The sequence below is a fragment of the Archangium lipolyticum genome (assembly GCF_024623785.1).
Lineage (GTDB): Bacteria > Myxococcota > Myxococcia > Myxococcales > Myxococcaceae > Archangium > Archangium lipolyticum.
In genome coordinates, this window is record NZ_JANKBZ010000009.1 from 113,139 (window position 1) to 169,830 (window position 56,692).

General features: G+C 69.9%; 48 protein-coding genes (2 of these 48 only partly in view). 26 read left to right on the top strand and 22 right to left on the bottom strand.

Annotated features, from left to right (window positions below; all coding sequences use genetic code 11):
- The 8 genes in view from NR810_RS20820 to NR810_RS20855 are tightly spaced (at most 31 nt apart) and all read left to right on the top strand, a layout consistent with a single transcriptional unit that may run on beyond the window.
- Positions 1-852 carry the 3' portion of a phytoene desaturase family protein gene (locus NR810_RS20820; RefSeq protein WP_257454843.1) on the top strand. 606 nt of this gene lie to the left of the window's left edge, so only the last 852 of its 1,458 coding nucleotides appear in the window; its start codon lies beyond the left edge, outside the window; the stop codon is at positions 850-852.
- The gene (locus NR810_RS20825) at positions 849-1,826 is read left to right on the top strand and encodes a carotenoid 1,2-hydratase (RefSeq protein ID WP_257454845.1); all 978 of its coding nucleotides are present in this window, start codon (positions 849-851) and stop codon (positions 1,824-1,826) included. Before NR810_RS20820 ends, NR810_RS20825 begins: the two co-directional genes overlap by 4 nt.
- Positions 1,823-2,962 carry a glycosyltransferase gene (locus NR810_RS20830; protein ID WP_257454847.1) on the top strand — a complete coding sequence of 380 codons (1,140 nt, stop codon included), beginning with the start codon at positions 1,823-1,825 and terminating at the stop codon, positions 2,960-2,962. Before NR810_RS20825 ends, NR810_RS20830 begins: the two co-directional genes overlap by 4 nt.
- Positions 2,959-3,348: a lycopene cyclase domain-containing protein gene (locus tag NR810_RS20835; protein ID WP_257454849.1), complete on the top strand. Its 390-nt coding sequence runs from the start codon at positions 2,959-2,961 to the stop codon at positions 3,346-3,348. Before NR810_RS20830 ends, NR810_RS20835 begins: the two co-directional genes overlap by 4 nt.
- Positions 3,345-3,692, top strand: coding sequence for a lycopene cyclase domain-containing protein (locus NR810_RS20840; protein WP_257454851.1), 348 nt, complete (start codon positions 3,345-3,347; stop codon positions 3,690-3,692). Before NR810_RS20835 ends, NR810_RS20840 begins: the two co-directional genes overlap by 4 nt.
- On the top strand, positions 3,689-4,372 hold the full coding sequence (locus tag NR810_RS20845) for a lysophospholipid acyltransferase family protein (RefSeq protein WP_257454852.1): 684 nt from the start codon (positions 3,689-3,691) through the stop codon (positions 4,370-4,372). Before NR810_RS20840 ends, NR810_RS20845 begins: the two co-directional genes overlap by 4 nt.
- The gene (locus NR810_RS20850; protein ID WP_257454854.1) at positions 4,369-5,229 is read left to right on the top strand and encodes a MerR family transcriptional regulator; all 861 of its coding nucleotides are present in this window, start codon (positions 4,369-4,371) and stop codon (positions 5,227-5,229) included. The genes NR810_RS20845 and NR810_RS20850 overlap by 4 nt, the downstream gene beginning before the upstream one ends.
- Before the next feature lie 31 nt (positions 5,230-5,260).
- Complete coding sequence (locus NR810_RS20855) at positions 5,261-6,151, top strand: MerR family transcriptional regulator (RefSeq protein WP_257454856.1); 891 nt, start codon at positions 5,261-5,263, stop codon at positions 6,149-6,151.
- A gap of 19 nt (positions 6,152-6,170) precedes the next feature.
- Here the strand turns inward: NR810_RS20855 and NR810_RS20860 are convergent, their stop codons facing one another.
- The gene (locus NR810_RS20860) at positions 6,171-7,730 is read right to left on the bottom strand and encodes a peptide MFS transporter (RefSeq protein ID WP_257454858.1); all 1,560 of its coding nucleotides are present in this window, start codon (positions 7,728-7,730) and stop codon (positions 6,171-6,173) included.
- A gap of 97 nt (positions 7,731-7,827) precedes the next feature.
- Positions 7,828-9,648 carry a thiamine pyrophosphate-binding protein gene (locus NR810_RS20865; RefSeq protein WP_257454860.1) on the bottom strand — a complete coding sequence of 607 codons (1,821 nt, stop codon included), beginning with the start codon at positions 9,646-9,648 and terminating at the stop codon, positions 7,828-7,830.
- 269 nt (positions 9,649-9,917) lie between these two features.
- Between NR810_RS20865 and NR810_RS20870 the strand changes: the two genes are divergently transcribed.
- The gene (locus NR810_RS20870; protein WP_257454862.1) at positions 9,918-10,415 is read left to right on the top strand and encodes a hypothetical protein; all 498 of its coding nucleotides are present in this window, start codon (positions 9,918-9,920) and stop codon (positions 10,413-10,415) included.
- On the opposite strand, the gene NR810_RS52610 is transcribed toward NR810_RS20870, so the two are convergent.
- Entirely contained in the window at positions 10,331-10,561 is a 231-nt protein-coding gene (locus NR810_RS52610; protein ID WP_257454863.1) for a Rossmann-fold NAD(P)-binding domain-containing protein, read from the bottom strand. The two genes, NR810_RS20870 and NR810_RS52610, sit on opposite strands and share 85 nt — an antisense overlap.
- 137 nt (positions 10,562-10,698) lie before the next feature.
- On the opposite strand from NR810_RS52610, the gene NR810_RS20880 reads away from it, so the two are divergent.
- The 3 genes from NR810_RS20880 to NR810_RS20890 all read left to right on the top strand — a co-directional run bounded on the left by NR810_RS20880 (position 10,699) and on the right by NR810_RS20890 (position 13,372).
- Positions 10,699-12,036, top strand: coding sequence for a M24 family metallopeptidase (locus tag NR810_RS20880; protein WP_257454864.1), 1,338 nt, complete (start codon positions 10,699-10,701; stop codon positions 12,034-12,036).
- A 146-nt stretch (positions 12,037-12,182) separates the two neighbouring features.
- The gene (locus NR810_RS20885) at positions 12,183-12,965 is read left to right on the top strand and encodes a hypothetical protein (RefSeq protein WP_257454865.1); all 783 of its coding nucleotides are present in this window, start codon (positions 12,183-12,185) and stop codon (positions 12,963-12,965) included.
- Positions 12,965-13,372, top strand: coding sequence for a hypothetical protein (locus tag NR810_RS20890; RefSeq protein WP_257454866.1), 408 nt, complete (start codon positions 12,965-12,967; stop codon positions 13,370-13,372). The genes NR810_RS20885 and NR810_RS20890 overlap by 1 nt, the downstream gene beginning before the upstream one ends.
- A 37-nt stretch (positions 13,373-13,409) precedes the next feature.
- On the opposite strand, the gene NR810_RS20895 is transcribed toward NR810_RS20890, so the two are convergent.
- Both NR810_RS20895 and NR810_RS20900 read right to left on the bottom strand, forming a co-directional pair.
- Positions 13,410-14,447, bottom strand: coding sequence for a hypothetical protein (locus NR810_RS20895; RefSeq protein WP_257454867.1), 1,038 nt, complete (start codon positions 14,445-14,447; stop codon positions 13,410-13,412).
- Positions 14,444-15,106 carry a hypothetical protein gene (locus tag NR810_RS20900; protein WP_257454868.1) on the bottom strand — a complete coding sequence of 221 codons (663 nt, stop codon included), beginning with the start codon at positions 15,104-15,106 and terminating at the stop codon, positions 14,444-14,446. Before NR810_RS20900 ends, NR810_RS20895 begins: the two co-directional genes overlap by 4 nt.
- 190 nt (positions 15,107-15,296) lie before the next feature.
- Between NR810_RS20900 and NR810_RS20905 the strand changes: the two genes are divergently transcribed.
- Entirely contained in the window at positions 15,297-15,986 is a 690-nt protein-coding gene (locus NR810_RS20905; RefSeq protein WP_257454869.1) for a hypothetical protein, read from the top strand.
- A gap of 2 nt (positions 15,987-15,988) precedes the next feature.
- A complete protein-coding gene (locus NR810_RS20910) occupies positions 15,989-16,360 on the top strand; it encodes a hypothetical protein (RefSeq protein WP_257454871.1) in 372 nt (123 codons plus the stop codon).
- A 52-nt stretch (positions 16,361-16,412) separates the two neighbouring features.
- On the opposite strand, the gene NR810_RS20915 is transcribed toward NR810_RS20910, so the two are convergent.
- On the bottom strand, positions 16,413-17,603 hold the full coding sequence (locus NR810_RS20915) for a hydroxymethylglutaryl-CoA synthase (RefSeq protein ID WP_257454873.1): 1,191 nt from the start codon (positions 17,601-17,603) through the stop codon (positions 16,413-16,415).
- Positions 17,604-17,795: 192 nt separating this feature from the next.
- Here NR810_RS20915 and NR810_RS20920 point away from each other — a divergent pair, with 192 nt between their 5' ends.
- Positions 17,796-18,578 (top strand): YqjF family protein, encoded by a 783-nt coding sequence (locus NR810_RS20920; RefSeq protein WP_257454875.1) that lies wholly within the window; start codon positions 17,796-17,798, stop codon positions 18,576-18,578.
- On the opposite strand, the gene NR810_RS20925 is transcribed toward NR810_RS20920, so the two are convergent.
- Both NR810_RS20925 and NR810_RS20930 read right to left on the bottom strand, forming a co-directional pair.
- Positions 18,575-19,450 carry a hypothetical protein gene (locus NR810_RS20925; protein WP_257454877.1) on the bottom strand — a complete coding sequence of 292 codons (876 nt, stop codon included), beginning with the start codon at positions 19,448-19,450 and terminating at the stop codon, positions 18,575-18,577. The two genes, NR810_RS20920 and NR810_RS20925, sit on opposite strands and share 4 nt — an antisense overlap.
- A gap of 363 nt (positions 19,451-19,813) precedes the next feature.
- Positions 19,814-21,208: a serine/threonine-protein kinase gene (locus tag NR810_RS20930; RefSeq protein ID WP_257454879.1), complete on the bottom strand. Its 1,395-nt coding sequence runs from the start codon at positions 21,206-21,208 to the stop codon at positions 19,814-19,816.
- Between the two features lie 201 nt (positions 21,209-21,409).
- On the opposite strand from NR810_RS20930, the gene NR810_RS20935 reads away from it, so the two are divergent.
- Together NR810_RS20935 and NR810_RS20940 are read left to right on the top strand one after the other, a co-directional pair.
- A complete protein-coding gene (locus NR810_RS20935; RefSeq protein ID WP_257454881.1) occupies positions 21,410-23,716 on the top strand; it encodes a PAS domain S-box protein in 2,307 nt (768 codons plus the stop codon).
- Positions 23,713-25,539, top strand: a complete 1,827-nt coding sequence (locus NR810_RS20940) for an OPT/YSL family transporter (protein WP_257454883.1) — start codon at positions 23,713-23,715, stop codon at positions 25,537-25,539. The genes NR810_RS20935 and NR810_RS20940 overlap by 4 nt, the downstream gene beginning before the upstream one ends.
- Here NR810_RS20940 and NR810_RS20945 read toward each other — a convergent pair.
- The gene (locus tag NR810_RS20945; protein WP_257454885.1) at positions 25,523-29,437 is read right to left on the bottom strand and encodes a serine/threonine-protein kinase; all 3,915 of its coding nucleotides are present in this window, start codon (positions 29,435-29,437) and stop codon (positions 25,523-25,525) included. The two genes, NR810_RS20940 and NR810_RS20945, sit on opposite strands and share 17 nt — an antisense overlap.
- Before the next feature lie 375 nt (positions 29,438-29,812).
- On the opposite strand from NR810_RS20945, the gene NR810_RS20950 reads away from it, so the two are divergent.
- The 3 genes from NR810_RS20950 (at position 29,813) to NR810_RS20960 (ending at position 33,394) form a co-directional block, all read left to right on the top strand.
- Positions 29,813-30,040 carry a hypothetical protein gene (locus NR810_RS20950; RefSeq protein ID WP_257454887.1) on the top strand — a complete coding sequence of 76 codons (228 nt, stop codon included), beginning with the start codon at positions 29,813-29,815 and terminating at the stop codon, positions 30,038-30,040.
- A gap of 85 nt (positions 30,041-30,125) precedes the next feature.
- A complete protein-coding gene (locus NR810_RS20955) occupies positions 30,126-32,036 on the top strand; it encodes a glycoside hydrolase family 30 protein (protein WP_257454889.1) in 1,911 nt (636 codons plus the stop codon).
- A 29-nt stretch (positions 32,037-32,065) separates the two neighbouring features.
- Positions 32,066-33,394 (top strand): family 16 glycosylhydrolase, encoded by a 1,329-nt coding sequence (locus tag NR810_RS20960; protein ID WP_257454891.1) that lies wholly within the window; start codon positions 32,066-32,068, stop codon positions 33,392-33,394.
- A gap of 63 nt (positions 33,395-33,457) precedes the next feature.
- On the opposite strand, the gene NR810_RS20965 is transcribed toward NR810_RS20960, so the two are convergent.
- The 6 genes from NR810_RS20965 to NR810_RS20995 form a co-directional block, all read right to left on the bottom strand.
- The gene (locus tag NR810_RS20965) at positions 33,458-34,384 is read right to left on the bottom strand and encodes a peptidoglycan-binding protein (protein WP_306818359.1); all 927 of its coding nucleotides are present in this window, start codon (positions 34,382-34,384) and stop codon (positions 33,458-33,460) included.
- Between the two features lie 92 nt (positions 34,385-34,476).
- Positions 34,477-34,908, bottom strand: coding sequence for a toxin-antitoxin system YwqK family antitoxin (locus tag NR810_RS20975; protein WP_257454893.1), 432 nt, complete (start codon positions 34,906-34,908; stop codon positions 34,477-34,479).
- The gene (locus NR810_RS20980; RefSeq protein ID WP_257454895.1) at positions 34,905-36,077 is read right to left on the bottom strand and encodes a YwqJ-related putative deaminase; all 1,173 of its coding nucleotides are present in this window, start codon (positions 36,075-36,077) and stop codon (positions 34,905-34,907) included. The genes NR810_RS20975 and NR810_RS20980 overlap by 4 nt, the downstream gene beginning before the upstream one ends.
- A 132-nt stretch (positions 36,078-36,209) precedes the next feature.
- A complete protein-coding gene (locus NR810_RS20985) occupies positions 36,210-37,268 on the bottom strand; it encodes a polysaccharide lyase (protein WP_257454897.1) in 1,059 nt (352 codons plus the stop codon).
- Positions 37,269-37,450: 182 nt separating this feature from the next.
- Positions 37,451-38,302, bottom strand: coding sequence for an S-formylglutathione hydrolase (gene fghA / locus NR810_RS20990; RefSeq protein ID WP_257454899.1), 852 nt, complete (start codon positions 38,300-38,302; stop codon positions 37,451-37,453).
- Complete coding sequence (locus NR810_RS20995) at positions 38,302-39,411, bottom strand: S-(hydroxymethyl)glutathione dehydrogenase/class III alcohol dehydrogenase (protein ID WP_257454901.1); 1,110 nt, start codon at positions 39,409-39,411, stop codon at positions 38,302-38,304. Before NR810_RS20995 ends, fghA begins: the two co-directional genes overlap by 1 nt.
- 776 nt (positions 39,412-40,187) lie before the next feature.
- Here NR810_RS20995 and NR810_RS21000 point away from each other — a divergent pair.
- The 3 genes from NR810_RS21000 (at position 40,188) to NR810_RS21010 (ending at position 43,364) form a co-directional block, all read left to right on the top strand.
- Positions 40,188-41,192 (top strand): hypothetical protein, encoded by a 1,005-nt coding sequence (locus NR810_RS21000; RefSeq protein WP_257454903.1) that lies wholly within the window; start codon positions 40,188-40,190, stop codon positions 41,190-41,192.
- 150 nt (positions 41,193-41,342) lie between these two features.
- Complete coding sequence (gene nrfH, locus NR810_RS21005) at positions 41,343-41,870, top strand: cytochrome c nitrite reductase small subunit (protein WP_407653810.1); 528 nt, start codon at positions 41,343-41,345, stop codon at positions 41,868-41,870.
- Positions 41,871-41,891: 21 nt separating this feature from the next.
- The gene (locus tag NR810_RS21010) at positions 41,892-43,364 is read left to right on the top strand and encodes an ammonia-forming cytochrome c nitrite reductase subunit c552 (protein WP_257454905.1); all 1,473 of its coding nucleotides are present in this window, start codon (positions 41,892-41,894) and stop codon (positions 43,362-43,364) included.
- Between the two features lies 1 nt (position 43,365).
- Here NR810_RS21010 and NR810_RS21015 read toward each other — a convergent pair whose 3' ends face one another.
- The 3 genes from NR810_RS21015 to NR810_RS21030 form a co-directional block, all read right to left on the bottom strand.
- On the bottom strand, positions 43,366-44,088 hold the full coding sequence (locus tag NR810_RS21015; RefSeq protein ID WP_257454908.1) for a YebC/PmpR family DNA-binding transcriptional regulator: 723 nt from the start codon (positions 44,086-44,088) through the stop codon (positions 43,366-43,368).
- A 111-nt stretch (positions 44,089-44,199) separates the two neighbouring features.
- Positions 44,200-45,528: a sensor histidine kinase gene (locus NR810_RS52165; protein WP_306818360.1), complete on the bottom strand. Its 1,329-nt coding sequence runs from the start codon at positions 45,526-45,528 to the stop codon at positions 44,200-44,202.
- Positions 45,529-45,569: 41 nt separating this feature from the next.
- Positions 45,570-47,438, bottom strand: coding sequence for a sensor histidine kinase (locus NR810_RS21030; protein WP_257454910.1), 1,869 nt, complete (start codon positions 47,436-47,438; stop codon positions 45,570-45,572).
- A gap of 170 nt (positions 47,439-47,608) precedes the next feature.
- Between NR810_RS21030 and NR810_RS21035 the strand changes: the two genes are divergently transcribed.
- Complete coding sequence (locus NR810_RS21035; protein WP_257454913.1) at positions 47,609-48,286, top strand: cobalamin B12-binding domain-containing protein; 678 nt, start codon at positions 47,609-47,611, stop codon at positions 48,284-48,286.
- Positions 48,287-48,302: 16 nt separating this feature from the next.
- Here NR810_RS21035 and NR810_RS21040 read toward each other — a convergent pair whose 3' ends face one another.
- Positions 48,303-48,848, bottom strand: a complete 546-nt coding sequence (locus tag NR810_RS21040) for a metal-dependent hydrolase (protein WP_257454915.1) — start codon at positions 48,846-48,848, stop codon at positions 48,303-48,305.
- Positions 48,849-48,864: 16 nt separating this feature from the next.
- Positions 48,865-49,374, bottom strand: a complete 510-nt coding sequence (locus NR810_RS21045; RefSeq protein ID WP_257454918.1) for a hypothetical protein — start codon at positions 49,372-49,374, stop codon at positions 48,865-48,867.
- A gap of 195 nt (positions 49,375-49,569) precedes the next feature.
- On the opposite strand from NR810_RS21045, the gene NR810_RS21050 reads away from it, so the two are divergent.
- Together NR810_RS21050 and NR810_RS21055 are read left to right on the top strand one after the other, a co-directional pair.
- Positions 49,570-51,216, top strand: a complete 1,647-nt coding sequence (locus tag NR810_RS21050; RefSeq protein ID WP_257454920.1) for an acyl-CoA synthetase — start codon at positions 49,570-49,572, stop codon at positions 51,214-51,216.
- Positions 51,217-51,337: 121 nt separating this feature from the next.
- Complete coding sequence (locus NR810_RS21055) at positions 51,338-53,350, top strand: membrane dipeptidase (RefSeq protein ID WP_257454923.1); 2,013 nt, start codon at positions 51,338-51,340, stop codon at positions 53,348-53,350.
- 67 nt (positions 53,351-53,417) lie between these two features.
- Here NR810_RS21055 and NR810_RS21060 read toward each other — a convergent pair whose 3' ends face one another.
- Together NR810_RS21060 and NR810_RS21065 are read right to left on the bottom strand one after the other, a co-directional pair.
- Positions 53,418-55,610, bottom strand: a complete 2,193-nt coding sequence (locus NR810_RS21060; RefSeq protein WP_257454925.1) for a glucan 1,4-alpha-glucosidase — start codon at positions 55,608-55,610, stop codon at positions 53,418-53,420.
- A 102-nt stretch (positions 55,611-55,712) separates the two neighbouring features.
- Positions 55,713-56,692: the 3' portion of a uracil-xanthine permease family protein gene (locus NR810_RS21065; RefSeq protein WP_257454927.1), read on the bottom strand. It continues 295 nt past the right edge of the window; the window shows 980 of its 1,275 coding nt (coding positions 296-1,275); its start codon lies off the right edge, out of view — the gene reads right to left on this strand; it ends in the stop codon at positions 55,713-55,715.

Consider the following 56,692-nt stretch of genomic DNA (forward strand, 5'->3'; position numbering starts at 1 on the left):
GTGAGCGCGGCGTATGCCCTCATCCCGCATATCGAGCGCGCGTACGGCGTGCACCACATGCGGGGAGGGATCGGCGCGCTGGTGGATGCGCTCGGGGCGGCGGTGAAGCGCCAGGGGGTGAAGGTGCATCTCCAGACGCGAGCCCGCTACACGCGCGATGCGCGGGGCTACCGGGTGGGGCCCGAGGGAGGCGAGGAGTACTTCGACTCGGTGGTGGTGAACGCGGACCCGCTGGACAAGTTGGGGCGGGGGAGCGAGCCGCTGTCGCTGTCGGGCTACGTGCTGCTGCTGGAGGTGGACGGCCGTCCGGCGCTTCCGCACCACACCGTGCTCTTCAGCCGCGACTACCGCCGCGAGTTCGACGAGCTCTTCGGTGGCCAGCTGGCCAATGACCCGACGGTGTACTTCTGCAACCCCTCGGCGACGGACCCGACGATGGCGCCCCCCGACAAGACGGGCCTCTTCGTCATGGTGAACGCTCCGGCGCTGCCGCGCGAGCCGGGCGCCAGTGAGCGGGCGGCGGCCGCGTGGGAGCTGCAGGCCGAGCGGGTGAAGGCGCAGATGTTCGACAAGCTGTTGCAGCACTACCCGGAGCTGCGGGGACGCATGCGGGTGGTGGGGCAGCGCACGCCGGTGGACCTGGCGGCGCTGGGTGCCCCGGGTGGCTCCATCTACGGCTTCCTGCCGCACGGGAAGTTCGGTCCCTTCCGCCGGCCGCGCATCCGGGGCTGCTCGCCGGGGCTCTTCTTCGCGGGCGGAGGCACGCATCCGGGAGGCGGGGTGCCGCTGGTGATGCTCTCGGGCCGCTTCGCCGCGGAGATGGCGTCCGCGCACCTGCGGAGGAGCGCATGAGGCTGTTGGACTCTTCATCGGCTCCGCCGAGGCGCTCGCATGGGTATGGCTGGCTGGATGCATTGCCGGCACTGCCGGACACGTCGGGGGCCTACCGCTGGTTCTACGCGGACGTGACGGCGGGCGAGTACAGCGCGGTGTTCATCTTCATGGTGGGCTCGCTCTTCTCCGCGCGCTACTCGGCGGGAGTGAAGCGTGGGGCCCTGCCGCTCGAGCACAGCGCGGTGAACTTCGCGCTCTATCACCAGGGCCGGCGCCAGTGCTGGGTGTTGAGCGAGTACCCGGAGGCCTCGGTGCGGCACGAGGGCCGGGCGCTGCGCATCGGCCGCTCGCTGCTGGAGTACGCGCTGGACGGCACGGTGCGCCTGGAGGTGGACGAGCGGTGCGCGCCTTTCGGCAGGGCGGTGCGGGCCAGCCTTGTGTTGGAGCCCCAGGTGCCGGCGGCGGAGGAGTTGCAACTGGTGCCGGGATTGCCGCACTACTGGAGGGCCCTGGCGCTCCGGGCGAAGGCACGGCTGGAGGTGGCCTCGGACGGCGTGGTGTCGGAGGGCCTGGGCTACCACGACAGCAACCACGGCGCGGAGCTGCTGGGCGCGAGGCTGCCGGGGTGGCACTGGGCGCGCGTGCACGGGCCGGAGGAGACGGTGGTGGACTACCACCTGCCGGGCGGAGTGGCGCCGCTGCGGGTGTCGGCGGGCGCGATGGGGACGAAGTCCGAGCGCAGGCCCCTGCTGGCCGAGGCGCGGCCGACGAGCCTGACGGGCTGGGGCCTGCGGGTGCCGGCGCAACTGCATGCGGGCAACACGGTGGTGGGCGTGCCGAAGCTGCTGGAGTCCTCGCCCTTCTACGCCCGGGTGGAGGCGCGGAGGAACGGGCTGGACGTGATGGGGGAGGTGGCGGACTTCCGCCGCTTCCACTCGCCCTACATCCGCTGGATGGCGCACTTCCGCACGCGCGTGGAGCGTGGGACATGAACCCGCTGGTGGTGCTGGGCCTGGGCTGGACGGTGCTGGCCGGGGGCTTCAGCGCGGTGGCGCTGGGGCGGTTGTTGCGGCGGCGGCGCCCGGTGGAGCCCACGCGGGTACCGGTGCTGTTGCTGCGCCCGGTGGACGAGCCCACGGCGCGGGAGCTGGAGAACCTGTCGCGGCCCATCGACTACGCGGGGCCGCTGGAGCACGTGGTGCTGTCGCCGAGGGAGCCGCGTCTGCCCGAGGGCGTGAGGTGGCTGCGGAGCGACCCGTCGACGCCGAACCGGAAGGTGGGCCACGTGCTGTTCGCGCTGGAGACGCTGCCGAGGGAGGGACGGGTGGTGTTGGTGGTGGACGCGGACGTGGCGGTGACGGGGGCGCTGGTGGAGGGCCTGGCATCACCGGTGGCGGCGGGGGCGGCGCTGAGCACGGCGGTGCCGACGCCGGTGGGCGAGGCTGGCCTGGCGGACCGGGCGGTGGCGGGGCTGCTGAGACGTACACACCACAGCTTCCGGGCGTTGCACGTGATGAGCGCGGGAGCGAAGTCGGTGTGCGGCAAGGCGCTGGGGCTGAGCGAGCGGGCGATGGAGGAGCTGGCGGGGCTGGCGGACCACATCGGGGAGGACCTGGAGCTGTCGAAGCGGTTGCACGCGCGGGGGCTGGACGTGGAGCTGTGCGAGGTGCCGGCGGTGGTGCCATTGGCATCGGGCACATGGAGCGCGGCGCTGGCGCGCTTCACGAGGTGGATGCAGGTGCTGGAGAGTCACCGGCCGGGCCTCTATCCGACGGTGCCGCTGCTCTTCACGCCGACGTGGCCGTTGCTGGTGCTGGGAGCACTGATGGGTTCTCTGTGGCTGGCGATGGCGGTAGGGGGTCTGCTGTGCGTGAGAACCCTGTTGTCCTGGCGTCTGACGGTGCTCAGCACCCCTCTCCCCCTGGGAGAGGGACGGGGTGAGGGTATAGGCCCCCCCGTGCACCACGTGGCACTGGACTGGCTGTTGGGCGAAGCGCTGTTGCTGAGCGCCTTTCTGCATTCCCTCGTGCACCCGCCGCGGGTGACGTGGAGGGGGCGCACCTACGCGTTGCACACGGGGGGACGCATGTCACCGGTGTGGACGGAGCTGAGTGGAGGCCGGGGATGACCTACGGACGCTTCCTGGGATTGTTCGTCGTGCTGCCCATCCTCTTCCTGCTGGTGCGCTACCGGCGGACGCTGACGTGGAGAGGGCTGGCGCCGATGGGGATACTGCTGGTGGTGGTGTACGCGGCGACGTCGCCGTGGGACAACCTGGCGGTGAAGTGGGGGCTGTGGGGCTTCGACCCGGAGCGCATCTGGGGAATCAAGCTGGGCTACCTGCCGCTGGAGGAGTACCTCTTCTTCGGGCTGCAGACGTTGCTGGTGGGGCTCTGGGCGCGCGAGCGGCTGCGCCGGGTGCTGGAAGAGGCCCCCGCGGAGGAGAAGAAGGAGCCGGCCGGATCCACGAAGGCCCGCGAGCCGAGGCTGGACGCGGAGGAGGTGGCGTCATGATGGAGTCGCGCTGGGCGTACCTCATCCACCTGATGGCGTGGGCGGTGCCCTTCATCGTGTTGCAGCTGGGGCTGCTGGTGCACCACTTCCGGGGCCGCTCGTGGGCGGTGCTGAAGGCGGTGTTGCCTCCGGCGCTGGTGGTGGGCACGTACCTGGTGGTGGCGGATCACCTGGCCATCCGCGTGGGCATCTGGAACTTCGGCGAGGGAAAGCACCTGGGCGTGTACGTGGCGGGGGTGCCGCTGGAGGAGATCCTCTTCTTCCTGCTGACGAGCGTGATGGTGTCCCTGGGGTTGACGCTCTTCACTGCGCTCCTCTCGCGGCGGGAGGCGCGTGTGCCGTGATTCGCGCGGCGAAGGGCGGACTCCTCGGGTGGGTGCTCGATGGCTACGTCGGGTGGAAGTTCCGCTCGGCGTTCCGTGGCCTGTGGGTGCGCGGAGGGCTGCCGGGAGGGGAGGGCTCGCGCCTGGTGTACGCCAACCATTGCAACTGGTGGGACGGCTTCGTGCTGCACCAGGTGGGGAAGGCGGCGGGGTGGGACGCGTACTGCGTCATGGAGGAGCACAACCTGGAGCGCTACCGTTTCCTGTCCCGGCTGGGGGCGTTCAGCATCCGCCGGGGCGAGTGGGCCTCGTCGCTGGAGACGCTGCGGTACGCGGGCCAGTTGTTGCGTGGACCCCGGGCGGCGGTGTGCCTGTTTCCGGAGGGGGAGCTGAGGCCCTTCGGGGTGCTGCCGCTGCGGCTGGAGCGCGGGGTGGAGCTGCTGGCGCGGGTGGGGAAGGTGGAGTGCGTACCGCTCGCCATCCGCTATGCCTTCTTCGAGCACGAGCGGCCGGACGTGCTGGTGGAGGTGGGGACGCCGCACGCGGCGGGGTCGCTGTCGCGCTTCCAGGCGGAGCTGGAGGGGGCGGTGCGGCGGCTGGCGGAGGCGACGAGCCTGGAGGGCTTCACGCGGGTGGTGTCCGGGGGCATGGGGGTGGCGGAGCGTTGGGACGTGGTGCGGGGGAGGGCGCCTTCGGCATGACGCTGCGCATCCGGACCATCGCCCGGCTGACGGGCATCCGCGAGGCCACGCTGCGGGCCTGGGAGCGGCGCTATGGCTTCCCGCGCCCCCACCGCAACGAGAGCAACTACCGGGTGTACTCGCGCGACGAGGTGGAGAACATCCGCCGGGTGGCGAAGCTCATCTCCGAGGGCCTGGCGGTGAGCGAGGCGATCGCCCAGGTGCGGACGACGCCGGTGGGCGAGCTGCCGGTGGGTGAGCGGCTGGAGGAGCGCTTCTGGTCGGCGGTGATGATGCTGGACGGGGACGAGGCGGACCGGGTGCTGGGCGAGGCGCGGGCCACGATGGACGCGCAGGCCTACTGTGACTCCTTCCTCATGCCGCTGCTGCGGGAGATGGGGATGCGGCTGGACATCGCGCGGGAGCACATGGCCTCGGCGCTCATCCGCCAGCGGCTGCGCGCCCTGCTGCTGGCCGAGGACTCGCGCCCGGAGGGCCCCCGGGTGCTGCTGGCCTGTCCGGAGCGGGACATGCACGAGGGCGGACTGCTGGCGCTGGGACTGCACTTGAAGCGGAAGGGCTGGAGGGTGACGCTGCTGGGGGCGGATACGCCGGCGGAGGCGTTGCGCTCGGCCTGCCAGCAGGTGCACCCGGATCTGGTGGCGCTCTCCTGCGTGCGGAGGAGGGAGCCAGGGGAGCTGCAACAGGTGCTGAGCGCCTCGGTCGAGGCGTGTGCTCCGACGCTGGTGGTGGTAGGAGGGCCGGGCGCGCGTGAGCACCTGAAGGCCATCTTCAGCGCGGGGGCGCAGTACGCCGAGACCGCGGAGGAGCTGGTGCTCCTCTGGCAGCAGGCGCGCGGCGAGTCGAACCGTACCTGAGACAAGAGGGTGCGGAGGGGTAGGGGAAGCCATGGCCGAGCGCACCTACAGAATCCATGTCGCCGCCGAGCTGTCCGGGGTGAGGGTAGAGCTCATCCGGGCCTGGGAGCGGCGCTACGGTGTGCTGGCGCCGAGGCGCACGCCCTCGGGCTACCGGGTGTACACGGACCGGGACGTGGCGCTGCTGCGGCGGCTCAAGCAACTCACCGAGGAGGGGGTGTCCATCAGCGAGGCGGCGACGATGTTGCCGCAGTTGCTGAGGGAGATGGACGCGGCGCGGCCCGCCGTGGAGCCAGACTCCTCGAGCGTGCGGGCGTGGATGGACGATGCGCTCGCGGCGGCGGAGGCGCTGGACCAGGCGCGGATCTCGGCGGTGCTGGACGAGGTGCTGGCGGCGCTGTCGCCGCTGAGGGCGTATGACGAGGTGCTGGTGCCCCTGCAGCGGGAGGTGGGGGAGCGCTGGCATGAGGGCACGTTCTCGGTGGGGCAGGAGCACCTGGTGACGCAGGAGGTGCGCGCACGGCTCATCGGCCTGCTGCACGCGGCACCGGGCCAGGGGAACCGGCGCGTGGTGCTGGCGTGCTTTCCGACGGAGGAGCACGAGATTGGACTGTTGGGCGCGGCGCTGAGGCTCCGGCACGCGGGGATGTCGGTGACGCTGTTGGGGCAGCGGACGCCAGCGGCGGAGGTGGGGCGGGTGGCGCACGCGCTGAAGGCGGAGCTCGTGGGGCTGTCGGCGGTGACGGACGAGGGGGCCCGGGTGTTCGAGGACACGCTGTCCCGAATCCTGGAGGGCATTCCCCAGGGGACGCCGGTCTGGGTGGGGGGTCCTGGGGCGCTGTTGCACCGCGAGGTGGGCGAGCGGCTGGGGGTGCACGTCTTCGAGAGCGGGGACGACTGGGCGCGGCTGCTGGGCGCGTGAGCCCCGCGGGCCGGGCGCCTCAGTGCACCCCGCCCATCATCCGCCGGAGCGGGCGGACGAAGACGGCCAGCACCAGGCCCGCGCCAACGGCCACGGCCGCCACCGCGCCGAAGAGCTGGGGCAGGGGCATGGCCTCGAACTGTCCCGCCACGCGCCCGGCGATGAGGTTGCCCAGCGACATGGACATGAACCACACGCCCATCATCTGCCCCACCGTCCGCTGCGGGGACAGCTTCGTCACCGTGCTCAGGCCCACCGGGCTGAGGCTCAGCTCGCCGAAGGTGTGCAGCAGGTAGGTGAGCACCAGCCACATGGGGCTCACCTTGTTCCCTCCCGCTGTCGCCAGCGAGGCCGCCACCATCACCACGAAGCCCGTGCCCAGAAGCACCAGCCCCAGGGAGAACTTGGCCGGGCTGCTCGGCTCGTTCTCGCGCTTGTTGAGCCACACCCACAGCCAGGCGAACACCGGCGCGAAGCCGATGATGAGCAGCGAGTTGATGGACTGGAGGAAGCTCGATGGCATCTCCCAGCCCAACACCTTCCGGTCCGTCAGCTCCCGGGCGAAGAGGTTGAGCGAGGAGCCCGCCTGCTCGAAGCCGGCCCAGAAGATGGCCGAGCAGATGAAGAAGACGCCGATGACGCCCAGCCGCCGCTTCTCCGCGGCGTCCAGCCCGCCAGCCGTGAACATGTAGGAGAAGAACGCGAGCGCCAGCGTCACGATGATGAAGCCGCCCGCGTTGGCCAGGCCCACCGGCGTCGTCAGGTCCACCACGCCCAGCAGCTGCAACACCACCAGCAGTCCCACCAGCACGCCCGCCAACGCGAGCCCCACCGTGCGCGAGGAGCCCCGCTTCGGCTGCCCTGGCCCCTGGGTGTCCTCGCTCCTGGGCTTCTGTCCCACCTCGCCCAGGTGCTTGCCGCCCACCAGGTACTGGATGATGCCGAGCACCATGCCGATGCCCGCGGCGCCGAAGCCGAGGTGCCAGTCCACCTGCTCGCCCAGGTAGCCCACCACCAGCGGCGCGATGAAGCCGCCGATGTTGATGCCCATGTAGAAGATGGAGAAGCCCGCGTCGCGCCGTGCTCCGCCCTCGGGGTAGAGGCCACCCACCATGGCGCTGATGTTGGGCTTGAGCAGTCCCGTGCCCAGCACGATGAGCAGCAGGCCCAGGTAGAAGAAGAACACCCCCTGCAGCGCCATGCTGAAGTGGCCCAGGGCGATGATGATGCCGCCGAAGAGCACCGCGCGCCGCTGGCCGATGAGCCGGTCCGCCAGCCACCCTCCCGGCATGGCGGTGAGGTACACGCCCGCGCCATAGAGCCCGTAGATGGCGCTCGCCTTCTGTGCATCGAAGCCCAGGCCCCCCTTCTCCACGGCCGCCGTCATGAAGAGGATGAGCAGCGCCCGCATGCCGTAGAAGCTGAAGCGCTCCCACATCTCGGTGAAGAAGAGCGTGGCGAGCCCTCGCGGGTGGCCGAAGAAGCCTCGCTGCTCCAGCCCCGGTGAGGGCGGGCCTCCAGGTGGGCCAGGGGGAAGGGCCGAGTCGCTGGCGGACCGCGTGGCGGGTGTCTGGGTCATTCGGGGCTCCAGGGGGGCCGGGGGCTTCCGTGTCCACCCCGTCCCGAACTGTACCCGCGAATGGGCGAGTCTGGCGCCAGGTGCTTCCCGGAGGTGCTCAGCCCTCCTTGGGGGCCGAGGCGACGGCGGCGAACCGGTCCCCGTACGGCGGCACCTCGCGGTAGTCGATGCGGGCCACGATGACCTGCGGCCGGCGCTCCTCGTCCGCGCGCCGGAGCACCTCGGGCAGCAGCCGCGCGAGCTGGCCCGGCCGTGTCACCTCGTAGGCTCGCGCCCCGAGCGACTCGGAGAACTTCACCAGGTCCGGGTCCCCCAGGCTGAAGAAGGCGTCGTCCAGCGCGTACTCGCCCTTCGCCTGCGAGTGCTCTCCGTGATTCACCATCCCCAGGTAGTTGTCATTGAGGACGAGGTACACGGCGCCCACCTGGTAGCGCACCGCGGTGACGAGCTCCGTCCCATTCATCAGGAACGAGCCATCTCCCGTGAGCGCGATGGCCGTGTTCTCCGGGCGGCCCACCTTCCCGCCGATGACCGCGCCCATCGACCAGCCCATGGAAGACAGGCCGCAGGGATAGAAGACGCGCGCGGGCGGGGCGATGCGCAGGCAGTGCGTGGCCCAGCCGGTGCAGTTGCCCATGTCCACGTACAGGTCCGTGTTCCCGCGCAGGTGCGGGTTGAGCTCCGCCATGACGTGCTGGGGCTTGAGCGGGCCGTCCTCGGGCAGCACCGCCGCCGCCGCCCGGTGGGCGAGGTTCAGCTCGTTGAGGTGCTGCCGGCGCTCGCGCACCAGCGCCTCGCTGCCCGGCGCGGAGCCGTGGCCGAACTCCACCAGGCCTCCCACCACCGAGCTCACGTCCGCGACGATGGGCAGGTTCACCTGGAGGAACTGGCCGATGACGGACGGGGTGGCGTCCACCTGGATGACGGTGCTCGCCATCTGGAAGAGCGAGGAGAAGCTCTTGCTGGCCCACTCCCCCAGGCGGCTGCCCAGCACCATCAGCACGTCCACGCCCTCGCGCAGGTACTGCTCGGCGCGCTTGCTGCCGGCGATGCCCAGCACGCCCAGCGACAGCGCATCCTCCTCGGAGAAGAGCCCCTTGCCGCGCAGGCTGGTGGCCACGGGCAGGCAGTAGCGGCGCACGAAGGCGGTGAACTCCGCGCCCCGGCCCTCCAGCGCCTCGCGCGCGCCCGAGCCCAGGTACAGCAGGGGCCGCTTCGCCTGGCGCAGCAGCTCGAAGGCCGTGTACACCTCGGAGGCCGGCGCCGCGGACAGCGTGCCCTTCCACGCGCCCGGCGCCGTGGGCACGCTCACCTTCTCCAGCTTCTGCCGGGCGATGTTGGTGGGCACGCTCAGGTGCACCGCCCCGTACGGCACCGCCTGCGCCGTCTTCAGCGCCCGCTCCAGCAGCCGGGGGAAGCTCTTCGCGTCCACGATGGTGCTGCTCGAGGCCGTGCAGTGCCGGAACATCTCCGCCGTGTTGATGCCGCCCTCGTCGGTGCTCTCCTGGATGGCGGCCAGGCCGAAGCGCTCGGTGGACACCTGTCCGCTGAGGGTCAGCACCGGCACCTGATCCAGGTGCGCCGAGGCCACGCCCGTCATCGCGTTGGTGGCCCCGGGGCCGGCCGTCACCGCGCACACGCCCAGCTTGCCGGTGGCGCGCGCGTACCCGTCCGCCATGAAGGCCGTGCCGCCCTCGTGGCTGCCGATGATGAAGCGGATGCGCGACTGGCGGCGCAGCGCCTGCACCAGGGGCGCGATGTTGCCTCCGGGGATGCCGAACACCGTGTCCACCCGCTCCGCCTCCAGGTGCGCCAGCAGGGCCTCCACCACCGTCACGTCCTCCAGCGTCCGGAAGGAGCGCAGCCGCGCCGGGGCCGCCGGCTCCTGCGGGCGGGTCTGCGGCTCGGCCGGGGTCACCCCTTCCCTCGTGGGAGGGAGGAACAGCGCGGGGGCGGACTCACCGCGGCTCAGAGGACTCGACGTGACCTTGGCGAGGGCGGGCTGGGACACAGGCTCCCCTTTCTTCTGTGAGGAATGCGTGCGCGCGGCGCGGTGTGCCGGGCCAACGATGTCGCACGATGTACCTCAGTTCCCTTCCTTTTGGAACAGCTAAATCAAATTTTTTCAGACACGACGGATGGGAGATGTGGTAGGGGGCGCGCGCTACCCGACACAGGGAGGAGAGGATGTCCGTCCCACGGAACTTCGTCACGGAGTACGGCTTTCGGGTTCACGCTCCCGGGTTCATCACCCCGGAGGACGCGAGTGCCTGGCTGGAGGACCTGAAGCTCCAGGTGGAAGCCCGGGAGGGGAGGCCCTTCGGGCTGCTGGTGGACTCGAGGACGCAGAGGGCCAACCCGGTGGCGACCCAGGAGCTCATCCAGGAGTCGATGGTGTGGTTGCGCGACCATGGGATGGAGCGCTCCGCGGTGGTGTTGGACAGCACCGTGACGCTGCTCCAGGTCCTCGGTCTGGCGAAGGCCACGGGCGTGTACGTCCATGAGCGGTACGTGGACTCGCTGAAGGATCCGGACTGGGAGGCGAGGGCGCTGGATTGGATCCTCCGGGCCATCGAGCCGGCCGAGAACGGGGAGGGTGCTCACTCCACGGGCGCGGTGCGCGGAGTGCCGAGCAGTTGCAGCGTGCGCATCGCGACATCCACGAGCGTCTGCGCACACGGGTAGCATCCCCCGCCGCAGCATAGGGGCCACTCGCCCTCGGGCTCTCGCAGGAGCGGGTACACGCATCCTCGGTAGGAGAGGGGCAGCCCGAGCTCGTCACACGCCTGGCGGAGCGCGTCCTGCACACGGGGGTCTCTCACGTCGGTCACCTGGAGGTTGTAACCGCTCGGCTCCCGGCTCGCCGCGCGGGGATGGAGATGCCTGGCGAGGGACCGGGCATCCGATGACCCGGTGACGCAGGGGCTCGGGTTAGCCTGTGGGCTCCATCTCGCCCGGGAGTCGCTCGATGACGTTGTACCGCCGTGCCGTTCTCTGCTTGTTGCTCGCGCTGAATGTGGCTTGTGCCACGGCGCGCCCCGGTGCAACGGAGACGCGGGTGGTCCGGTTGCCGAGTGGTTCCGAGCAGCTCGCCCTGCGCGAGTCCTGGCTCGCCAGGCGCCATGAGCTGCTCCTGCCGATGATGCGCCGCCACGGTGTGGGCATGTGGATCATCGTGAACGAGGAGTTCCATGACGATCCGCTCACCCCCTGTGTCGCACCGCCGCGTCCCTACATGGGGAATCGGGACCTCTTCGTCTTCATCGACGCGGGCGAGCAGGGGTTGAAGAAGTACGCGCTGACGGACTACGTGGAGGAGAACGTCGCGCGCTTCTTCGAGTCGCTGGATGCGGGTGGGCAGCAGGAGGCGCTGGCCGTGCTCTACAAGCAGTACCGGCCGAAGACGATCGCGCTGGGCATCGGCGGCAAGCGTGGGGTGACACGCAGCCTGACGCGGGACTCGTACACGTTCCTCGTGGAGTCGCTGGGGTCCGAGGCGGAGGCGCGCTTCATGAGCGCGGCGCCCCTCATCGAGGAGTACCTGGACACGCGCCTCCCGGAGGAGCTGGAGCACTACCGGGCGATGGTGGTTCTCACGGAGGAGCTGGTACGGCGGGCGCTCTCCGCCGAAGTGGTGAAGCCGGGCGTCACGCGGGTGGGGGACGTACGCCGCTGGTTGTATGACGAGCTGTGGCGGCTGGGCCTGGTGACCTGGTTCCAACCGGATCTGCGCGTGCAGCGCAGGGGGCAGGGCAATGGGTCCTCGAGGGGATTTCTCGCGGTGGCCCGGGAGGACGTGCTCATCCAGCGGGGCGACCTGCTGCACGTGGACTTCGGCCTCAGCTTCCTGGGTCTGCACACCGACTGGCAGAAGATGGCGTACGTGCTGCGCGAGGGCGAGAGGGACGCCCCCGAGGGGCTGAAGCGGGCGCTGGCGAACACGAACGTGCTCCAGGACGCGCTGGTGAGGCTCTCGCGTCCGGGGCGCTCGTCCGCCGAGGTGTACGAGGCGGTGATGGCCGAGATGAAGCAGAAGGGGATTCAGGCGCAGGTGTACTCGCACCCGTTGGGCAATCAGGGTCATGCATTGGGGGCGTCCATCGACTTCCGCTCGGCCAGCCGGAAGCAGGAGCCCAAGCCGCTGCGGGAGGGCTCGTACATCGCCATCGAGCTCAACACGCGCACCGCGGTGCCCGAGTGGGATGGCCAGGAGGTCTACGCGATGGAGGAGGATCCCGCGTACCTCACCCGCGAGGGCTGGCGCTTCTTCGTGCCTCGGCAGGAGGCGTACTACCTCATTCCGTAGGCCGTGGTTCGTGACGTGCAATCCACCCCCCTCCGGGAGTGTTCAGTACGCGTAACGGCCTGTACTCCAGGGCATGGCGCACGCTCTCCCGCTCACCCGATGTGGCCTCTTGTGCCGTGCGCGGGTCCAGGCGCGGGAGGTTTCACATGCGACGACTTGTGGCGGTACTGGTGGCCCTGAGCCTGGTGGGATGCGGCGATGACCCGCCCCCGGCGACGGGCCGATTTGGTGAGGTGACGAGCGCGGTGGTGGTGGTCAACCCGGTCATCAATCAGGGCTCCACCACGACGCTGGTGCCGGGCTCCGCGCGCTCGGGGGTTGAGTTCAAGGCGGCCGACCTCGAGCCGGTGAGGACGGATTCCACGGGGCTGGCGGTGGTGGAGGACCTGCCCACGGGCACGGTGCAGCTGGACTTCGATCCCGGCACGTACTCCTTCCAGGTGGCGCAGGAGAAGGAGCTCTATGACGTGGTGCTGTCGTACCGGGATGGGACGGTGCAGCCCCTGTTCCCGCCCGTGCGCTACCCCCTTGGGGGCGCGGTGGTGGAGGTGGAGCCGGGGGGCAACATCGCCCAGGCGGCGGCCAGCGACAACACCATCATCGTGCTGAAGCCGGGCAACTACCCGGGCAACTTCGACCTGCGCGCCGCGGGCGTGCTCATCTTCGGCGCCTGGTCTCCCACGGAGGGGCCGCTGTCCATCATCGACGGCAACGTCACGGTGCTCGGCGGCAGCAACCGGATGCGCGGCGTGAAGATCAACGGCCGGCTGACGAGCAACGCCAACGGCCTCTCGGTGGCGTTCTCGGACATCGCGAGCGCCACCATCACCGGCAACGGCGTGTCGCTGCTGCGCAACCGCTTCACGGCGGGACAGGCCTCGGTGCCCAGCTCCAACGCGGTGCTGGTGGACAACGCGGGGATCCCCTGATGCGAGCGAATACCCTGGTCCTGCTGGGACTCGCGCTGGTGGCCTCGGGCTGCCGCATCTACATGCACGACGATTGGCCGCGCCGTCCGCCCCCTCCTCGCGGGGAGCCGTATCCAGACTCGCGGCCACCCCCACCACCGCAACCGCGTGACGTGCTGCGGGCCAAGGAGATCAAGGCCGGACGTGTCTACGCGCGCGTCATCTACGCCAAGGAGGTGAAGGCGCGAGATGGCCGGGTGGGCCGCGTCTACTCCGGCGAGGGCGGAAAGGGAGGCAAGGGGGGTTGGGGCGGCGGTGAGGTGAAGTCCCCGGAGGTCTCGGCGGAGATCATCTACGCCAAGGAGATCAAGGCCGACTGGATCGAAGCGGACGAAATCCACGCCAAGGAAGTGAAGATCGGCCGGTAGTCCCATCAGGGCCGTCCCGCTCACCCAGGGGGACGGCTCACACCTGCTGGCGCCCCACGGACCAGATGAAGCCGTCGTACCAGAAGTGCATGAGCGAGACGACGACGGTGAGCGCCCACAGGCTCTCCAGGTCCGGATCCAGCAGCTCCGCGGCCACGCCGTAGGCGAGCACCGAGCCGAGGAAGAACGCGGCCGCCACCGGCAGGCTGGCCCGCCACCGGCCGAGCCGCAGCCGCTCCCGGATGCGCTCCTGCTCGGTGGCCCACACCAGGGCCAGGTACTGCACGGCGTGCAGGAGATTCATGATGAAGAAGGCCTCGCCCCAGCTGTCGAAGCCCCACGTGTAGATGGAGCAGGCTCCCGTGGTGACGAGCAGGAAGACCTTCTGGAGCGAGATCCGGTGGCCCTTGCGGTACAGGTGCCAGCTGGCGAGCAGGTAGAAGGCGAGGAAGGCGGAGCCGGCGATGAGCACCCCGAGCGTCCACGCGCGGTGGGTGGCCGACATGAAGGCCGGGACGGTGGTGAAGAACGGCATCCCCACGTCTCCGAGCGATTCGAAGGCCCGGAAGTGGTCCAGCATGGTGGCCCCCGCGAGGATGGGGCCGGCGTAGAGCAGGTGGTTGAGCCAGAAGTCGAGCCGCCGGGCCAGGGCGGGCGGGTTGCCGCCGTTGCGGTCGTAGATGCGCGCGAAGCCGAACGTCTGGAGCCCCGAGTGCCACACGTCCCAGAAGGTGGCGAGCACGGTGGCCGCGGCCGCCACCGCGTGGGAGCCCCGGATGAGCGCCCAGGCCAGCACCGGCACCAGCAGGAAGCGCAGCGGATACCGCCGCCGGATCGCCGGGTTGCCATGGCTGCGGAAGAAGACGGCCACCAGGTGTGCGTGGATGAGGGCGCCCACGAGCAGCCCGGCCCGCGTCGTCTCCCGGCCCCAGAGCACGAGCGGCTCTCCGCTGAACGGGGTGCCCGAGATGGCCACCCCCAGCGCGAGCGCCGCGAGCGGCGGCAACAGGAAGAAGGCCCAGTCGTAGACCGGTCCCACGATGTAGGGCGACGGCTTGTCCACGGGAGCGGTCATGGCACGCGCGCTCGCGCCTCCAGGTACTCCACCAGCGCCGCGAGGAAGAGACTCGCGCCCAACAGCTCGAGCGCCTCCTCCACGTGGTCGATGAGTGCGTAGACGAGGTTGTCGTTGCCGTGCAGCTCCGTCCAGTAGCCCAGCGGCAGCTCCATGCAGAGCGCGCCGGTCACGTAGAGCGCGCCGGCGAGGAGGAACTGACGGCGGGGCCTCCCGGGCAGGTGCGCGAGGAAGGGCAGGTACGTCAGCGCGAGCGCCAGGACGGCCGCCCCCGCCGGTACCACCCAGCCGAAGTACAGCACGCCGTGCAGGTGCACCCAATCACCGAGGTGCTCGTGCAGGCCCACCGCCTCGTCCAGCGACAGGTAGAGGAAGGCCGCGGCGAGCCCCCACCAGTGGCGGCGGCGGGGGGCCCCGGTGAGCGCCGCGTCCCGGGCGATGGCCGCGAGCGCCAGCGCACAGCAGAGCAGCAACCCCGACGCGTACCAGGTGGGCAGGTTCTGCTCGTAGCTGAGCGACAGGAACTCCAGCACCGGCCCCAGCCCAGGCTGGCGCCAACGGGCGTACGCGAGCTCGACGGACAGGCCCAGCCCGGTGATGAGCCCGACGAGCCGCAGCAGGAGACGGCGCAGCCAGGTATGTGTGACGAGGGAGTCCATCGGGCGCGGGGTGCATCCTGGAGCGAGGCGGGCGCCGTGTGAACACCGTCGAAGTGTCCGCTCCCGCGCATGCCGTACAGCCGGGCGGGCGTACGTGCAGCGACGCTGCAACCCCGGGCGCCGGGGACCACCGGGCGTCTCTTCTCCTTCACTCCATCCGTCGTAGTCTGCGCGCCCCACGGAGGTTGAGATGGCACGGATGGATTCGATGGGCTGGGCGCTCCTGCTGGCGCTCGTCAGCGCGGGGGTGAGCGAGGCGAAGCCGGTGAAGTACGCGGGGCTGCACCCGCGAACTGGCCAGCCGGAGGGTGGGCTCTGCCACATCCAGGCGGTGCACGTGCACAACGCCACACCGGTGCACGCGCAGGTGCTCTACCGGCAGCACGGCGACGTGTACTTCTTCATCGGCGACCCGGTGCCCTTCGGGTACGAGGGGCCGCGCCACTCGTATTACGGGCACCACCCCGTGGTCATCAACATCATCCTCGAGGAGGACACCGACGAGGACGACGTAGAGTACTGCTACCACGACGGGCCGCACCACCATTACTACCCGCCGCCTCCGAGGCACGACTTCGATGAGCAGGAGGACGTGTACTACTACGCGGACGAGTTCCCGGAGGCGTACCGGCGCGACAGCCCGAGGCTGGTGCAGGTGAACGTCATCTACCGCCCGTGGCGCTACCCGCGTCCGGTGGTGGTGAGGCCGCCGCCGCCCTCGTACCGGGGCCCGGTGGTGAACGTGAACGTGAACGTGGACGTCGATGTGAAGGTGAACGCGGCGCCGGTGCGTCACGAGGTCATCGTCGTGGAGGAGCCCGATCACGGGAAGCACAAGCACAAGAAGCACAAGCACAAGAAGTTCAAGGACAGGGATTGAGCATGCAACGCAAGCTCTCGTGCCTGGGGTTGCTGCTGCTGGCCGCGTGCGGCAGCGGCACCGAGGACGTGCTCGCCGCGTGGCGCAAGGCGGGCCAGCCGCCGGGTGAGTTCAAGGACGTGGGCGAGAAGCTGCCCGGAGGCAAGTGCTTCGCGGGCAAGGTGGCCGGCCTGGACGCCACGCTGTGCGACTTCAAGGATGTGGAGCTGGCCCGGAAGGCGGAGGACGCGGGCTGGGAGCTGGTGGGCAACGCCGTCGGCTCGTCCATCGCCTCGGGAAAGGTGCTGCTGGTCATCGCGGATCCTCGCAAGGAGGACCCGAGCGGCCGGCGGCTCAACGAGCTCATCCAGACGTTCCGCCAGACGACGCGTTAGGCCGGCCCGAGGAGGAGGGCGCACCCGGGCCTCTCCTCCTCCGTGCCCCGGCTCAGCGCGCGTAGATGCGCTTGTGGTCGCGCGTGCCCAGGTAGCGGAAGCCCTGGCCCGGCGTCTCCTCGGTCGGCTTCTCGTCCAGCTTCTCGCGGGCGGCCATGATCTGCTCGTACTCGGGGATGCTCAGCGCGCGGCGCTTCTCCAGCAGGTTCTCCAGGCCCAGCGCCTTCACGCGCGCCTGCGCCTCGGGCTGCACCACGCCGCTGAAGAACTCCGCGCACGAGCCGCTGCCGTACGAGAACAGGCCCACGCGCTTGCCCGTGAGGTCTTCCCTCGCGCTCGACAGCAGGCTCGCCAGCGCCAGGTACATGGAGCCCGTGTAGATGTTGCCCACCTGCGAGGGCAGCACGAGGCTGGGGCCCACCAGCTTGTCGAAGCTCGCGTCCGCGTCCTTGTCCCCGTCCAGCGTGCGCACGTGGCGGTGCGCCTTGCGCGACATCTTCCCGTACGGCACGTGGTACACGAGCGCGGCGAACCGGTCGCTGTAGAGGCCCTCGCCCCCCGCGTCACCCACGGCCTCCTGGTACCCCTTGTACGCGCCCTCCAGCGCGTCCAGGTAGCACTGCACCGAGTAGTGCCCGTCCACTACCGCGTCCTTCGAGTAGAGCGGACGCCAGAAGTCCATCACGTCGTTGGCGTACACGCCCGTCTTCCCGGCCTCGAGCGCCAGCAGCTTCGGCTTGTCGGACACCAGCAGCGCCACCGCGCCCGCGCCCTGCGTGGGCTCGCCCGGCGTCCCCACCCCGTAGCGGGCGATGTCCGAGCAGATGATGAGCGCCTTCTTCCCCTTCGCGCTGCCCGAGCGCACCCAGTCCAGCGCCAGCTGCAGCGCCGCCGTGCCGCCGTAGCACGCGTGCTTCGTCTCGAAGACGCGGCAGCGCGTGCTCAGCCCCAGCAGGCCCTGCACGTACGAGGACACCGGCTTGGAGTGGTCCACCGCCGTCTCGGTGCCCACCACCAGCATGGCCACGTCCTCGGCCGAGCACCCGGCCGCGTCCAGCGCCATCCGCGCCGCGCGCGCCGCCAGCGTCACCGTGTCCTCGTCCACCTGAGGCACGGCCATCCGGGTCACTCCCAGGCCGTCCACATACTTGCCCGGCGCCACTCCGCGCGCCTTGGCCAGCTCCGCCAGCTCCACGTACGTCGACGGCACCGCGATCCCGATGCTCTCCAGGCCAGCCTGCATCCGGTACTCCTTCAATTCTTCAGTAGGGGTCCACTGAGTGTGGGGAACGAGAACAGTCTGGACCATTCGCCGGGTGCCCTTCTACCCCCCCTGGGTCACATTTACGGTATGTGTGGGTAGGTAAACGTAATCGCGGTCGGCATGCGCCAGACGGGGTTATGAATCCCTCGCAGCCCGTTCTGGAGGCCCACCGTGTCCGAGCGTCCCGCCGAGTCCGCCCCACCCGCAGAGCCGGAGATCGACCGCATCGGCCCGACGCGCCGGCCGGACGAGCGGCCGGTGATGTACCAGCGCTGGAAGCACCTGCTGTTCCTCCACTGGTCGCTGCCGCCGGAGGTGGTGGCGCCGCTGCTGCCACCGGGGCTGACGCTGGACACGTTCGACGGCCGGGCGTGGGTGGGCCTGGTGCCCTTCACCATGCGCGGCGTCCGCCCGAGGGGTCTGCCCGCGGTGGGCTTCCTGTCGGACTTCCACGAGACCAACGTGCGCACGTACGTGCACTTCCAGGGGAAGGACCCGGGTGTCTGGTTCTTCAGCCTGGAGGCCGCCAACGCCATCGCCGTGCGGCTCGCGCGGGCGTGGTTCAAGCTGCCGTACCACTACGCGGGCATGGAGCTCACCGCCGGGCCCCAGGGCTCGTCCTATGCCTACCGCTCCGAGCGCCGCTGGCCCGGGCCCACGCCGGCCCGGTGCGCCGTGCGGTGCACGCCCAAGGGCACCGTCTCCAACTCCACCCCGGGCACGCTCCAGCACTTCCTCGTCGAGCGCTACTTCCTCTATTCCACCGCCCACGGGCAGCTCTTCCGGGGCCAGGTGCACCACACGCCCTACCAGGTGCGGGGCGCCGACGTGGAGGGCCTGGACGAGACGCTCCTGGCGGCCGCCGGCATTCCCCGTCCCTCCGAGCCGCCCATGGCCCTCTTCTCGGAGGGAGTCGATGTCGACGTGTTCCGGCTCAGGTGCGTGGAGGGCTAGCAGGTGCCGCAGTCGGCGGCGCAGCTGGAGGGCGTGGTGCCCGTGCCGCACTTCTCCGTGGCCTGGCACACGCCGTCCCCACAGGTGTAGATGTCCGCCGGCTTCATGCGCGTGGTGAGGGGACGGTAGGTGACGCCGTTGTAGGTGCAGGACGTGTAGAAGGTGTTCGTCGCGTCGGGGGTGCAGTACGTCGAGCAGTTGCCCACGTACACCATGGGCGAGCACTGCGAGCCGGCGAGGCCACACACGCGTGGGCTGCTCTGGCTGCTGGTCAGCGACAGTCCGTCATTGCCGCCGAAGGTGCCCGTGGAGCCGTCGAAGAGGTTGCCGAAGAAGCACGCCTCCCGGGTGGTGTAGTCCGCCGCTTCCTGGGTCGTGGTGGGGATGGTGCCACCGGCCCCGTTCAGCCCGCGCAGCGAGATGGTGGCGTGGATGCCGTGCTTGTTGGCATGTGCCGCCATGCAGGCGGACACCACCTGCAGCTCCGTCGTGGTGGCCGCGTTGCCACTGGCCCAGCTCGTGGCCAGCCCCAGCGAACCGTTCCACGTATAGGTCGTGTACGTGCTCGAGTCGGTATAGGTCCGGCTCTGGCCCAGCGGCACCGCGCAGGCCACCACGTACTTCATGACCTCGTTGCGCACCGTCCGGTCCGCCTGGAACCAGGAGTTGAAGCTGCTCGTCGACAGGCCGTTGAGGCTCAGGCCATTGAGGCTCAGGCCGTTGAGGCTCAGGCCGTTGAGGCTCAGGCCATTGAGGCTCAGGCCGTTGTCCACGAGCACCTCCTGGGAGGTGCTCCCCAGCTCCTCCTCCGCCTCCCCGGGGACTCCTCCCGCCGGTCCGCATCCGATGGCGCAGGTCAGTGTGAATGTCACCAACCAACCCCACCTCGCCGGACGAAGCTCCCAACCACTGCGCCGAGACTCGAAAGTCTTCAACAGCATGGGCCACCCCCCTGGGAATGGTGTCGCGGGATATTTCTGTCTGCTTGGAACTCCCCCTGGTGGAGCAGCTCGGAGTAAGGCCCCGACAATCTGAACTCCACGCCACAATTGTGAACTCAGTCAGAGATGAAAAAAAGGACACCCCCGGGAGAGCCGTCTAAACGGTTCAGATTGAAACAACAGATTCCCCGAAAGTGAGAATCGGAACAGGTGGGTTGTCGGGCAGTGGAAGACCTTTCACGTCCAATGGAGGAGACGTGAGAGGTCCACCGTGAGGCGGAAGAAGGAGTCCGGTCAGCCCGTCAGCGGCAGGGAGCAGGCGCGCGTGGCCGAGGGGGTGACACCGAGACCGCTCGCGTCGCGCACCACCCAGCCGGCGATGTCCGCCAGGGGACCGCCGGTGACCTCGAGGCCGTCCGGGCCGCGCCGCGCATCCACCTGGCCCACGTGGACGCAGGCGTGCACGCTCACGCGTGTCCCGGCCGCGCGCTCCCGGGCGCGCCGGTGGAGCTCGCGTGCCGTCTCCAGCAACTCCCAGGGCTCCGCGCGCGAGGGCTCCTCCAGCATCCGCACGCCCAGCAGCGCCATGCCCGTCTGCACGGCGAGCACGAAGCCCGCGGCGCGCAGGTCCTGCTCCAGCGCATCCAGCACCTCGGAGACGGTGACGTAGGCCTCGTCGTCCTCGGCGCCCTCCTCGAGCACCACCTCCGCGTGGAGGGCGAAGGCGCGCAGGCTCCGGCCCAGGGCCGTCACCCGCTCGGTGGACGAGGGCTGCACCGCCTCCCGCAGCGCCTCGCGGAAGGAGGCCACGTCCGGGTAGCGCCGGTCCGCCTCCTTCTCCAGGCAGCGCAACACCACCGCGTCCACCGCTGGAGGCACGGACGTCTCGGTGCTCGGCCGGGGCGGTGGGGCCTCCAGGTGCATCCGCTCCACCTCCAGCCGGTCCTCGGACTGGAAGGGGTAGTGGCCCACCAGCAGTTGGTACAGCAGCACGCCCAGGGCGTAGATGTCCGTGGCCGGGCCGATGGCGCCGCCGCGGAACTGCTCGGGCGCCATGGCCTGCGAGGTGCCCAGCCGCTGGCCCGCCACCGTCAGGCCCTCCTGCCCCGGCTCGGGGTGGATGAACTTGGCGATGCCGAAGTCCAACAGCTTCACCACGGGGGGGTCCGCCTCGGACACCACGGCCACGTTGCTCGCCTTGAGGTCGCGGTGCACCACGCCCGCCAGGTGGGCCGCCTCCAGCGCGGCGCACACCGGCTCCAGGAAGGCCAGGGCCCGCTGCGGTGACAGCCTTCCCCGCTCCTGCAGGAGCTGGCCGAGCGTGCGTCCCGGCAGCAGCTCCATCACATAGTAGGGGCTGCCATCCGGCAGCATTCCGAAGTCGTAGACGTCGACGATGTTGGGGTGGCGGATCTGATTGACGACCCGCGCCTCGCGCACGAAGCGCTGCAACATTTCACCCTGATCGGTCAGGTGCGGGTGCAGCACCTTCACCGCGGCGCGCCGGCCGAGGATGCGGTGTTCAGCTTCGTACACCGCGCCATGTCCGCCAGAGGCGAGCACGGCCTTGAGCATGTACTCACCGGCGAGCACTCCCGGGGCGAGCTTCACGCGGGCCGGGGCGTCTTTGGGGGAAGTCCGCTCGTTGCGCGGGAGGATGTGGAAGGTGCTGTCCGTGTCCGCCATCACTTCAAGATTATCACCAGGGCAGGAGCTGCTCCGAGCCGGGGGGGGGCTCTGTCGAGAGGGTGGCACTTCGGCTAGCCTCCGAGGGCTGGGTGTCCAGTGGCGGATGAATGAGCGCGTGGACCCACGACCAGGTGGCGTGCTGGGAACCCCGAGTCTGCTGGATACTCTCATGACTCAAGAACTCCTGCCTTCGGGAAGAGCATGCCCATGAAGATGGTGGACGATCTCACGATGTGTGGAGGGCCCGCGCAGCCGCTCCCGTCCTCCGAGAGCGCGTGCCTCATCCTCACCAGCACCACGACGCCCGCGGCGATCGGAAAGGTCTTCCGCCTCGAGGCGGCGGAGCACGTGCTCGGTCGAGGCGCGGACGCGGGATTTCAGATCAACGACCATGGCGTGTCGCGCCGGCACGCGCGCATCACCCGGACGGCCGAGGGGGGCTTCCACCTGGCGGACCTGGGCTCGACCAACGGCACCTACGTCAACGGGGTGCGGATCGCCTCGGCGGAGCTGCACGAGGGGGACCGGGTGCAGATCGGCACCGTGACGGTGCTGCGCTTCTCCATGCGCGAGCTGGTGGAGCAGGGCGAGGAGCAGCTGCGCCAGGCGCTGAGCGCGGCGCGCGTGGGCATCTGGGATTGGAACGCCGTCACCGGCGCGGTGACGTGGTCCGAGCAGGTGGACCGGCTGCTGGACCTGCCGGTGGGCTCGCTGTCGGGCCGGCCCACGGACCTGTCCGAGGTGGTGCACCCGGGAGACCTGGCGCGCGTGCGCGAGGGGCTGTCCTCGGCCATCACCCAGCGCACGCACCTGGACGTGGAGTACCGCATCGAGGTGGCGGGGGCGCGCGGCCGGTGGTTGTCCTGCAAGGGCGACGTGCTGTGCGACGAGACGGGCACCCCGGTGCGGATTACCGGCACGGTGATGGACATCACCGAGCGCAAGGTGGCCGAACAGGAGCTGCGCCGCCAGGCCCTCATCTTCGAGAGCCTGTGCGAGGGCGTGGTGGTCACCGACCGCAACGGGCGCATCATCGACTGGAACGCGAGCGCGGAGAAGATGTTCGGCCGGGGCAAGGCGGAGGCGCTCGGGCGGACGCTCTTCTCGCTGCTGCACCCGGGCGAGGAGGACAAGCGCACCGGGGAGGTGCTCTCGGCGCTGGAGCGCGACGGCCGGTGGACGGGCGAGATGGACTTCAAGCGGACCGACGGCACGCAGAGCTACTGCGAGTCCGTGGTGGCCCCGCTGCGGGACGCGGAGGGGCGGACCATCGCCCACATCATGGTGCACCGTGACACCACCGAGCGCCGCCTGCTCCAGGCGAAGCTGCAGATGGCGGACCGGCTGGCCTCGGTGGGCACGCTGGGCGCGGGCGTGGCCCATGAAATCAACAACCCGCTGGCCTACATGCTCGTCAACCTGCACCTCGTGTCCGAGGGGCTGGAGCGGCTGAGGGGCTCGCCGGTGGCGCACGACGTGGAGCCGTTGCACCAGGTGGTGCGCGAGACGGTGGAGGGGGCCGAGCGCATCGCCTCCATCGTGAGGGACCTGAAGACGTTCGCCCGGGGCCAGCAGGAGGACAGGCTGGGGCCGGTGGAGGTGAGCAAGGCGGTGGAGCTGGCGTGCAAGATGGCGGACAACGTCATCAAGCACCGGGCCCGGCTGGTGACGCAGTTCGAGCCCGTGCCCTCGGTGCAGGGCAGCGAGTCGCGCCTGTGTCAGGTGTTCCTCAACCTGCTGCTCAACGCGGCGCATGCCATCCCCGAGGGAGACGCGAGGGACCACGAAATCCGCGTCGTCATCCGCGAGGGGAGCGCGGGCGATGTGGTGGTGGAGGTGCGGGACACGGGCAGCGGCATGTCACCGGAGGTGCAGGCGCGCATCTTCGACCCCTTCTTCACCACCAAGGCGGTGGGCGAGGGCACGGGGCTGGGGCTGTCCATCTGCCATGGCATCATCGACTCCATGGGAGGCCGCATCGCCGTGGAGAGCACGCTCGGCAAGGGGAGCACCTTCCGGGTGCACCTGGGCGTGGCGGGCGTCCCGGTGGAGAAGCGGGTGGAGCCGGCGCCGGTGCCCGCCGTGGGACGCGCGCGCATCCTGGTGGTGGACGACGAGCCCTATGTGACCCGGGCGCTCCAGCGCTCGCTGACACCCGAGCACGAGGTGGCCACCGTCAACGGCGCCCGGGCCGCGCTCAAGATGCTGGATGGGGGCAGCCGCTTCGACCTCATCCTCTGTGACGTGATGATGCCGGGCATGACGGGCATGGACCTGTACGCCGAGCTCAACCGCTTCGCGCCGGACCAGGCGCAGCGGGTCGTCTTCATGACCGGTGGAGCCTTCACCCCGCGCGCGTTGAGCTTCCTGCAGGAGGTGCCCAACGCGAAGCTCAGCAAGCCGCTCGACCTGCGCCAGCTCCGGGCGCTGGTGGGCCGCTCGGCCCAGAACGCCGCCGCGTCCGCGCCGTCCGCGCCCGTGCCGCTCGCCCTCGGCGGTGCGAGATGAGAAAGGTGCCGGCGGGACGCGCGGGGGTGGCTCCCGCCCCCCTTCCGGAAGAGTCCGCGTCCCGCTCGCTGCATGCCGTCTCCGGGACGCCTTCCCCCCTGCCGCCGGCCCCGCGTGAGCTGACGGTACGCGCGCTGGTGATGGGCGGCCTCATCGGCTCGGTGCTGGCCGTCACCAACGTCTACACGGGCTTGAAGACGGGCCTCTGGGAGTCGGGGTGCGTGCTGTCCTCGCTGCTGGCCTTCGGGGGCTTGTCGGTGCTCGCCCGGCGGAGCGATTCCCCCTCTCCGCTGGAGACCAACCTCGCCCAGACGACGGCCGTCTCGGTGGGCGCGATGCCCGCCAGCGCGGGGCTGCTGGGCGCCGTGCCCGCGCTCACGCTCCTGGGGACGCAGCCGCCCGGCTGGGCCGTGGCCCTGTGGGGCGTGGGCCTGGGGACGCTCGGCGTGCTCTTCGCCTTCTCGCTGCGGCGGCGCCTGCTCGAGGACGAGGCCCTGCCGTTCCCCACCGGCGAGGCCGCCGCGCGGCTCATCTCCACGCTGCACTCCACGGGCTCCGCCTATGCCGCGCGCGCGCGTGGCCTATGGACGAGTGGTCTCCTCTCCGGGGTGCTCACCTGGCTGAGGGACTCGAGCCAGCTCGTCCCCCCGATGTCCCTGCTGCCCGCGACGACACGGGTGGGCGGGATGGGGCCGGAGACCCTGTTGTTGGGCATGGCGTGGAACCCGATGCTGCTGGGCATCGGCGTGCTGGTGGGGCTCCAGGCGGGGTTGAGCATCCTGCTGGGCTCGCTCGTGGCGTGGTTGGGGCTGGCGCCCTGGCTGGTGCGCGAGGGGATGGCGACGGGGGCCAACCCGGACGCCCTGCGCGAGTCCCTCTCCGCGTGGCTGCTCTGGCCCGGCGTGGGGTTGATGGTGGGCGCGGCGGCCACGTCCATCGCCTCCCAGGTGCGTGCCCTCCCGGCGGTGCTCGCGGACTTGAAGGGACTGGGACGGTACGGTGAGGGCTGGGAGGCCACGGCCAGCCAGTGGGTGGCGAGGGCGGTGCTCCCGGCCATCCTCCTCACCGGGGCCATGGGGTGGTTCGCCTTCCAGCTGAGCCCGCTCTACTTCCTCCTGGCGCTGGTGCTGGCCCTGCCGTTGTGCGCGGTGTGTGCCCGCGCGACGGGCCAGACGGACATCGCGCCCATCAGCCCCGTGGGACAGTTCGCGCAGGGGGCCTTCGGCATGCTGGCGCCGCCGCTGCCGGGCCTCAACGTCTCGGCCGGCGCGGTGGTGTCCGGTGCCGCCTCGCACGCCAGCGGCAGCCTCTGGTCGCTCCAGGCCGGGCGCCTGCTGGGGACGAGCGCCTCCCGGCAGCTCCTCGTGCAGCTCTCCGGCCTGCTGCTGGGCGCCGCCGTGGCCCTGCCCACCTACCACCTGCTGGTGTCCGCGCACGGGCTGGACTCCCAGGCGCTGCCCGTGCCCACGGCGCGCCAGTTCAAGGCCGTGGCGGAGCTCCTCACCTCGCGAGGGCTGGAGGGGCTGCCCCGCTCCTCCACGCTGGCCACCGGGGTGGCCTTCGCCCTCGGTGTCGCGTTGTCGGCGGCGGCCCGCGGGCGGCTGGCGCGCCTGCTGCCCTCGGCGGCGGCCATGGGCCTTGGCTTCCTCCTGCCCGTCTCCTACGTGGTGACGCTCTGCCTGGGCACGCTGCTGGCCGCGCTCGTGGGGTGGCTGCGGCCCTCCACCGCCCAGACGGTGCAGTCCGCGGCCGCGGGCGCCATCGTCGGCGAGTCCCTCGTGGGCGTGCTCGTCTCGGCGTTGAGCCTCATGCGGCAGGGCTGAAGCGAGCCCGCTCCAGGCTGCGCTGGATCCGTCCCCGCATGACGTTGGGGATGGTGTCGGCGCGGCGCAGTGCCTCCTCCAGCATGCGCACGGCCGCCGTCCGCTCTCCCCTGCGCAGCCAGGCGAGCCCCCGCAGCTCCAGCACCTCCAGCGGCTCCTGCTCCACCGAGCACTCGGCGGAGCGGGCCAGCAGCGCGTCCCACTCCTCGGGCGTGGCGGCACGCGTGGCCAGCTCCACGGCGGAGAAGATGACCTCCTCCGAGGGGCTGAACTCCGCGCCGCTCTGCTTGAGCGTCTGGCGGATGTCCGTCAGCAGCTCGCGCGCCCGCTCGTCCTGCCCGAGGTAGGCCAGCGCACGCGCCTGCAGCAGCAGCGCCCAGGGCCGTGGCGCCATCTCCGGGTGGTGCCGCTCCAGCTCGATGGCGCGGGCGATGTGGGGCGCCGCCGCCTCCGCGTCTCCCGCCTGGTAGAGCAGCTCGCCCATGTTGTGCTCGGCGAAGTACTCCCAGCCCACCATGCCCAGCTCGCGCCCCAGGTGCATGAAGCGCACCTGGTCCCGCATGGCGCCCTGGAAGTCATTGCGCGCCACCCACAGGTTGCGGCGGTTGTTGATGGCGCTGCCCAGGTGCAGCCGGTCTCCGCGCTCGGTGCACTCGGCGATGACCTCCTCGAAGATGCGCTCCGCCTCGTCGATGCGGCCCAGGTTGGGCAGGATGACGCCGAGCAGCAGCTGGGCCACCACCAGCGATTCGTACCCCGCGTCACCCAGCTTGCGCGCGCGCTCGGCCGCCTCCTGCAGGGGCTCGCAGCACTCCTCCCACTGGCCGTTGCGGAACTGCGCGCGTCCCAGGCCCAGCAGCAGCCGGACCTGGAGCAGCGGCGACTTCAGGTTCCTGGCGAAGGCCAGCTCCTGGGCCGCGTACACCCGCTCCTCGGAGCGGCCGTAGTCGTTGATCCAGTCATAGGCCATGGCCTCGTCCAGCAGCAGGTCCACCTCGTCGTTGAGGGTCTCGAGCTGCTTCGCCAGCTCGCGCGCCGCGGCGAAGTCCGCCAGCGAGTCCTCGTAGCGCCCCACGCGGTAGCGCATGAGTCCGCGTCCCCGGAGCACGGTGAGACGGCGCCGCCAGTCCTCGGCGTCCAGCAGCTCCAGCGCGCGGGTATAGGTGGACTCGGCCTCGAGGTACGCGTGCCGGCCGCGCGCGGACTCGGCCAGGTCGATGTAGAGGGCGGCGGCCTCGTCGCGCAGGCCCGCGGCGGCGGCGTGCAGGGCCAGGCGCGGCAGGCGCTGGCGCTCGGCGGCACCGGCGTCGCTCAGGTAGAAGCGGAAGGCGGCGCGGTGGATGCGCACCCGGTCTCCCTCGGGCAACGCGCGCTCCACCGTGGCGCGCAGCAGCTCGTTGCGGAAGCTGATGCCTTCCTGGCGGTGCGACACCAGCAGGCCCAGGTCCAACAGCCGGCGCGTGGCGTGCCGGGGGTCCAACGGGAAGTCCGCCGCGCCCCCGTCCTCCTCCAGCGCGTGCACCACGCCCTCGGCCTCGGCGGCGGTGAAGTCCGGGCCGAGCAGCGCGCACAGCCGGGCATGCGCCGCCAGCTCCACCGGCAGCGCGCCCAGCTCGCGGTCCGCCAGCCAGTCCACCAGCTGCATCTCCGGCATGCGGTCCAGCTCGTCCGTGGCGAGGTACCAGCTGCCGCCGCTGGCGCGCTGGCGCACGAGCCCCAGGCGCTTGAGGCCCCGCACCAGCTCCACGAGGAAGAGGGGGACGTGCTGGGCCCGCTCGGTGATGCGCTCGAGCGCGGCGGCGGGGATGTTCTCCGCGGGGCGCAGCAGCGTGCGGCACAGCTCCATCGCGCTGGGAGGGGACAGGGGCCCCAGGGGCATCACGTGGCGGCGGGCGGCGCGCGTGCCCCAGGAGGGACGCAGGCGTTCGAAGCCCGGACGCGCGAGCACGCACACCCAGAGGGGGATGCGGGACTCGGCGAGCGCGGCGTACTCCAGCGCGTCCAGCGCCGTCTCCTCGGCGTGGTGCGCGTCGTCGAGGAGGAGGCACAGGTGCTGGCGGCGGGCGCGCGCGGCCAGCAGCTCACCCGCGGCGCGCATGGCCAGCGAGCGGAGGGCGCCAGGTGCCGCGGCCCAGCTCTGCAACTCGGCGGCACCGGGGGCGAGCCACCCCAGGGTGGAGGCCACGCCGGGCCACAGCTCGGTGGCCAGCTGGGAGCCCAGCAGCTCGAAGCAGGCGGCGCGGCCCTCCTCCTCGGAGCCCGTCTGGTCCGATTCGCCGCGGAAGTCGTACAGCGCGCCGCGCAGCACCATGCGCAACGTGCCCTCGGGGTCACCCTGCACCGGCTCGCGGGCGCGCCAGGCGGCCACGCGCGTGTGGGGCAGGGCCACCTGGAGCTGCTGCGCGAGGGCGGCGCTCAGGTGCGTCTTGCCGTGGCCCCGGTCCCCCAGCACCGTCACCAGCGTGGGCGCGCCCTCCACCAGCGCCAGGCCCGCGCTCTCCATCAGCTCGGCCAGCTCGTTGCCGCGGCCCACCAGCACCGCGCTGCCGTGCTGGAGGATGGTGACGTCCTCGCGCCCGGTGGCGGTGGGCGCGCGCCGGAGGATGCCCTCGCGGCCCGAGAGCGGCTCGCACGGGAGCTCCGGCAGCGCCTCCGCCGCCGCGGTGGTGAGCAGCAGGGTGGAGGGGTCATCGTCCGTGGGGTAGCGATCCTTCCGGGCGAAGATGGGGCCGAGGTAGCGCGCGGGGCCGCCGGGGCGGCGCTGCACCATCACCGAGGCCACGTCCACCAGCGCGGCGGACGCGAGGTTCTGCGCGGCGAGGCCCTCGGCGGCCTGCCGGGCGCGCTGCACGGGGTTCTCCCCGACGTCCGGGTCGAAGGCGCCGGCGAAGCGCGTGCCCTCGTGGAAGGCCATCTGCCCGCCGAAGCTGGCGAGCGTCTTCTGCACGGTGACGGGGTTGGCACCGGAGCGGAAGAAGAGCACCGCGACGGAGCGCCGCACGGGCGCGGCCGGCGGAGCCTTCTCCTGTGCGCGCGGGAGGGGGGCGGCGGAGGGCTGGGCGCTGGCCAGGGCCTCCTGGAGCGCGAGCCGCAGCGCGTCCACGGTGTCGTAGCGGCGGGCGCGCTCCTTGGTGAGACAGCGCAGCACCACCTGCTCGAGCGCGGCGGGCACGGGCGCCAGCTCCGAGGGGCGCAGGGGCCGGCGCGCCAGGTGCGCGTGGATGACGTCGGCCGGGGTGCCGAAGAAGGGCGGCCGGCCGGTGAGCATCTCGTAGAAGAGGACACCCAGGGAGTAGATGTCCGAGCGCACGTCCAGGCCGGAGTCGCCCGAGCACTGCTCCGGGGACATGTACTCGGCGGTGCCCGCGAAGGAGTCACCGATGGGGGGCGTGGGCTCCTCGGCGGAGGAGGGAGCGGGAGCGCTCACGGGCCGCGAGAGACCGAAGTCGAAGAAGCCGGCGGCGCGCGCGGAGTCGTCGAGGAAGACGTTCTCCGGCTTGAGGTCGCCGTGGAGGAAGCCGCGGGCGTGCACCACCGCGAGCGCGTCCAGCAGCACCTGGGCGCGCGAGGCGTACTCCGCCACGGGCATGGGGCCGGACAGCCGGGCCAGACGCTGCGCCAGGGTGGGGTGCGCGATGAACTGCATGACGAGGTACGGCGCGCCCTCGGGCAGGACGCCCGTCCCGTGCACGGCGGGCACGGTGGGCGGGCCGATGATGCGCAACACCTCGGTCTCGCGGGCCAGCTGGGTGCGCGCCAGGGGCACCTCGGGGTGGGCCACCTTGATGGCCACGTGCAGGCCGTCGCTCTCGCGCCGCGCGGAGTAGAGGATGCCGAAGCCGCCACGCGCCACCTCGCTCTCCAGCGTGTAGCCGGGAATGGCGAGGGCTGGAGTCATCCTCTCGCGCCCCGCGGACGGGGCGTCGGTGGGGGTGGCTCCTCGGGGACAGTGCGCGTGGGTCCCCTCCCAACGCTGCCCGCATGTCACACAACGCGGCACGTTCACAATCTATCGCAACCCCAGCGGGTTTCCCCTACACGACCCGACTTCCATGCGTCCGGGCACGCGCGCCTGGGGAACTTTCCAGTGGAGGGGACCGGCAGGCGGGCAGGCACGCCGGAGAACCCGGGTTTTTCCGGGGGCACGAGGAGGGAGAAGGTGTGCTCCGTGCCCAGGTGTAGGCAGGCAGGCGAGACACCTTGCACCGGGCGGGGGGCGGCTCCACCTACAGGAGGTCGGACCCTTCGTTGTCCAACGTCTGGAGGAGTCCTCGTGAAGCTTCCTTTCTCCCCGTTCCTCCTGGGTTACGGCGCGGGGGCCTGCACGGTGTTGCTCGGCAAGCGGCTGCGTCCCCTGCTGCTGGAGCTGGCCACCGTCCTCTACCGCCTCACGGATGCGGTGGTGGTGAAGGCGACGATGAAGCAGGAGGACCTGGCGAACCTGCTGGCCGAGGCCCGGGTGCGCGCGCGCCACACCTCCGAGCCGGCGGCTCGCGGATAGTTTTTTTGACCCGAAAAAAAGACTTCTTGCCTCTAGCCCTCCTAAACCGGGAAAGCTCTCGAATTCCCGAAAATGGAGCCGGCTCGTGGCCCTCGATTCATCTTCGCTCGCGGCATGGAAGCGCCTGACGACGTCCGCCCTGACACTCGGGGTGCTCGTCGCCGGGACGGTCACCTCGGCCGCGCCGAGCGCGCAGGTCATCTGGAGCTCCGAGAAGGACCCGGGCAGCGGCAGCTGGTTCGGAGGTCCTCAGTCCATTCCCTACGCGCTGAGCCAGCAGCTCAACATCGCCCTGACGAGCCCGACGACCACGGCGGCCACGACGCTGGCGGTGGACCCCACGGTGCAACACCAGACCATGCTAGGCATCGGCACGTCGATGGAGGAGTCGACGGTCTTCAACCTCTCCCGCATGTCGCTGGCGAAGCGCACGGAGGTGCTGAAGCGGCTGGTGGATCCCTCCACCGGGGCGGGCATCAACCTGCTGCGCATCACCTTCGGTGCCTCGGACTTCACCAGCCGGCAGTTCTACACGTACGACGACAGGCCGGCGGGGCAGACGGATCCCAACCTCACGTACTTCTCCATCCAGAAGGACATTGATTACAACATCGTCTCCACGCTCAAGCAGGCGCTGGCGCTCAACCCGAACCTGAAGATCTTCGCCAGCCCGTGGAGCCCGCCCGCCTGGATGAAGGACAACGGCAGCCTGATCGGCGGCAAGCTGCTGTCGCAATACATCCCGAACCTGGCGGTGTACTACCGCAAGGCCATCCAGGCCTACCAGGCGCAGGGCATCCCCATCTACGCGCTGACGGTCCAGAACGAGCCCCTGTACACGGCGCCGGACTATCCCAGCGCGTCCGTGGATCCGGCGCAGGAGAAGCAGCTCATCCTCGCCCTGAAGAACGAGCTGAACGCTCACGGCCTGAGCACCCGCATCTGGGCGTATGACCACAACTTCGATTCGGCGTGGTCCTACGTCCCCACCATCCTGGACGACGCCACGTCGAACGCGGCGGTGGAGGGCGTGGCCTTCCACGACTACGCGGGTGACCCCAGCATCATGACGCAGGTGCGCAACGCCTACCCGAGCAAGAACATCTACCTGACCGAGCGTTCGGTCTGGGGGACGAGCGGGGCGGACCGGATGGCGCAGTACTTCCGCAACTGGGCGGCTGGCTACAACGCCTGGGTGACGATGCTGGACAGCAACATCCAGCCCGAGAAATGGACCGGAACGCCCGGCCCCACGATGCTCATCCAGAGCGCCTCCACCCATGACACGTACTGGGCGCTCCCCGAGTACTACCTGATCGCCCAGTACTCCAAGTACGTGAAGCCGGGCGCGAAGCGCATCTCCAGCAGCTACGGCTCGGCCAGCACGGTGACGAACGTGTCCTTCCTCAACCCGGACAACACCGTCGTGTCCGTCGTCATCAACCAGACCGCCTCGAGCCAGAGGTTCAAGCTCTCTTCCGAGGGCTGGGAGCTGCTCGCCACGCTGCCGGCGAAGACCGTGGGCACCTATACGTGGCTGCGCGAGAGCTCCGGCACGGCGCCGAACCTGCTCGCCAACCCCGGGCTCGAGGCCGACGGAACCCTCACCGGCTGGAACGCCGAGTGGCACAGCGGCGAGCTGGCGCACAAGGTGGACACGGACTACCCGTACACGGGCAATTACAAGCTCACCCACTACGCGCCCTCGGCCTATCAGCAGATCACCGGTCAGGGATTGAACGTGGCGAACGGCACCTACCGGGCCAGTGTCTGGGTTCGCTCCAGCGGTGGCCAGCGGGTGCTGCGCCTGTACGCGAAGAGCCATGGCTCGGCGGAGGTGACCGCGGAGATCGGCTCGGGCGTCGTCTCGGGCTGGACGAAGTACACCATCAACAGCATCCAGGTCACCTCCGGCTACATCGAGGTGGGCGTCTACAGCGATGCCCAGGCCCAGAACTGGGCGGCCTTCGATCAATTCGAGCTCGTCAAGCAGTGAATCCCGGTTACCGGTGAAAGGAACGTCGTATGGATTTGAACTTCAAGAAGGCGATCGGAAGCCGTTGGTTGTTGATGGCTGGAATGGGCGGCCTGCTGCTGGGCGCGCCCGCGTGCTCGCACGACGCGGCGCCCGCTCCGGAAGCGGCGGCGGAGGTGACGCAGTCGCTGGCGGCCCCCATCGGGCAGACGATCTCGCTGAAGGCCTGTCTGAACGGGAAGTTCGTCTCGGCGGATGGGAACCTCGGGGCGACGGCCCCGCTGGTGGCGGACCGCGCGGCGGCGGCGGGCTGGGAGCTGTTCCAGATCGTCGATGCCGGTAGCGGCACCATCGCGCTGCGCGTGAGCGAGACCGGCAAGTACGTGTCGGCCGACACGAACCTCGGCGGCCAGCTCGTCGCCGACCGGACCTCCATCGGCGACTGGGAGCGGTTCCAGTGGGTCGACTTCGGCAACGGCACCATCGGGCTGATCGCCAGGAGCACCGGCAAGTACGTGTCGACGGATTCGAACCGCGGCGCGAACGCGCCCCTGTACGCGGACCGTGCCAGCGCTGGCTGCTGGGAGTCCTTCTCCGTCCAGATCTCCGGCGGTGGGGGTGGTGGCTGGAAGCAGATCTGGAGCGACGAGTTCGACGGCACCAGCGTGAACGCGGCGAACTGGAGCTACATCACCAACATCCACGTCAACAACGAGCAGCAGCAGTACACGACCTCGCCCAACAACGTGCAGGTGAGCAACGGCACGCTGAAGCTCATCGCCCGCCGCGAGTGGAACAACGGCTACCCGTTCACCTCGGGCCGTCTGGAGAGCGCGGGCAAGCAGGAGTTCCGCCACGGCGCCATCGAGGCGCGGCTCAAGATGCCCGTGGGCCCTGGCCTGTGGCCGGCGTTCTGGCTGCTGGGCAACGACATCAACCAGCCGGGGGTGGGTTGGCCGGCGTGCGGCGAGCTCGACATCATGGAGAACGTCGGCTACGCCGATTGGATCTCGGGCGCCCTGCATGGCCCGGGTTACTCGGGCAACACGCCCATCAACGGCCGCTTCTACCCGAACTCCTCGGTCGCCAACTGGCACACGTACCGCACCGAGTACTCGCCCAACGACATCAAGTGGTTCATCGACGGCGTCCTGGTGAAGACCACGCTGAAGTCGGAAGTCACCCGGTACGGAAACTGGGTGTATGACAAGCCCATGTTCATCATCCTGAACCTGGCGGTTGGTGGCGACTACCCGGCTGGCGTCAACGGGGCCAGCCAGCCGTACCACGGGGTGCCGCAGTCCACGGCGGACCTCATCGGCCGGACGCCGCAGGTGTTCGAGGTCGACTGGGTGCGCGCCTATCAGTGGCAGCAGTAGACGGGTGATCGCACGCGGCGGGTGGGTGGAGGAGTCCCTCCCCTCCCGCCGCGGGTCCCTCCCTCAGGGCCGGTACTCCCAGTGCCAGGGCTCGGAGGGCACGGTGCGGGCGAAGCCGAAGCGGCTCGCGTTGTTGGCCAGCCACCGGTAGGTGGCGGAGCTGGTGGCGCCGACGTTGATGTCCACGGCGATGCCGCCCTGGTGGTTGGAGTAGCCGGGCTTGGCGGCGAGGTTGCCGGTGCCGTTGAGGTACTTCTGATAGAGGATGCGCTGCTCCTCCATGGAGCGGAAGCCGCTGTTGACGTGCAGGTTGATGCCGGCGGCGCGGGCGGCGGCGTGCATGCGGTTGAAGGCGGCCGCGGCGTCCGAGCGCATCTCCTTGCCGTTGGGGATGGAGGAGAGGGTGATCTTCCGGGGCACGCCGTTGACGTAGCCGGTGACGGTGCGGCCGCCGCCGGGGGCGGGGGTGGTGGGGCCCTGCACCTTGATGCCGAGCTTGTCCCACGTCTTGGGGCCCACGACGCCATCGGCGGTGAGGCCGCGGGACTTCTGGAAGGCCTTCACGGCGGCGAGCGTCTTGTCACCGAAGACGCCGTCGGCGCCGCCCGCGTTGAAGCCGAGCGCGTTGAGGCGGTTCTGCAGGGCGCGCACGGGCTCGCCCCGGGCGCCATGGCGCAGCGTGGGTCCGGAGCCGCCCGAGGATGCGGGGGGAGGCGGCTTGGGGGCGGTGGCCTTGTTGAGGGCGTTCCACGTCTTGGGGCCCACGACACCATCGGCGGCGAGGCCGCGGGACTTCTGGAAGGCCTTCACGGCGGCGAGCGTCTTCGGGCCGAAGGCTCCATCGGCGGCGCCGGGGTCGAAGCCCGCGGCCTTCAGCTTCTTCTGGAGGGTGACGACGGAGGGCCCGCGAGAATCCAACCGGAGCGTGGGGGGGGCGGAGCTCGCGGCGACTCGGGGGGCGAGGGCGGTGGAACGGGCGATAGCGACCATGGGGGGGACTCGCTGTTCGAGAATTGGGGAAACCTGGTCCTATTTTCGTAGGAGCCACAAAGAAGTTTCCTCCCCCGGGTCGATTGGGGCCCTCAGATGGGAGGGGCGGACTGGCCGTAGGTCTTCCGGCGGAGTTGCCACTGCTCATACAGGCTGTCGGTGGGGGTGATGTGCCAGTCCTTCATCAACCCGCCGTGTTCATCCCACCGCTTCTCGGTGATGGGGATCCCGAACTCACCCCTCCTTTCGGAGCGGAGGCGCCCCTGCTCGTCCCAGACACGCTCATATCCGTGGAGACCTCCGTTCCAGAGGTTCGCTTCTTCCATGAGCTTCCCCGAGGGGAACCATTCGCGTTTGGGTCCATTCTCGATCCCGTCGACATGGTGCACCTCGCTCTGGAGGGTACCGTCCGGGAAGAACTCGACGGCAAAGCCCGTGAAGGGCTGGCCCTTCCAGTACAAGTAGTACCCATCACGGACCACGAGCTCGAGCTCATCGAAGTGGACGCGAGGAATGTCTGTCATGGCAGAAGCCTGATTTGCGAGGGGAGGATTGCTTCGCAGTTGGGGCAGGGCGGGGGAATCCCCTCGACCCGGGTCGTGCCTCGAAGAGAGCGGTTGTGGAGGACGAACGAGGAGAGCTCCTGGGGTTCTACCGGGCGGCCCATCATCGCTTCCCGTTCATACAGGGCCTTGTTCAATGCGACGATCTCGGAGTGTGCGCCTGGCACTCCCGCTCGCGGCGGTGTGACACCGCCCGTTGCGGCGCGATAGGCCGTGAGGCTCTTCGTGAGAAGCGGATGAAGGTTGGCGGGAGGGTTCTCGTGGTTGGTTCCAAAGAACGTCCTCCCAGTCCGCGTATCGAGAACGCCCGTCAGGACGGGCCCGCGCTCATTGTTCGAAAGCATCTCGACCATGTGGGCGGCGCGCAGGCGGACCGTCTCGACGAAGGCTCTCTCCACCTCGGGTGTCAGATAGGGGGTGGAACCACCTCTTCCGGTGGGCGGATGGGCCAGTCCCAACGCCTTCTCCACCGCCACCCCGACCGCCAGCGCCGAGAGGAACTCCGCCGCGGCACCGAGCCGGGAGGCGTCCTGCTTCGTGAACATCTCCTTGCCGCGGCCCACCTGCCAGCCCCGCTCCAGTGCGAAGTGGAGCGGGTTGGAGTCCCTGGCCAACCCATACAGGCCCAGTTGGAGCCGGAGGGTGGCGGGATGCGTCAACACGTAGTGGGCGACAATCCTCCGTCTGTTCTCGAAGTGGGCGTACCTCTCCACGGCTACCGCGCCCGTGCCCATGAGCTGTTCCGCTTCTCGTGCTTCCTCGGCGGACAGGTTTCCGGGCTCGACCGGTGGCCGCATGCGCAAGGGCGCGGGAACGGTCGGAGATGCCATGGCCTCGGCATACTCGCGCTCCCAACGTGAGAGCGGGTGGAACCACTGGACGGGATGGGCCCTGGGCTCCGAGGCCCACCAGGCCGCGATGTCCCCTGGCTTCTCCAGCAGGAGGAGTTTCTGGACGACGTCACGTCCGTTGAAGACGCGGATGCCCTCGGAGGCCGGTGCTTCGAGCTGGGTGGAGCCGCCCGTTCCTCCGATTTCGCACTCCCGGACCGTGCCCGGCTCCTTCTGGGAAGAGCCCGGTCCCGCGCAAGCGGTCAGCAAGCCGCACAACAACAGTCCCAAGTACCGCATGAGGCCGCTCGTCTAGCCCTGGTCAGACCCGAAGCGCGAGCGGAACATGGGCGGGGCTCTCCCCGCCAGCACCCATGGCGGGAGGGGAGAGCCCACAGCGGACCGTGGGGGTTCCAGACCCCACGTGCTGGTTCAGCGCCGCGGCGAGCGCGGTGCGCGGGCGGGCACCAGCTTGCGCCGGCCGAGCAGGGCGAGCACGGTCAGGCCAACGACGGTGAGCAGGGGCGCGCCGCCGGTCGAGGAGGCACCGCAGCCCGCGGGAGGCATGCCCGTGCCGAGCGTCGTCGGATCTCCCGGGACGATGCCGTCGGAGCCCGGAGAATCATCGGAGCCCGGAGGGGTCTGGGAGATGGGATCGGAATCCCGGGGCACATCGGCCGTGGGGGGGGAGCCCGCATCGGACGAGGGTCCGGACACGGAGCCGGGAGCATTGGTGCTCGGGGGCGCGGGGGTGGGGGGGTTGGGCGTCGCGTCGACGACGGGCGCGGGCAGCACGTCCGCCAGAGTGGTGGCCATGGCGAAGCCGTCGTGGAAGACGATGCCCGTCGGCGCGATGGAGGAATCGCGGTACAGGCCCATCTTGAGGTAGTTGCGCTGGCCCGAGTACTGGGTGGCCACCTTCGTCTTCGGCAGGACGACCTTGCCGTCGTGGTACAGCTCGACGAAGCCGGTGTTCGCGTCGGGGGACCACTTCACGTGCAGGATGAAATCGTTCCAGTGCTCGCGTTGTACAGGGGCCCGCCAGACGATCTTCCCATTCTGGCCACCCATGCGCAGATTGATCTGGTCATCCACCACGTAGAACTCGAGCGGTGGAGAGCCGCCGTTTCCGTCGTGGTGCCACTGGGTGAAGAGCGCCCACTTCGAAGAGCGGGGGAAGCTCTTGGGGAAGAGCGTGCTCCACTTGTAGAAGTACTCGGTGCCGGGCGCCGCTCTATCCAGGTACAGCAGCTCGTTGCGGTTGCCGCTGGCGTTGATGGGGTCATCGCCCTGGTGAACGGTGACCTTCAGCGCGTAGCGGCCCTCTCGCACCGGCGAGTTGACCACCAGCAGGCGATTCGAGGCGACACTCTGCTCGCGGTCCCATTGCGAGAGGTTTCCGGTCTCGAAATCTCCCTTCCAGACGACGGAAGCAGAGGCAAGGGTGGGCAGCAGCAGGGCGAAGGGGGCAAGTCTCAGCGAACGCTTCAATCTCGGTCCTTTCGTTCCGGTTGGGCCCCCACGGACAAATGAGAACCCTTCCCACTTCCCGGCGTGCTCCCCTGTCAGCCCTCCTTCCAGTCGGAGTTCTTCCGCCTCGCGGAGGTCCTTCCAGGCACACGAGCGCCGCGAGGGAGGCCCGTGCGACGAGCGGGCACGGGCCTCCTCTCATTTCAGGCGGTTAGCGCCGCCGCGTGGTGCCGGAGGTGGTCCTCCATGAAGGTCGAGACGAAGTAGTAGCCGTGGTCGTAGCCGTCCTGGAACCGGAGTGTCAGGGGCTGCCCCGACTGCTCGCAGGCCTCGCGGAGGAGCTCGGGTTTGAGCTGCTCCACGAGGAACTTGTCGCTCGTGCCCTGATCCACCAGCAGCGGCGGGAGGCGCGCGCCGGAGCGCAGCAGCTCCGTGGTGTCCCAGGCCCGTCCGGCGTCCGCATCCGCCCCCAGATAGGTACGGAAGGCCTTCTGTCCCCAGGGGCAGCGCAGGGGGGCGCTGATGGGGGCGAAGGCGGAGACGGAGCGGTAGCGGCCCGGTTGGCGCAGGGCGCAGACGAGGGCGCCATGGCCTCCCATGGAGTGGCCGAAGATGCCCTCCCTGTCCATGCGAGCCGGGAAGCTCCTGCCCACGAGCTCGGGCAGCTCGCGGGTGACGTAGCTGAACATGCGGAAGCGCGGCGCCCAGGGGGCCTGGGTGGCGTCCAGGTAGAAGCCGGCGGCGGTGCCCACCTCCCAGTCGGCGTTCTCGTTGGGGATGCCGGTGTCGCGCGGGCTGGTGTCGGGCACCACGAGCATCACTCCCAGCTCGGCGGCGAGCCGATGCGCGCCCGCCTTGATCTGGAAGGTCTCCTCCGTGCAGGTGAGGCCCGAGAGGTAATAGAGGACGGGCACCTTGCCCGCCTTCGCCTGCGGGGGCACGAAGACGGAGAAGCGCATCTCGCCGCCGCACACGTCCGAGTCGTGGCGGTAGTAGGCGACGGTGCCTCCGAAGCAGCGGTGCTCGGTGGCGAGCCGGAGGGTCGGCGTGGCCATCAGTACTTCACCACCGTGCGGATGGACTCGCCCCGGTGCATCAGGTCGAAGCCCTCGTTGATGCGCTCCAGGGGGAGGGTATGGGTGACGAGGTCATCCACGTTGATCTTCCCCTCCATGTACCAGTCGACGATGCGGGGCACGTCCGTGCGGCCGCGGGCTCCGCCGAAGGCGCTGCCCTTCCACACGCGCCCGGTGACGAGCTGGAAGGGACGGGTGCGGATCTCCTCACCGGCGGCGGCCACGCCGATGATGATGCTCTCGCCCCAGCCGCGGTGGCAGCACTCGAGCGCCTGGCGCATGGTGTTCACGTTGCCGATGCACTCGAAGCTGTAGTCGGCGCCGCCCTGGGTGAGGTTGACGAGGTAGGGCACCAGGTCCGCGCCCACCTCGGCCGGGTTGACGAAGTGGGTGAGGCCGAACTTCTCGGCCATGGCGCGCCGGTTGGGGTTGAGGTCCACGCCGACGATCTGATCCGCGCCCACCATGCGGCAGGCCTGCACCACGTTGAGGCCGATGCCGCCCAGGCCGAAGACGACCACGCGGGCGCCGGCCTCCACCTTCGCGGTGTAGACGACGGCGCCGATGCCCGTGGTCACCCCGCAGCCGATGTAGCAGACCTTGTCGAAGGGCGCGTCCTCGCGGATCTTCGCCACGGCGATCTCCGGCAGCACCGTGTAGCGCGAGAAGGTGGACGTCCCCATGTAGTGGAAGACGGGCTCCTTGCCGAGCCGGAAGCGGCTGGTGCCGTCCGGCATGAGGCCCTTGCCCTGCGTGGCGCGGATGGCCGTACAGAGGTTCGTCTTGCGCGACAGGCAGGACTTACACTGGCGGCACTCGGGCGTGTAGAGCGGGATGACGTGGTCGCCCTTCTTCACCGAGGTGACGCCGGGGCCCGTGTCCACGATGATGCCCGCGCCCTCGTGGCCGAGGATGGAGGGGAAGAGGCCCTCGGGGTCCTTGCCCGACAGCGTGTACGCGTCGGTGTGGCAGATGCCCGTGGCCTTCAGCTCGACGAGCACTTCACCTGCCTTGGGTCCTTCGAGGTGCACCGTCTCGATGCTCAGGGGCTTGCCCGGTCCGATGGCCACCGCTGCCTGGACGTCCATGTTCGATTCCTCCGGTTGTGGGATGTAGCGAGGCGATGCGGAGGGTAGCGGGTGCCCCGGTTCCTGGCACTTGTCGAGTCGAAGAATTGCGCTTCCCCGGAGTCGCGGTAACACATGAGGGAATCTGCTGGTCATCGAGTAGCACCGGACGAAGCGCATGAGACGAGGAGCCGACAGAGCGGGAGCGGTCGTGCGTCCCGGCGGGGCAGGTGTCCTGCTGGCGTCGCTGCTGCTCGTCGTGTCGGCTTCCGGATGCGGCCAGCTGGAAGACTCTCTGGATTCTCTTGCCCTCCAGTTGGAGGACAGCGTCCCGCACCGGCACGACACCGCCGGTGACTCCGGACGGGGCACCCCTTCCCCGCACCCCGCGCTGGGGCGGGAGCAGGTGGTGCCCAACCCGCGTTCCGCCCGTATCAGGGGGACGCTCATCGCGGGCCTCGCGGTCAGCCGCGCGGAAACCCCGCCAGCAGCGGGTACCGGGCTCCAACGGTACACGCCAGGACAGGAGCCAGCTCCTGTCGCTCGCCGAGCAGTCCTTGGAGCACCGCGGCGGGAGTCCCCAGCCAGCCGCGGCCGTGAGGTGTTGCTGGGCTTCGCACGAGGCACACCCCTGCTGAGTCGAGGTGTGCTGCCAGACACTGCCCGTTCGCGGCCCGGCACGCTGCCCGTGCGGGCACTTGAAGCCGCGACGCCTCATCCCCAACTCGTTGCGCATCTCGATGCCGCCAGAGCACCCCAGCCGGCGGCGGATGGCGACAGGCGGAGGAGGCGCTCTCATGAAGAGGGGAGTCGTGTGTCGGGCCACCAGGACGTGGTTGCTCGCGGGAGCGGTGTGTCTTCCCGCGGGCGCGTGGGCGGACAGCCACAACCTGTCCTATCCGGTGGTGCTGCCGGAAGGCGCTGGCTTGTCGCTGCGAGCGGGGCTGACGGCCCCCCGCCTCGAGGGCCACTGGTGGTACGGCTGGACGCAGGGCGACACCCCGGTGGTCTGCGCCCCGAGCACCTGCACGCCTCCGCCAGGCGTGGACGTGTGGCGCGTGTACCCCCAGGACCAGGGTGGGCACTGGCAGGCGGGCGTCTTGAATGGGACGCCGGGCGCCATCGTGGGCGCGTCCGAGGTGGACTGGAGCGACGCGCTCGAGAACACCACCTGGAGCACCGCGTCCGCCATCCGCGTGGAGACGACGCTCTACACCCCGCTCGCCGAGCCCTTGCCGGCCTACGAGATGCTCCATCTCCATGGTCAGGGAGCCCGGGAGATGCAGGGCGTGGTGGCGTCGGACACGGACCCGGCCATCCCCTCGCTCTCCGAGACCGGGGACGCCACGGTGGTGACGCCGTGCGCGCGGCTCACCATCCAGAAGCTGGAGCCCTCCGACTCGGCCTCACGGCCGCGGGAGGAGCGTTTCCAGTGGAACGCCGCCACGGGAGAGTGGAATGGCGCGGCGTACACGCTCGTCAACAGCGCGGTCTGGGAAAAGGGTGACCAGGGCCGGGCCAGGGGCCTGTCCTCCGTGGTGGATGTGCGTGGCAAGGCGCTCTTCCGGTACGACTGGGAGCTGTGGCGCGCCGTGTTGCCTTCGCACGTCAGCGCGGCGGGCTGGTACCGCCTGACCTTCAGCCTGGACGGGAGCGCCGCGGGCGGCAAGCGCTGCGGCGGGTACGCGCTCAACACCTCCATCGCGGAAGCGGACGTGGAGGTGGGGGAGAAGTACCCGGCCGTGGTCGACGTCGTGTGGAACCTGTCCTACGTGGACATCTACGTGCGCCAGAAGGACTGACCGGGAGTGTCGGGCCGTGGATTCTCGCGGCTCCTTCTCCATCCAGGCGTGTACCGCCCTGGCATGGGCATTCTTTTTACCTCGCCAGGGGTGGCCTCATGGGAACGTGATGCCCAGCTTGCTTGCCACCCTTGATGGAGGCTTTTTCGCGTGGAGACGAAGGGCGCCCAGCCCGAATCTGGACAGAGCCAGCCCAGGCGCCGAGGGCCCTCGCTCTTCGCCTGGCTCAGCCTGGGCGCGAGCGTCGTCATCGGGGTGGCGGCCGGAATCGGCGGCTTCACCTTCGCCTACGCGAAGGGCGGCTCCTACATGACGGACAACCCGGCGGCGTGCGCCAACTGTCACATCATGCAGGACCAGTACGCCGGGTGGAGCAAGTCCAGCCACCATGCCGTGGCCGTCTGCAATGATTGCCACACGCCTCCCAGCTTCGTCGGCAAGTACGTCGCGAAGGCGCGCAATGGCTGGCACCACTCGGTGGCCTTCACCTCCGGCGACTTCCACGAGCCCATCCAAATCACCCCGCACAACCGGGACATCACCGAGCAGCGCTGCCGCTCGTGCCACCAGCCCATCGTGCAGGCCATCGACGCGCACGCGGCCTCCACGAGAGCCGAGGGTGATGACGGCTCCATCTCCTGCATCCGCTGTCACAACGACGTCGGACACGCTCCCTGACCTCTCCTGGATCCGAACCGTATGGAAGCTTCTCGCACTCGCCGCAGAATCGCTCTCCTCGTCGCCGCCATGGTGCTCGCCGCTGGCGCCGCCGCTGGCGCCGCCGCGCTCGCGGTGAACATCATGGAGCGCAAGCAGGAGTCCCGGAATCCCTTCTACCGGGTCGTCGAGCTCAACGACGAGACGGTGGATCCCGCCGTCTGGGGCAAGAACTTCCCCCTGCAATACGACGACTACAAGCGCACGGTGGACATGGCGCGCACGAAGTACGGCGGCAGTGACGGCGTGCCGCGCGCGCCCACCGCCAACGACCCGCGCGAGGTGACGGCCCAGTCGCGCCTGGAGGAGGACCCGCGCCTGAAGACCTTCTGGGCGGGTTATGCCTTCGCGGTGGACTTCCGCGAGGAGCGCGGCCACGCGTACATGCTGGACGACCAGACCTTCACCGAGCGGCAGGTGGTGACGAAGCAGCCGGGCACGTGCATGCACTGTCACGCCTCGGTGTACGTGCCCTACAAGAAGCTGGGCGGGGGAGACCTCATCAAGGGCTTCGAGCAGATGAACCACATGCCCTACATGGAGGCGCGCAAGCTGGTGGAGCACCCGGTGGCGTGCATCGACTGCCATGACCCGGGCACGATGCAGCTGCGGGTGACGCGGCCGGGCTTCCTCGAGGGCATCCGCGCGCTCAAGGCCAGCCAGGGCGTGCAGAACTACGACGTGAACACGATGGCCACCCGCCAGGAGATGCGCACGTACGTGTGCGGCCAGTGCCACGTCGAGTACTACTTCAAGGGCCCGGAAAAGCGGCTGACCTATCCCTGGTCCAAGGGCATCAAGATCGAGAACATCCTCTCGTACTACGACGAGAACCCGCACAAGGACTGGACGCACGCGGAGACGGGCGCGCCGGTGCTCAAGGCGCAGCACCCCGAGTTCGAGATGTACAACCAGGGCATCCACGCGCGCTCGGGTGTCTCGTGCGCGGACTGCCACATGCCCTACAAGCGCGAGGGCGCGCTGAAGATTTCGGACCACCACGTGCGCAGCCCGCTGCTCAACGTGAACCGCGCCTGCCAGACGTGCCACAACTGGACGGAGGAGGAGCTGACGCAGCGGGTGAACACCATCCAGGACCGCACCTTCGAGCTGCGCAACCGGGCGCTGGACGCGATGGTGGCGCTCATCGGTGACATGAAGGCCGCGCGCGCGGCGGGCAAGACGGACGCGGACCTGAAGACGGCGATGGACCTGCAACGCCGCGCCCAGTTCATGGTGGACTTCGTGGAGGCGGAGAACTCCATGGGCTTCCACGCGCCCGAGGAGGCCGCGCGCATCCTGGGCATCGCCATGGACCTGGCCCGGCAGGGACAGCTCGCCGTGCGTCAGCCGGACTACCAGCCCATCAGCTTCCCCGCGCCTCCCAATGTGAAGCCCACGCCGCGCGAGGTGACGCCGCCCCCGGGTTCCAGCACCGGGGGCAGCGGGCACTGAGTCACGCCAGGTTGTGGAAGACGCGCTGGACGTCCTCGTCCTGTTCCAGCGCGTCCACGAGCGCGAGCACCTCGTTCGCCTTGTCCTCGGGTAGCTCGATGAGGTTCTGGGCGATGTACTCGGACTCCGAGGAGAGGGGCGTGAGCCCCCGGGCCTCGATGGCCGCCTGGAGCTGACCGAAGTCGTTGAAGGCGCAGCGGATGATGATCTGCTTCTCGCCCTTCTCGCCGGTCCCTTCGCCCATCTCCTGCAGGCCGTGGTCGATGAGATCCAACTCGAGCGCCTCGAGGTCCAACCCCTCGGGAGCGAGCCGGAAGACGCCCATGCGCTGGAAGAGGTAGGCGACGCTGCCGGTGGTGCCCATGTTGCCGCCGTTGTCCTTGAAGTGCATGCGGACGTTGGCCACGGTGCGCACCACGTTGTCGGTCGCGGTCTCCACGAGGACGGCGATGCCGTGCGGCCCGTAGCCCTCGTAGAGGACGACCTCGTAGTCCTTGGCGTCCTGGCCGCTGGCGCGCTTGATGGCGGCCTCGACCTTGTCCTTGGGCATGTTGCCCAGGCGGGCGTTCTGGAGCGCCCGGCGGAGGGCCGGGTTGTTGTCCGGGCTGGGGCCGCCAGCCTTCACTGCGATGGCGATGTCCTTGCTGATCCGCGTGAACAGCTTCGCCATCTTGTTCCAGCGGGCGAACATCGTGGTCTTGCGGGTTTCGAAGATGCGTCCCATGGTGGCCGGAGAATGCTCAAGCCCTCGGGTCTTCCACAAGGCCCGTCAGCGCCCGGACGCACCCGAAGTCACACCGGGGCCCGCTTCCCGTACAGCCGCCCGGCCGTTCCCTCAGGCTGCCGCCGGGGTGCTCCGCGGCACCGCGGGCAGGACCAGGACGAAGCGGGCGCCCCCCTCGGAGCGGTTCTCCGCCACGAGTGAGCCCCCCACCCGCGACACGTACTCGCGGCACAGGGCCAGTCCCAGCCCCGTCCCGTCCCCGGGCTGCTTGGTGGTGAAGAAGGGCTCGAAGACTCGCGGCAACACCTCCGGAGCCAGCCCCGGGCCGTTGTCCTCCACCTCCAACCGCACCCCGCTCTCCACCTGTCGCGCCTTCATCAGGATGTGGGCCCGGCGCGCGGGCACCGCCACCTCCACCGCGTCCGCCGCGTTCAGCAACAGGTTCACCAACACCTGCACCAGCTGCCGCTGCCCCAGCCGCACCCCCGGCAGCTCCGGTGGAATCTCCAGCACCACCTCGCCCAGGCTGCGCAGGCGCACCGAGGCCAGCCGCTGCGCCTCCTGGATCGCCTCCTCCGGCCGCCCCTCCGCCTCGCCGCCGTTGCCCTCGCGCGAGAAGCGCCTCAGGTCCCGGACGATCTGCTGGATGCGAAGCACTCCATCCTGCGTCTCGGCGAGCACGTCGCGCAGCTCCGCGCGGTCCAGCGGTCCGTCCTCGTCCATCAGCTCCTGCTGGATGAAGCACAGGTTGGACTTCACGAAGGCCAGCGGGTTGTTCACCTCGTGGGCCACCCCGGCGGCCAGCTGTCCCACCAGCACCAGGCGCTCCACCTCGGCGCGCTCCGCCTCGGCGCGTCTGCGCAGCCGCTCGCTCTCCGCGAGCTGCTCCAGCGCCACCAGCATCTGCTGCTGCGCCGCCTTCTCCGCGTCCCGCATGCGCTGGTACGACTGCACCCCGAAGAGGGCCACCGTTCCGATCATTCCGAAGCCCGACACCTGCAGCATCATCTCCCGCGGCGCGATACCAGCCATCAGGTCCAGCGCCACCACCATCGCCATCACGCCTCCGAGGGTCAGCACCGTGAGCACGCGGCTGTCCGGGGTGGTGACGGCAACGACGAGCGGCAGGGCGCCGAGCATCGGGAAGTAGGGGCTGTGCGGCCCTCCGGTCAGGTGGATGAGGGCCGTCGCCCCCACGAGGCTGATGAACCCCGTCAATGCTCCCACCCACCTCACGGGGATCCACCCACCCCCGAACACCGTTCCGATCACCCCGAAGCCCGCGCTCCACCCGACGAGGGTCAGTGTGATCTCCTGGCGGAAGGTCCCCGACACCAGGCCATGGGCGACCCATCCCACGAGCAGAAGGGCCGCGCAGACGAAGCAGTTCCTCCTCTTCGTCCGAAGAAGGGCCCGTAGTTCGGGGGAGTCAGCCGTCATGGGGCACTCAGTGTAACATTTCAATCAGATGCGCGAGGGACTCATGCGTGTTGCTCCGGTTCAAGGGGCATGGGGGCGGGAGCCTCGTGCGCCACGGGCACGACGAAGCAGAAGGTGCTTCCCCGGCCGGGCTCGCTCTCCACCCAGATGCGGCCCCCGTGTGCCTCGACGAGCCCCTTGGCGATGGACAGCCCGAGCCCGGCTCCGCGGCGGTCTCCATGCCGCATCTGCCAGAAGCGGTCGAAGAGGTGCTCGAGGGCCTCGGGAGGAATCCCCGGGCCGGTATCGCTCACCCAGAAGCGCACCACCGGCCCCTCGCATCTGGCACCGAGCGTCACCCGCCCTCCCGGGGGGGTGAACTTCAGGGCGTTGCCGATCAGGTTGGAGAAGACCTGGAGGAGCCGCTCCCGGTCCGCGCGCACCCAGGGCAATGCCTCGCGCACCTCGGTGCTCAGTTGGAACTGCGAGGCCAGCGGGAGCGCCGCCTCGAGGGCCTCCTGGAGGATGTCCTCGGCGGGCTCCGGGTGGGTCTCCACGGCCATCCTGCCGGCCTCCATGCGGCTCACGTTCAGCAGATCCTGGATCAACCGGTTCATGCGGTCCACGGAGCCGCGGATGGCGCGCAAGGGGACCTGGAGCCGCGCATCGCCAGCGTTGGCCTGCTGCCGCAACAGGGTCTGGGCACTGATCGAAATGGTGTTCAGCGGATTGCGCAGGTCATGCGCCACCACGGCCAGGACGTCGTCACGTGCCTGGGCTGCCTCCCGGGCGGTCCGGTAGAGCCGGGCGCTCTGGAGCGCGAGCGCGGCCCGGTGGGCCAGCTCCTCCCCCAGCCGCAGGTCCTCCTCTCCATACGCGCGCCGGGGCGCGGCGCGGACGAGGACGAGCACTCCCAGGAAGCGTCCATGGATCAGGAGTGGCAGGCCCATGAGTGACCGCGGCTTCAGCTCCCGCAGGAGCTGGAGGTACTCCTTGTTCCGGGCGATGGACTCGAGGTTCCCGAAGGACACCTTCGACATCACCCAGGGCCGCCGCGTCTCCATCACGGTCGTGACGAAGGGCGGGCTCCGTTTCTCCAGCACCGCCCGCTCCAGGGCCTCGGCCAGGTAGGCCTTGTCCGGCTCACGGTGCACGACCTTCAGCCGCCGCTCCTGCCAGTCCTCCTCCTCCAGGGCGAGGATGCCACAGTCCGCCAGGGAGCGGACCGCCAGCCGCGTGATGTTCGTGAGGGTCTGCTCGTAGTCCAGCGTCGACGCGAGGAGATCGCCCACCTCGGTGAGGAAGCGTGCCTCCTGCTCCTGCCTCTCCCTCTCGGTGATGTCGTGCAGGACGAGCGTGAAGAGCCGGGAGCCATCGACCTCCCGCTTGGAGAGGGTGATCTCCACGGGGAACGTGTCACCCCCCTTGCGCTGGCCAACGAGACCCGGGCCGTGCTCGCCCAGCCGCTGCGCCTCGCCCGGCGAGGCCACGAAGGCTCGCACGTGCTGCACTTGCGCGAGGCGAAGAGCTTCGGGGAAGAGGAACTCCAGGGGCTGGTCGAGCACCTCGTCGCTGGAGTATCCGAACATCCGCTCGGCGGCCCGATTGAAGAGGATGATCCGCTCCGCCTCGTCGAGGCAGAGGATGGCGTCTCCGGCGATGGCGATGATGCACGAGAGCCGGGCCTCGGAGACGCGAAGCGCCTGCACGGTGGTCTCGAGCCGCGCGCGGCTCCACTCCGAGGCCTCCCGCTGCTCGAACCAGAGATGGACTCCCAGGGTCAGTGCCAGCACCACCAGCACCGCACGTGGGAGGGTCCAGCCTACCGGGTGCTCCCAGGTCATCAGGGCCTGCACCAGGGTGAGGGCCCCCAGGGCCAGGAGTCCCGAGAGCTTCACCCTTCCCGTCGTCCCGGAGAGGCGCCAGTGCATGTCCCTTGCATTTCCCCCCGGTTCAACTTGTGGCGGGGGTGCGGCCCTTCCAATCCCGAAGCACGCGAGGGACGGAGGCAGGCAGGGCGACGCCAGGGTGTCCTCCATCCCGGTGAAGGCGAGCGCGCTGACTATCCTTGCTCAGGAGGAGGCGTGCGCGCCGGAGAACCATGGAGCGAGGCCAGCCACCGGAAATCGACTTCCCTCGTCTGCTCGCGTCCTATGGCGCGGTCCAGCTGGCGGGGAACCTTCGAGGCGTCCTGCGCCTCCTCGACGAGGCGCTGGAGAAGGGGGCCTCCGTCACCGAGTTGCAGTGCCACGTCATCCAGGTGGCCCAGCGGGAACTGGGGAGGCTCTGGCAGGGCAATCTCATTGGCATCGCCCAGGAGCACCGGGCCACCGCCATCTCCCAGGTGGCACTCGCCCATCTCTTCTCACGCGCCCAACCCGCGCCGCCCCAGGGCGTGAGCGTGGCGGTCGCCTGCGTCGAGGGCGAGCTGCACGAGATGGCCGCCCGCCTGTTGTCCGACTTCCTGGAGCTGGCCGGCTTCACCGTGATGTACCTTGGAGCCAACCTGCCCACCGACAGCCTGCTATCGCTCCTCGAGCAGGAGCCGCCAGACGTGCTGGCCCTCTCGGTGACGATGGTCTTCAACATCCCGGCCCTTCGCCGGGCCGTCGCGGAGGTTCGCGGTCGGCTGGGCCCCGGCCTTCCCATCCTCATAGGAGGTCCCGCCATCGACGACATCCCCGGACTGGTGGCCGAGCTGGGCGTGGGGAGCTCGGGCCCGGCTCCAGCCCAGCTGGAGGCCGCCGTCCTGCGCGCGGTGGAGCAGCGCCTCCACTGAGTGAGGCGCCAGCGGCTCAGGCCGAGGGTTTGCCCTCTCCTCTGCCCTCGCCGAGGAACCGGGCCCGCAGCGCGTGGACCACCTCGGCGTCCCAGCGCGTGGAGAACACCTCCACCACCGTGCGGCGGTAGCGCAGCGCGCACGCGAGGCACAGCGTGGTGACCGTCATTCCAATGAGGCTGTTCTGCCAGGAGGCCAGGTCCCACTGCCCATCCCAGAACCACTCGGTCCGGCTGGTGGGCCAGAAGTACCAGATGGGCCAGCCCGGGCCGCTGCCGGCGAGATCGCACAGCAGGTGGAGGTGGAAGGCCAGCAGGGCCAGCGCCGCCACCCGGAGCCGCTGCCGGGCCATCATCGCGCACACCAGCGCCGTCAACAGCGCGCCCACGTACCCGTGGAAGAGGAGGTGGTGGTAGGTCGAGTACATCTCCACCCCACCCAGGAGGCTCAGTCCATCCAGGTCCGGCGCCAGCCCCGCGCAGACGACGAGCACTCGGTCCCGCCGCGCCTCCAGGCGCTGCGTCATCAACCAGGACAGTTCGGCGTGGACGATGGGGTTCATGCGAGGGGCTCGGCGCTCAGGTGTCCGCGGGCGCGTCGTAGTTGGGCGTCAGGTCGATCACGTACGCGGTGAGCAGGTGGTAGATGATGACGTTGCTCACCCAGAAGAACATGGCGGGGAAGCTCACGTACACCATGGCGGAGCCCGGCCACACGTGGAGGGGCTGTCCGGTGAGCTGCACCGCGAGGAAGCCTCCCACCCACTCGCCCACCCAGCACACCCCCGTGGCGATGGCCACGCGCGTCCAGATCTTCATCCCCTTGGGGTGGAACCAGTAGTAGTGCAGCGTCCACATCAGGAAGACGGAGCCCGCCCAGAGCACCATGCTGCCGAAGGAGAACCAGCCGTAGGGCGAGGCCGGGTACACCCAGCCGTACGTCCCGTTCACCGCCTTCCAGGCCTGGTTCTGGCTCAGCTCCAGGAGCCACAGCAGCGGCGCGACGTAGAGAATCTGGGTGGCGAGCACCCGCGCGTAGACGCCGAACGGGCGGCGCTGGGCCTCGGCGGACAGAGCAATCGTGTTCATCAGGTCCCCCCTGTGATGATGGAATGTCGTGGTTCGACCGTTGGTGATGCCCCACTCCGCACCCGTGCCGCTTCCCTCAGGCCGTCAACCACTTCCATTCTGGCGCCAAAACCCGGCGTTTTGCCAGGGGCCGGCCACTCCTTGCCGGTCCAACCGTGCCAAGCTCACCCCGTTCCCCCTCAGGAGCCAGTCATCATGTCCACACCCACACCGCGCAACATGACTGACTACGAGGCCACCTACCGCGGTTTCCGGTGGGAGCGCCCCGAGTATTTCAACTTCGCCACGGACGTCATCGACCGCTGGGCCGCCGAGCGCCCCGATGCCCCCGCGCTGCAGTGGAGCGACGAGGCGGGGCAGGCCCGCGTCTTCACGTGGAAGGACGTGAAGCAGCGCTCGCTTCACGCGGCGCAGTTCCTCACCAGCCAGGGCCTGCACAAGGGCGACCGCGTCTTCGTGATGATGCCGAGGATTCCGGAGTGGTGGTTCCTCGTCCTGGGGTGCATCCGCGCCGGCATCGTCTTCATGCCGGGCACGCCGATGCTCACCCCCAAGGACATCCGCTACCGCCTGCTGGCGGCGGACGCCAACGGCGTCATCGCGGACGCGAGCTGCCTGGACAGGTTCGAGGGCCTGGTGGGCACGGGCCGGGTCGAGACCTGGGTGGCCGTGGGCCAGGCGCCCTCGCCCTGGGTGCGGTACGAGCCCGGTGGGTCGGGCACCGGCTCGCATGGTGCGCAGTTCGAGCGCACCCGGGCGGATGACCCGATGCTCATCTACTTCACCTCGGGCACCACGGGCATGCCGAAGATGGTGCAGCACACGCAGGCCAGCTATGGCCTGGGACACCAGATTACGGGCCGCTACTGGCTGGACCTGACGCCGGAGGACCGGCACCTGACGCTGTCGGACACGGGCTGGGCCAAGTGCGCGTGGGGCAAGCTGTTCGGTCCGTGGAGCCAGGGCGCGTGCAACGTGGTGTTCGACTTCCGGGGCCGCTTCGACGCGGCGCGGGTGCTGCGGGTGCTCGAGCGGCAGAGGGTGACGACGTTCTGCGCGCCGCCCACGGCGTGGCGGGCCATCGTGCTGCAGGACCTGTCGCAGTACGACCTGTCCTCGGTGCGGCACGCGCTGAGCGCGGGCGAGCCGCTCAACCCCGAGGTCATCGACACGTGGAAGCAGGCCACGGGGCTGCACATCCGCGAGGGCTACGGGCAGACGGAGTCGGTGGTCATCGTGGGGATGTTCTCCGCGCTGGAGCCGAAGGCGGGCTCCATGGGCAAGCCGTCCCCGGGCTTCGAGGTGGCGATCATCGACGGGGAGGGGAAGGAGGTGCCGGTGGGGCAGGAGGGCGACATCGCGGTGAAGGTGAAGCCGGAGTGGCCGGTGGGGCTGTTCCGGGGCTACCTCAACGACGACTCGGCCAACCGGGTGGCCTTCCGGGGCGACTGGTACGTGACGGGTGACCGGGCGGTGAGGGACGCGGAGGGGTACTTCTGGTTCGTGGGGCGCAGCGATGACGTCATCAAGACTTCGGGCTACCGGGTAGGGCCCTTCGAGGTGGAGTCGGCGCTGCTGGAGCACGCGGCGGTGGCGGAGTCGGCCGTGGTGGGCGTGCCCGACGAGCGGATCGGCCAGCGCATCAAGGCGTACGTGGTGCTGGCGCCGGGCTTCAAGGGCTCGACCCAGCTCGCCGAGGAGCTCCAGGAGTACGTGAAGAAGACGACAGCCCCCTACAAGTACCCAAGGGAGATCGAGTTCGTGACGGAGCTGCCCAAGACGGTGAGCGGGAAGATCCGCCGCACGGACCTGCGGGCCCTGGCGCAGCAGAAAAAGGACTGAACCCCGGGCGGGAGGATTTCCGAACCGACCTGTATTTTTTCCGGGCTTGCTTGATTTCCTCGTCCATACCGGGAGATATGGAAGGTGTAATTTTCCACTCCCCGTGCGAGGAGAAGCAGCGATGTCCAGACGCCCGTTGGCCTTGTTGTCGGCTGTCCTGTTGTCCCAGGCGTGTAACCCGGTGACGGAGGAGTCGCCCGCGCCCGCCCCCGAGGCGGCCACTGCCGTCGAGCAGCCCCTGGCGGTCGCGGGCTTCGCCGAGCTGCACCACCACATGTTCGCCGAGGAGGCGTTCGGCGGTGGCTGGTTCCACGGCAGCCACACCGGCACGCTGGTGAGCTGTGACGGTGGCGAGCCGGAGAGCGATCACGCCCGCGTGCGCATGGACCTGAGCAACCTGCTCAACGTGTGCCCCAACGCGGGAGGCGTGGACCTGTCCTCCACGCCGGTGTTGGCGCAGCTGTTCGGCATTGGCGGGGCGGTGGGCTCGGAGTTCATCGGGAAGATCGAGGGGACGGAGGGCGACACGGGCCTGCACCTCGGGCGCAAGCAGGTGCCCACCCAGTGGCCGCGCTGGGACACCATCGCCCACCAGCAGGCATGGGAAGGCTGGCTGAAGCAGGCGAAGGACGGTGGCCTGTCGCTGGTGACGGTGTCGCTGGTGAGCAACGGCTTCCTGTGCAGCGCGCTGCCCTACCAGAACCTCAATCGCCCCTGCGACGAGATGGCGGACATCGAGTTGCAGCTGCAGATGGCGCGTGACTTCGACGCGCGCACGGACTGGGCGGAGATCGCCCTGTCGCCCGCGCATGCCCGGCAGATCATCGGGGCGGGCAAGCTGGCGATGGTGCTCTCCATCGAGACGAGCAAGCTGTTCGGCACCAAGGACTGGCGCGCGGAGCTCAACCGCTTCCACTCGCTGGGCGTGCGCTCCATCCAGCCGGTGCACCAGCTGGACAACCGCTTCGGTGGCGCGGCGCTGCACAACGCCATCTTCCAGGCCGCGCAGTTCCTGGAGAACTGCCACATCGACACGGACTGTGGCGTGACCGGCAATGGCTTCACGCTGGGCTTCGACGTGGACGCCAACTGCCGCAACGTGAAGGGCCTCACGGCCGATGGTCGCGCCCTGGTGCAGGAGATGATGGCCAAGGGCATGCTCATCGACGTGGCGCACATGTCCGAGCGCAGCGTGCGGGACACCTTCGCGGTGTCCCAGGCCAACAGCTACTACCCGCTCTACGTCTCCCACGGCCACTTCCGCGAGGTGATGAACCCGAAGCTGGCGGAGAACGAGAAGACGACGCCGGCGTGGGTGGTGAAGCAGCTGCGGCAGACGGGCGGCATGTTCGGCCTGCGCACGGCGCATGACGAGACACGGGCGTATACGCGCACGGCCGTGGCCAACAGCTGCCAGGGCTCGACGCGCTCGCTGGCCCAGGCGTACGAGTTCGGCCGCCAGGGCCTGAAGGTGCCCATGGCGTTCGGCGCGGACCTCAACGGCTTCATCCAGCAGACGCGGCCGCGCTTCGGCTCGTACGGGGCGTGCTCGGCGGGCTTCAAGGCCGAGGCGGACGCGCAGGCCGCCCAGCAGCGCATCTCCGGTCCGGCGCGCCTGGGCACGGACTTCGACGTGTACGGCCTGGCGCACGTGGGCCTGCTGCCGGACGTGGTGCGTGACCTCAAGCAGCTGGGCGTCAACACCACGGGCCTGGAGAACTCGGCGGAGACGTTCATCCGCATGTGGGAGCGCGCGCAGTCCACGCGCACGGGCATGGCGGACGCCGCGGCGGACATCGACACCAGCGGCGTGGCGCCGTACGTGGAGAAGGCCACCCGCGAGGCGCAGTACCCCCAGGTGTGCGGCAAGGCCTACGCGCCCAACTCCAAGGTGCTCGGCGAGACGTGCCGCTTCAACGAGGAGTGCGTCAGCGCGAAGTGCACCTCGCTGGACTGCGGCAACATCACCGGTACCTGCATCTGCGACGGTGACAACGACTGCGCCACCAGCCAGTACTGCGGCTGGGGCCTCAACACCGGCATCTGCCAGAACAAGAAGGCGCGCGGTGCCCTCTGCTCGGAGAACCGCGAGTGCCTCTCGAACAACTGCCGCTGGACGTTCACCTGCGGCTGAGCCCCTGAGTCACTGAGCCGTCGAGCGGGGGAGGTTCCAGGCACCGTGCCGGGACCTCCCCCGTGTCTCATTCGCGGCAGACCCGGGCGTAGCGGCAGGCCACCACCGAGGGTTGTTCCACCGGGTAGCCGGCCTGGATGGACCAGGCCAGGCGCACGAACTGGGCATGCGACCAGACGAGGGGCGTGGCGGAGAACGTCCCCTCGCCGGGAACGAAGCCGGGCTCTCCGGACGGAGGACGGCCATCCCATACCTGCTCGGGCAGCATGTACCCGTCGTTGCCCGAGCGGGCCATCGCGGCGAGGAAGCCGTCCGCGGGCTGTCCCACGAGGAGCGCGTACTCGCCCCGCTCGCCCGCGAAGATGGGCCAGGCCCTCCCGAGCGTCAGCCCGGTGTCGGGCTCGCTGATGTCCCACGGGGCGCCCTCGCGCGTCTCGCCATACCCGTCGAAGTCGTACCGGCGCCAGAAGGGACCGTTGGGCGTCTCCACCCGCAGCTGCGCGTCCACCACGGGCAGCGTTCGCACGATGGCCGGGTCATCCGCCGGCTTCACGCCCAGCCGCACCAGCTCGAGGAAGCTCGGGTCCACCACCCGGCGCTGGTCCACGGCGGACGGGCCTCCATCTCCCACGCTGTAGGTCGTTCCCGCGTTGGGATTCCCGTCCTTCGTCAGCCGCAGGTAGTACGGGTGCTGCGCCAGCGGCCCGTTGGCCGTCACCGTCCAGCCCTCCACCTGACGCTGCCAGGCGTCCGCGGTCGCCTCGTAGCGCTCGGCGGAGGCGGTGTCTCCGTTGCGGCGCGCGAGGTCCGCGGCGCAGATGAGCCCCGCCACCTCCGCGGCGATCGTCCCAGGTGAATAGCCCCCCTGGTTCTCCCAGCGCTCCTGCGGCGTGATGGGGCCGTTGGCCACCAGGAAGTCCGCCGCCTTGCGGATGTGCTCGGTGTACGTCCGCGCATCGGCCCGGCCGAGCTGCCAGGCCAGGACGATGGGGAGGGCGACTTCGTCGAGCTGGAGGCTGGTCCAGCGCGGGGTTCCATCCACCTCGGCGTTCTGCGGGAAGGAGCCGTCCGGCTTCTGCTGCACCTGGAAGAGGTGGTCGAGCGAGCGCTCCGCTCCTGCCCGGTCTCCGGCGGCCAGCAGCGCGGTGGCGACCTGATACAGGTCGCGCGACCACACGAGGTGGTAGGGCCCGGACGGGTTCTCCAGCTTCCGGGTGCCCCACACCCACGGCATGCTGGGCGAGGCGATGTAGGCGCCCCGGTAGGTCTTGTCCTCGGAGGCCGCCATCACCATCACCGACACGTCATAGGTGGTGCGCCAGGCCTGGGCGCTGGCCGGCGCGGGAGACAGCGAGTCCAGGTAGGCGTGCCAGCCGGCGGCGTACCGCTGGGCGAGCTCCTGGAAGCCCGTCTCCAGCGAGCCTCGTGCCGTCCGCTGGGCCTCGCGCGCCGTGGGGCCGAAGCCGAGCGCGAGCGTCACCTGCTGGCGGGAGCGCCCGTCCACCGCCAGCCGGGCCGTCTGCACCACGTTGCCCTCGGACGCCGAGCCGTAGCTCCAGCTCAGCGTGTAGTCCTCCCGGAGGTCGGTCCAGCCATCGCTCACGCCCAGGAAGCCGCTCGAGGTCCGCGTGAAGGCGGGCCGGGCCATCAGGGCGCTCGCGGCCTTCGCGTCGGTGGCGAGCAGCACGCCGTCATGGCTCGTGCCCGAGTCGTCCATGCCATCGTTGGACAGTGACGGGTCATACACCACGTAGAGCGCATACGGCTCACCGGAGAGGGACTCGAAGCGCACGTCGACGAGCAGCGCATCCCTGCCCGGGTCCGTCACGTACGTCTTGGTGAGACGGTAGCGGCCGGAGCGGGCGGTGTTCACCTGGCGGTAGGTGAGGCTGCGCGGCTCCACCAGCTCGACACGGTGCTCGGTGGCGTCCTGCTCCGACTCGGCGAAGGTGCGGCCATCGGAGACCACGAAGCGCAGGTCCCTCACGCTCGGAGTGCCGAGCGTGGGGTAGTAGACCTCCGTCAGCTCTCCGCTGGCGCCGAGCGTGTACCAGACGTGACTCGACTCCCCGTGCGCGGTGCCGAACCCCACCTTGTTCGCGGGCGTCCAGATGGCGAGCGAGCCAGGGCGGCCGGGCGCCGGAGGCCCCGCGCAGCCGGACAGCAGCAGCAGACCCGTTACGAGCGCCAGCCAGCCATGCGGCCGGAGGATGGGTTGCCTGGCGCTCGGATGATTGTCCCCTGCGTGAATGAAAGACATACGGGGTTCCTCGCCTTTGGACTCCGACAAGGGAGTACACGGGCGGGGGAACGCGCAACGGGCCCTTTGGGAGGGCCGTCAGTCATTGAATGGTACGGATGTCTACTTCACGCCGCGCGTGGAGTCCGAGGTGGGCGGAGACTCCTGGGCGGGGTGGGCATCCAACTCCTCGCGATCGAGCGAGGCGGGGAGGAGCGCGTTGGCCAGGATGCCCACGAGCGCGGCCAGGGCCATGCCGTGCAGCTCCAGGTGGACCCCGCCGAACGTGAGCGGCACCTTGGCGCCACCCAGGCCGAGCACGAGGATGAGGCTGACCACGATGAGGTTGCGGCTGTGGGCGAAGTCGATGCGCGCCTCGGAGAGGGTGCGGATGCCGACGGAGGCGATCATCCCGAAGAGCAGGATGCTCACGCCGCCGAGCACGCCGGCCGGGAGGCTCTGGAACACGGCGGCCAGCTTGGGCGAGAGGCCGAAGAGCATGGCGAAGCCGGCGGCGATGCGCAGCACGGCGGGGTCGTAGACGCGGGTGACGGCGAGCACGCCGGTGTTCTCCGCGTACGTGGTGGCGGCGGGGCCTCCGAGCGCGGCGGAGACCATGTTGGCGATGCCATCGGCGAAGAGGGTGCGCGGCAGGCCGGGGCGCTCGAGGAAGTTCTTCCCCACCACGCGGCCGTTCACGATGACGTCGCCGATGTGCTCGATGAAGGTGACCACGGCCACCGGGGCGAGCACGAAGATGGCCGTCCACGAGAAGGCCGGGGCGTGGAAGGCAGGCAGGCCCACCCAGGCGGCATCCCGGATGGCATCGAGCTTCGCGGGCTCCACCGCGCCGAGCACCAGCGACGTCACGTAGCCGGCGATGACGGCGATGAGGATGGGAATCATCTTGAAGAGACCCCGGGCGAAGACGCTGGTGATGATGGCGGCCAGCAGCGTGACGAGCGCCAGCCCCCAGTGACTCTGGGCCTGGTTGACGGCGACGTTGGCGAGGCCGAGCCCGATGACGATGATGACGGGGCCGGTGACGATGGGCGGGAAGATCTGCTGGATGCGCTGTATGCCGACGGCCTTCACCAGGGCGG

Excerpts from the sequence above, each read along its gene's own strand:
- NR810_RS21050 (WP_257454920.1), top strand. The coding sequence starts at position 49,570 with ATGTCCACACCCACACCGCGCAACATGACTGACTACGAGGCCACCTAC.
- NR810_RS20835 (WP_257454849.1), top strand. The coding sequence starts at position 2,959 with ATGACCTACGGACGCTTCCTGGGATTGTTCGTCGTGCTGCCCATCCTC.
- NR810_RS20995 (WP_257454901.1), bottom strand. The coding sequence starts at position 39,411 with ATGGACGTCCAGGCAGCGGTGGCCATCGGACCGGGCAAGCCCCTGAGC.
- NR810_RS20945 (WP_257454885.1), bottom strand. The coding sequence starts at position 29,437 with ATGACTCCAGCCCTCGCCATTCCCGGCTACACGCTGGAGAGCGAGGTG.
- NR810_RS20880 (WP_257454864.1), top strand. The coding sequence starts at position 10,699 with ATGACGTTGTACCGCCGTGCCGTTCTCTGCTTGTTGCTCGCGCTGAAT.
- NR810_RS52165 (WP_306818360.1), bottom strand. The coding sequence starts at position 45,528 with ATGACGGCTGACTCCCCCGAACTACGGGCCCTTCTTCGGACGAAGAGG.
- NR810_RS20910 (WP_257454871.1), top strand. The coding sequence starts at position 15,989 with ATGCAACGCAAGCTCTCGTGCCTGGGGTTGCTGCTGCTGGCCGCGTGC.
- NR810_RS20840 (WP_257454851.1), top strand. The coding sequence starts at position 3,345 with ATGATGGAGTCGCGCTGGGCGTACCTCATCCACCTGATGGCGTGGGCG.
- NR810_RS21030 (WP_257454910.1), bottom strand. The coding sequence starts at position 47,438 with ATGCACTGGCGCCTCTCCGGGACGACGGGAAGGGTGAAGCTCTCGGGA.
- NR810_RS20980 (WP_257454895.1), bottom strand. The coding sequence starts at position 36,077 with ATGCGGTACTTGGGACTGTTGTTGTGCGGCTTGCTGACCGCTTGCGCG.
- NR810_RS21055 (WP_257454923.1), top strand. The coding sequence starts at position 51,338 with ATGTCCAGACGCCCGTTGGCCTTGTTGTCGGCTGTCCTGTTGTCCCAG.
- NR810_RS20885 (WP_257454865.1), top strand. The coding sequence starts at position 12,183 with ATGCGACGACTTGTGGCGGTACTGGTGGCCCTGAGCCTGGTGGGATGC.
- NR810_RS20900 (WP_257454868.1), bottom strand. The coding sequence starts at position 15,106 with ATGGACTCCCTCGTCACACATACCTGGCTGCGCCGTCTCCTGCTGCGG.
- NR810_RS20960 (WP_257454891.1), top strand. The coding sequence starts at position 32,066 with ATGGATTTGAACTTCAAGAAGGCGATCGGAAGCCGTTGGTTGTTGATG.
- NR810_RS20895 (WP_257454867.1), bottom strand. The coding sequence starts at position 14,447 with ATGACCGCTCCCGTGGACAAGCCGTCGCCCTACATCGTGGGACCGGTC.
- NR810_RS21000 (WP_257454903.1), top strand. The coding sequence starts at position 40,188 with ATGAAGAGGGGAGTCGTGTGTCGGGCCACCAGGACGTGGTTGCTCGCG.
- NR810_RS20890 (WP_257454866.1), top strand. The coding sequence starts at position 12,965 with ATGCGAGCGAATACCCTGGTCCTGCTGGGACTCGCGCTGGTGGCCTCG.
- NR810_RS20850 (WP_257454854.1), top strand. The coding sequence starts at position 4,369 with ATGACGCTGCGCATCCGGACCATCGCCCGGCTGACGGGCATCCGCGAG.
- NR810_RS20825 (WP_257454845.1), top strand. The coding sequence starts at position 849 with ATGAGGCTGTTGGACTCTTCATCGGCTCCGCCGAGGCGCTCGCATGGG.
- NR810_RS21015 (WP_257454908.1), bottom strand. The coding sequence starts at position 44,088 with ATGGGACGCATCTTCGAAACCCGCAAGACCACGATGTTCGCCCGCTGG.
- NR810_RS20855 (WP_257454856.1), top strand. The coding sequence starts at position 5,261 with ATGGCCGAGCGCACCTACAGAATCCATGTCGCCGCCGAGCTGTCCGGG.
- NR810_RS21010 (WP_257454905.1), top strand. The coding sequence starts at position 41,892 with ATGGAAGCTTCTCGCACTCGCCGCAGAATCGCTCTCCTCGTCGCCGCC.
- NR810_RS20870 (WP_257454862.1), top strand. The coding sequence starts at position 9,918 with ATGTCCGTCCCACGGAACTTCGTCACGGAGTACGGCTTTCGGGTTCAC.
- NR810_RS21040 (WP_257454915.1), bottom strand. The coding sequence starts at position 48,848 with ATGAACCCCATCGTCCACGCCGAACTGTCCTGGTTGATGACGCAGCGC.
- NR810_RS20915 (WP_257454873.1), bottom strand. The coding sequence starts at position 17,603 with ATGCAGGCTGGCCTGGAGAGCATCGGGATCGCGGTGCCGTCGACGTAC.
- NR810_RS21045 (WP_257454918.1), bottom strand. The coding sequence starts at position 49,374 with ATGAACACGATTGCTCTGTCCGCCGAGGCCCAGCGCCGCCCGTTCGGC.
- NR810_RS21035 (WP_257454913.1), top strand. The coding sequence starts at position 47,609 with ATGGAGCGAGGCCAGCCACCGGAAATCGACTTCCCTCGTCTGCTCGCG.
- NR810_RS20935 (WP_257454881.1), top strand. The coding sequence starts at position 21,410 with ATGCCCATGAAGATGGTGGACGATCTCACGATGTGTGGAGGGCCCGCG.
- NR810_RS20905 (WP_257454869.1), top strand. The coding sequence starts at position 15,297 with ATGGCACGGATGGATTCGATGGGCTGGGCGCTCCTGCTGGCGCTCGTC.
- NR810_RS21060 (WP_257454925.1), bottom strand. The coding sequence starts at position 55,610 with ATGTCTTTCATTCACGCAGGGGACAATCATCCGAGCGCCAGGCAACCC.
- NR810_RS20860 (WP_257454858.1), bottom strand. The coding sequence starts at position 7,730 with ATGACCCAGACACCCGCCACGCGGTCCGCCAGCGACTCGGCCCTTCCC.
- NR810_RS20975 (WP_257454893.1), bottom strand. The coding sequence starts at position 34,908 with ATGACAGACATTCCTCGCGTCCACTTCGATGAGCTCGAGCTCGTGGTC.
- NR810_RS20830 (WP_257454847.1), top strand. The coding sequence starts at position 1,823 with ATGAACCCGCTGGTGGTGCTGGGCCTGGGCTGGACGGTGCTGGCCGGG.
- NR810_RS20965 (WP_306818359.1), bottom strand. The coding sequence starts at position 34,384 with ATGGTCGCTATCGCCCGTTCCACCGCCCTCGCCCCCCGAGTCGCCGCG.
- NR810_RS20940 (WP_257454883.1), top strand. The coding sequence starts at position 23,713 with ATGAGAAAGGTGCCGGCGGGACGCGCGGGGGTGGCTCCCGCCCCCCTT.
- fghA (WP_257454899.1), bottom strand. The coding sequence starts at position 38,302 with ATGGCCACGCCGACCCTCCGGCTCGCCACCGAGCACCGCTGCTTCGGA.